54 protein-coding genes, 4 tRNA genes and 1 pseudogene (2 of these 59 cut by a window edge) are annotated in these 56,347 nt (G+C 70.3%); 42 read left to right on the top strand and 17 right to left on the bottom strand.

The features are described 5' to 3' along the window. Positions 1 to 372: the 3' end of an ABC transporter ATP-binding protein gene (locus OG776_RS19040; RefSeq protein ID WP_148009973.1), read on the top strand. It extends 600 nt beyond the left edge of the window; 372 of the gene's 972 nt are visible here — the last part of the coding sequence; its start codon lies beyond the left edge, outside the window; it ends in the stop codon at positions 370 to 372. Further along, entirely contained in the window at positions 359 to 1,372 is a 1,014-nt protein-coding gene (locus tag OG776_RS19035) for an ABC transporter permease (RefSeq protein ID WP_148009974.1), read from the top strand. The genes OG776_RS19040 and OG776_RS19035 overlap by 14 nt, the downstream gene beginning before the upstream one ends. Positions 1,373 to 1,390: 18 nt before the next feature. Here OG776_RS19035 and OG776_RS19030 read toward each other — a convergent pair whose 3' ends face one another. After that, positions 1,391 to 1,915, bottom strand: a complete 525-nt coding sequence (locus tag OG776_RS19030; RefSeq protein WP_329321813.1) for a DUF6668 family protein — start codon at positions 1,913 to 1,915, stop codon at positions 1,391 to 1,393. Between the two features lie 407 nt (positions 1,916 to 2,322). Here OG776_RS19030 and OG776_RS19025 point away from each other — a divergent pair, with 407 nt between their 5' ends. Then, a complete protein-coding gene (locus OG776_RS19025; RefSeq protein ID WP_329321811.1) occupies positions 2,323 to 3,930 on the top strand; it encodes a tetratricopeptide repeat protein in 1,608 nt (535 codons plus the stop codon). On the opposite strand, the gene OG776_RS19020 is transcribed toward OG776_RS19025, so the two are convergent. From OG776_RS19020 to OG776_RS19005, 4 genes are all read right to left on the bottom strand, one after another. After that, a complete protein-coding gene (locus tag OG776_RS19020) occupies positions 3,927 to 4,889 on the bottom strand; it encodes a M28 family metallopeptidase (RefSeq protein WP_329321809.1) in 963 nt (320 codons plus the stop codon). The two genes, OG776_RS19025 and OG776_RS19020, sit on opposite strands and share 4 nt — an antisense overlap. Positions 4,890 to 5,022: 133 nt before the next feature. After that, on the bottom strand, positions 5,023 to 5,484 hold the full coding sequence (locus tag OG776_RS19015) for a VOC family protein (RefSeq protein ID WP_148009977.1): 462 nt from the start codon (positions 5,482 to 5,484) through the stop codon (positions 5,023 to 5,025). Positions 5,485 to 5,745: 261 nt separating this feature from the next. Then, complete coding sequence (gene rarD / locus OG776_RS19010; protein ID WP_443077367.1) at positions 5,746 to 6,720, bottom strand: EamA family transporter RarD; 975 nt, start codon at positions 6,718 to 6,720, stop codon at positions 5,746 to 5,748. Between the two features lie 244 nt (positions 6,721 to 6,964). Continuing rightward, the gene (locus OG776_RS19005) at positions 6,965 to 7,819 is read right to left on the bottom strand and encodes an SDR family oxidoreductase (RefSeq protein ID WP_148009978.1); all 855 of its coding nucleotides are present in this window, start codon (positions 7,817 to 7,819) and stop codon (positions 6,965 to 6,967) included. A gap of 167 nt (positions 7,820 to 7,986) precedes the next feature. On the opposite strand from OG776_RS19005, the gene OG776_RS19000 reads away from it, so the two are divergent. Then, positions 7,987 to 8,340 (top strand): winged helix-turn-helix transcriptional regulator, encoded by a 354-nt coding sequence (locus OG776_RS19000; RefSeq protein WP_148010985.1) that lies wholly within the window; start codon positions 7,987 to 7,989, stop codon positions 8,338 to 8,340. 18 nt (positions 8,341 to 8,358) lie between these two features. On the opposite strand, the gene OG776_RS18995 is transcribed toward OG776_RS19000, so the two are convergent. From OG776_RS18995 to OG776_RS18975, 5 genes are all read right to left on the bottom strand, one after another. Next, complete coding sequence (locus OG776_RS18995; protein ID WP_148009979.1) at positions 8,359 to 9,441, bottom strand: 2-oxoacid:ferredoxin oxidoreductase subunit beta; 1,083 nt, start codon at positions 9,439 to 9,441, stop codon at positions 8,359 to 8,361. Beyond that, positions 9,434 to 11,365, bottom strand: a complete 1,932-nt coding sequence (locus OG776_RS18990; RefSeq protein WP_329321806.1) for a 2-oxoacid:acceptor oxidoreductase subunit alpha — start codon at positions 11,363 to 11,365, stop codon at positions 9,434 to 9,436. The genes OG776_RS18995 and OG776_RS18990 overlap by 8 nt, the downstream gene beginning before the upstream one ends. Before the next feature lie 307 nt (positions 11,366 to 11,672). After that, positions 11,673 to 12,332: a response regulator transcription factor gene (locus OG776_RS18985; RefSeq protein ID WP_329323727.1), complete on the bottom strand. Its 660-nt coding sequence runs from the start codon at positions 12,330 to 12,332 to the stop codon at positions 11,673 to 11,675. Between the two features lie 372 nt (positions 12,333 to 12,704). Continuing rightward, positions 12,705 to 14,060: a sensor histidine kinase gene (locus tag OG776_RS18980; protein WP_148009982.1), complete on the bottom strand. Its 1,356-nt coding sequence runs from the start codon at positions 14,058 to 14,060 to the stop codon at positions 12,705 to 12,707. Between the two features lie 405 nt (positions 14,061 to 14,465). After that, positions 14,466 to 15,815, bottom strand: coding sequence for a sensor histidine kinase (locus OG776_RS18975; RefSeq protein WP_329321804.1), 1,350 nt, complete (start codon positions 15,813 to 15,815; stop codon positions 14,466 to 14,468). 322 nt (positions 15,816 to 16,137) lie between these two features. Between OG776_RS18975 and OG776_RS18970 the strand changes: the two genes are divergently transcribed. The 12 genes and pseudogenes from OG776_RS18970 to OG776_RS18915 form a co-directional block, all read left to right on the top strand. After that, complete coding sequence (locus OG776_RS18970; RefSeq protein ID WP_148009984.1) at positions 16,138 to 16,563, top strand: NADH-quinone oxidoreductase subunit A; 426 nt, start codon at positions 16,138 to 16,140, stop codon at positions 16,561 to 16,563. Between the two features lie 29 nt (positions 16,564 to 16,592). Next, complete coding sequence (locus OG776_RS18965; RefSeq protein WP_410093228.1) at positions 16,593 to 17,264, top strand: NADH-quinone oxidoreductase subunit B; 672 nt, start codon at positions 16,593 to 16,595, stop codon at positions 17,262 to 17,264. Next, positions 17,261 to 18,832, top strand: coding sequence for an NADH-quinone oxidoreductase subunit C (locus tag OG776_RS18960; protein WP_329321801.1), 1,572 nt, complete (start codon positions 17,261 to 17,263; stop codon positions 18,830 to 18,832). Before OG776_RS18965 ends, OG776_RS18960 begins: the two co-directional genes overlap by 4 nt. Further along, a complete protein-coding gene (locus OG776_RS18955; protein ID WP_148009986.1) occupies positions 18,829 to 19,797 on the top strand; it encodes a complex I subunit 1/NuoH family protein in 969 nt (322 codons plus the stop codon). The genes OG776_RS18960 and OG776_RS18955 overlap by 4 nt, the downstream gene beginning before the upstream one ends. Positions 19,798 to 19,799: 2 nt before the next feature. Then, positions 19,800 to 20,543, top strand: coding sequence for a NuoI/complex I 23 kDa subunit family protein (locus OG776_RS18950; protein WP_329321798.1), 744 nt, complete (start codon positions 19,800 to 19,802; stop codon positions 20,541 to 20,543). After that, the gene (locus OG776_RS18945; RefSeq protein WP_148009987.1) at positions 20,540 to 21,139 is read left to right on the top strand and encodes an NADH-quinone oxidoreductase subunit J family protein; all 600 of its coding nucleotides are present in this window, start codon (positions 20,540 to 20,542) and stop codon (positions 21,137 to 21,139) included. The genes OG776_RS18950 and OG776_RS18945 overlap by 4 nt, the downstream gene beginning before the upstream one ends. Further along, on the top strand, positions 21,139 to 21,582 hold the full coding sequence (gene nuoK, locus OG776_RS18940) for an NADH-quinone oxidoreductase subunit NuoK (protein WP_148009988.1): 444 nt from the start codon (positions 21,139 to 21,141) through the stop codon (positions 21,580 to 21,582). Before OG776_RS18945 ends, nuoK begins: the two co-directional genes overlap by 1 nt. Further along, positions 21,579 to 23,570, top strand: a complete 1,992-nt coding sequence (locus OG776_RS18935) for an NADH-quinone oxidoreductase subunit 5 family protein (protein ID WP_329321795.1) — start codon at positions 21,579 to 21,581, stop codon at positions 23,568 to 23,570. The genes nuoK and OG776_RS18935 overlap by 4 nt, the downstream gene beginning before the upstream one ends. Before the next feature lie 6 nt (positions 23,571 to 23,576). Next, positions 23,577 to 25,154, top strand: a complete 1,578-nt coding sequence (locus OG776_RS18930) for an NADH-quinone oxidoreductase subunit M (RefSeq protein WP_329321793.1) — start codon at positions 23,577 to 23,579, stop codon at positions 25,152 to 25,154. Beyond that, positions 25,151 to 26,650 (top strand): NADH-quinone oxidoreductase subunit N, encoded by a 1,500-nt coding sequence (locus tag OG776_RS18925; RefSeq protein ID WP_148009991.1) that lies wholly within the window; start codon positions 25,151 to 25,153, stop codon positions 26,648 to 26,650. Before OG776_RS18930 ends, OG776_RS18925 begins: the two co-directional genes overlap by 4 nt. A gap of 205 nt (positions 26,651 to 26,855) precedes the next feature. Next, positions 26,856 to 27,719: a zinc metalloprotease HtpX gene (gene htpX / locus OG776_RS18920; RefSeq protein ID WP_329321790.1), complete on the top strand. Its 864-nt coding sequence runs from the start codon at positions 26,856 to 26,858 to the stop codon at positions 27,717 to 27,719. After that, positions 27,716 to 27,844 (top strand): annotated as a pseudogene (locus OG776_RS18915) (YccF domain-containing protein); the annotation flags it as partial. The gene htpX and the pseudogene OG776_RS18915, both read left to right, overlap by 4 nt. 481 nt (positions 27,845 to 28,325) lie before the next feature. Here the strand turns inward: OG776_RS18915 and OG776_RS18910 are convergent. Continuing rightward, a complete protein-coding gene (locus tag OG776_RS18910; RefSeq protein WP_148009993.1) occupies positions 28,326 to 28,694 on the bottom strand; it encodes a recombinase family protein in 369 nt (122 codons plus the stop codon). A 210-nt stretch (positions 28,695 to 28,904) separates the two neighbouring features. Beyond that, positions 28,905 to 29,306: a YccF domain-containing protein gene (locus OG776_RS18905; RefSeq protein ID WP_329321788.1), complete on the bottom strand. Its 402-nt coding sequence runs from the start codon at positions 29,304 to 29,306 to the stop codon at positions 28,905 to 28,907. 118 nt (positions 29,307 to 29,424) lie between these two features. Between OG776_RS18905 and OG776_RS18900 the strand changes: the two genes are divergently transcribed. The 3 genes from OG776_RS18900 (at position 29,425) to OG776_RS18890 (ending at position 30,851) form a co-directional block, all read left to right on the top strand. Continuing rightward, positions 29,425 to 29,715, top strand: a complete 291-nt coding sequence (locus OG776_RS18900; RefSeq protein WP_443077365.1) for a YccF domain-containing protein — start codon at positions 29,425 to 29,427, stop codon at positions 29,713 to 29,715. A gap of 73 nt (positions 29,716 to 29,788) precedes the next feature. After that, positions 29,789 to 30,361, top strand: coding sequence for an SMI1/KNR4 family protein (locus OG776_RS18895; protein WP_148009994.1), 573 nt, complete (start codon positions 29,789 to 29,791; stop codon positions 30,359 to 30,361). A gap of 223 nt (positions 30,362 to 30,584) precedes the next feature. Continuing rightward, the gene (locus OG776_RS18890; protein WP_148009995.1) at positions 30,585 to 30,851 is read left to right on the top strand and encodes a GlsB/YeaQ/YmgE family stress response membrane protein; all 267 of its coding nucleotides are present in this window, start codon (positions 30,585 to 30,587) and stop codon (positions 30,849 to 30,851) included. Positions 30,852 to 30,952: 101 nt separating this feature from the next. Here OG776_RS18890 and OG776_RS18885 read toward each other — a convergent pair whose 3' ends face one another. Beyond that, positions 30,953 to 31,441: a YajQ family cyclic di-GMP-binding protein gene (locus OG776_RS18885; protein WP_148009996.1), complete on the bottom strand. Its 489-nt coding sequence runs from the start codon at positions 31,439 to 31,441 to the stop codon at positions 30,953 to 30,955. Between the two features lie 202 nt (positions 31,442 to 31,643). Between OG776_RS18885 and OG776_RS18880 the strand changes: the two genes are divergently transcribed. The 3 genes from OG776_RS18880 to OG776_RS18870 all read left to right on the top strand — a co-directional run bounded on the left by OG776_RS18880 (position 31,644) and on the right by OG776_RS18870 (position 33,012). Next, a tRNA-Tyr gene (locus OG776_RS18880) sits at positions 31,644 to 31,725 on the top strand. Between the two features lie 459 nt (positions 31,726 to 32,184). Further along, positions 32,185 to 32,493 carry a hypothetical protein gene (locus OG776_RS18875; protein WP_329321785.1) on the top strand — a complete coding sequence of 103 codons (309 nt, stop codon included), beginning with the start codon at positions 32,185 to 32,187 and terminating at the stop codon, positions 32,491 to 32,493. A gap of 306 nt (positions 32,494 to 32,799) precedes the next feature. Then, the gene (locus OG776_RS18870) at positions 32,800 to 33,012 is read left to right on the top strand and encodes a hypothetical protein (protein ID WP_148009997.1); all 213 of its coding nucleotides are present in this window, start codon (positions 32,800 to 32,802) and stop codon (positions 33,010 to 33,012) included. 84 nt (positions 33,013 to 33,096) lie between these two features. Here OG776_RS18870 and OG776_RS18865 read toward each other — a convergent pair whose 3' ends face one another. After that, positions 33,097 to 33,753 (bottom strand): NAD(P)H-binding protein, encoded by a 657-nt coding sequence (locus OG776_RS18865; RefSeq protein ID WP_148009998.1) that lies wholly within the window; start codon positions 33,751 to 33,753, stop codon positions 33,097 to 33,099. 372 nt (positions 33,754 to 34,125) lie between these two features. Further along, complete coding sequence (locus OG776_RS18860; RefSeq protein WP_329321781.1) at positions 34,126 to 35,391, bottom strand: amidohydrolase family protein; 1,266 nt, start codon at positions 35,389 to 35,391, stop codon at positions 34,126 to 34,128. 418 nt (positions 35,392 to 35,809) lie between these two features. On the opposite strand from OG776_RS18860, the gene OG776_RS18855 reads away from it, so the two are divergent. The 9 genes from OG776_RS18855 (at position 35,810) to OG776_RS18815 (ending at position 42,138) form a co-directional block, all read left to right on the top strand. Beyond that, positions 35,810 to 35,882: transfer RNA gene (locus tag OG776_RS18855), tRNA-Thr, on the top strand. A 46-nt stretch (positions 35,883 to 35,928) separates the two neighbouring features. Then, positions 35,929 to 36,001, top strand: a tRNA-Met gene (locus tag OG776_RS18850). Between the two features lie 96 nt (positions 36,002 to 36,097). After that, positions 36,098 to 36,262 carry a 50S ribosomal protein L33 gene (gene rpmG / locus OG776_RS18845; protein WP_004571794.1) on the top strand — a complete coding sequence of 55 codons (165 nt, stop codon included), beginning with the start codon at positions 36,098 to 36,100 and terminating at the stop codon, positions 36,260 to 36,262. A 200-nt stretch (positions 36,263 to 36,462) separates the two neighbouring features. Further along, positions 36,463 to 36,909 (top strand): MaoC family dehydratase N-terminal domain-containing protein, encoded by a 447-nt coding sequence (locus OG776_RS18840; protein ID WP_148010000.1) that lies wholly within the window; start codon positions 36,463 to 36,465, stop codon positions 36,907 to 36,909. A gap of 2 nt (positions 36,910 to 36,911) precedes the next feature. Continuing rightward, entirely contained in the window at positions 36,912 to 37,340 is a 429-nt protein-coding gene (locus tag OG776_RS18835) for a MaoC family dehydratase (protein WP_148010001.1), read from the top strand. A gap of 322 nt (positions 37,341 to 37,662) precedes the next feature. Next, the gene (locus OG776_RS18830) at positions 37,663 to 38,241 is read left to right on the top strand and encodes a TetR/AcrR family transcriptional regulator (RefSeq protein WP_187285673.1); all 579 of its coding nucleotides are present in this window, start codon (positions 37,663 to 37,665) and stop codon (positions 38,239 to 38,241) included. Between the two features lie 196 nt (positions 38,242 to 38,437). Next, the gene (locus tag OG776_RS18825) at positions 38,438 to 39,895 is read left to right on the top strand and encodes a DHA2 family efflux MFS transporter permease subunit (protein WP_329321777.1); all 1,458 of its coding nucleotides are present in this window, start codon (positions 38,438 to 38,440) and stop codon (positions 39,893 to 39,895) included. Positions 39,896 to 40,176: 281 nt separating this feature from the next. Continuing rightward, the gene (locus tag OG776_RS18820) at positions 40,177 to 41,232 is read left to right on the top strand and encodes a UDP-N-acetylmuramate dehydrogenase (protein ID WP_329326459.1); all 1,056 of its coding nucleotides are present in this window, start codon (positions 40,177 to 40,179) and stop codon (positions 41,230 to 41,232) included. Positions 41,233 to 41,391: 159 nt separating this feature from the next. Beyond that, on the top strand, positions 41,392 to 42,138 hold the full coding sequence (locus OG776_RS18815) for a hypothetical protein (protein ID WP_329321774.1): 747 nt from the start codon (positions 41,392 to 41,394) through the stop codon (positions 42,136 to 42,138). Here the strand turns inward: OG776_RS18815 and OG776_RS18810 are convergent. Both OG776_RS18810 and OG776_RS18805 read right to left on the bottom strand, forming a co-directional pair. Next, entirely contained in the window at positions 42,083 to 43,123 is a 1,041-nt protein-coding gene (locus OG776_RS18810; protein WP_329321772.1) for an adenosine deaminase, read from the bottom strand. The two genes, OG776_RS18815 and OG776_RS18810, sit on opposite strands and share 56 nt — an antisense overlap. 156 nt (positions 43,124 to 43,279) lie before the next feature. After that, positions 43,280 to 44,506, bottom strand: a complete 1,227-nt coding sequence (locus OG776_RS18805; protein WP_187285674.1) for a pyridoxal phosphate-dependent aminotransferase — start codon at positions 44,504 to 44,506, stop codon at positions 43,280 to 43,282. 248 nt (positions 44,507 to 44,754) lie between these two features. Between OG776_RS18805 and OG776_RS18800 the strand changes: the two genes are divergently transcribed. The 11 genes from OG776_RS18800 to OG776_RS18750 all read left to right on the top strand — a co-directional run. Then, positions 44,755 to 44,827: transfer RNA gene (locus OG776_RS18800), tRNA-Trp, on the top strand. A gap of 109 nt (positions 44,828 to 44,936) precedes the next feature. Further along, on the top strand, positions 44,937 to 45,218 hold the full coding sequence (gene secE, locus OG776_RS18795; protein ID WP_148010007.1) for a preprotein translocase subunit SecE: 282 nt from the start codon (positions 44,937 to 44,939) through the stop codon (positions 45,216 to 45,218). 77 nt (positions 45,219 to 45,295) lie between these two features. After that, the gene (nusG, locus tag OG776_RS18790; protein WP_329321768.1) at positions 45,296 to 46,183 is read left to right on the top strand and encodes a transcription termination/antitermination protein NusG; all 888 of its coding nucleotides are present in this window, start codon (positions 45,296 to 45,298) and stop codon (positions 46,181 to 46,183) included. 168 nt (positions 46,184 to 46,351) lie between these two features. Continuing rightward, positions 46,352 to 46,786 (top strand): 50S ribosomal protein L11, encoded by a 435-nt coding sequence (rplK, locus tag OG776_RS18785; RefSeq protein ID WP_020132675.1) that lies wholly within the window; start codon positions 46,352 to 46,354, stop codon positions 46,784 to 46,786. Positions 46,787 to 46,891: 105 nt separating this feature from the next. Beyond that, the gene (gene rplA, locus OG776_RS18780; RefSeq protein ID WP_060901502.1) at positions 46,892 to 47,617 is read left to right on the top strand and encodes a 50S ribosomal protein L1; all 726 of its coding nucleotides are present in this window, start codon (positions 46,892 to 46,894) and stop codon (positions 47,615 to 47,617) included. A gap of 167 nt (positions 47,618 to 47,784) precedes the next feature. Further along, a complete protein-coding gene (locus tag OG776_RS18775; protein ID WP_148010009.1) occupies positions 47,785 to 48,675 on the top strand; it encodes a hypothetical protein in 891 nt (296 codons plus the stop codon). 121 nt (positions 48,676 to 48,796) lie between these two features. After that, positions 48,797 to 49,636, top strand: coding sequence for a DUF1396 domain-containing protein (locus OG776_RS18770; RefSeq protein ID WP_329323726.1), 840 nt, complete (start codon positions 48,797 to 48,799; stop codon positions 49,634 to 49,636). A 290-nt stretch (positions 49,637 to 49,926) separates the two neighbouring features. Next, positions 49,927 to 50,457 (top strand): 50S ribosomal protein L10, encoded by a 531-nt coding sequence (gene rplJ, locus OG776_RS18765; RefSeq protein WP_148010011.1) that lies wholly within the window; start codon positions 49,927 to 49,929, stop codon positions 50,455 to 50,457. A gap of 109 nt (positions 50,458 to 50,566) precedes the next feature. Further along, positions 50,567 to 50,950, top strand: coding sequence for a 50S ribosomal protein L7/L12 (gene rplL, locus OG776_RS18760; RefSeq protein ID WP_148010012.1), 384 nt, complete (start codon positions 50,567 to 50,569; stop codon positions 50,948 to 50,950). 637 nt (positions 50,951 to 51,587) lie between these two features. After that, complete coding sequence (gene rpoB / locus OG776_RS18755; protein WP_148010013.1) at positions 51,588 to 55,073, top strand: DNA-directed RNA polymerase subunit beta; 3,486 nt, start codon at positions 51,588 to 51,590, stop codon at positions 55,071 to 55,073. Between the two features lie 110 nt (positions 55,074 to 55,183). After that, a protein-coding gene (locus OG776_RS18750; protein WP_148010014.1) for a DNA-directed RNA polymerase subunit beta' crosses the window boundary here: on the top strand, positions 55,184 to 56,347 show its 5' end (the start). It continues 2,736 nt past the right edge of the window; the window shows 1,164 of its 3,900 coding nt (coding positions 1-1,164); it begins with the start codon at positions 55,184 to 55,186; the stop codon falls past the right edge of the window.

The raw sequence follows: 56,347 nt of genomic DNA, 5'->3' as shown, positions 1-56,347 counted from the left end.
GTCTTCCTCTCCTCACATCTGCTCGACGAGATCGAACAGGTGTGTACGCATGCGGCCGTGATGGCCCAGGGGAGACTGATCACGCAGGGCGCGGTGGCCGATCTCGCGGCCGGCGCGCGGGGCCGCCTCGTGGTGACCACGCCCGATCCCGGGGACGCGGCACGTGTCCTGAAGGAACAGGGGGTCGGGGACGTGGTGGTGACCGAGACGGGTGTGACCGCCGAGCCGCCGGACCGGGACCGCGAACTCGCCGAACTGAACGCCGCGCTGGTCACGGCGGGCGTCCGGGTGCGCGGCTTCGGGGTGGAACGGGCCTCGCTGGAGGACGCGTTCCTGGCACTGACGGGGGAGGGCTTCGATGTCGCGGGCTGACGGACCGGCCGAGCCGGACGGCGTCCGGGCCGGACAGGGCCACGGGGCGCCGGCCGGGCGGCGCGGGGCGACGGCGCTCGTACGGAGCGGTGGGGCGCCGCCCGGGCCGACCGGCGGAGCGCAGGTCCCGGGAAGCGGCACGGCGGCCGTGCGGACCCCCCGCGTGCTGTGGACGTTCGGGCTGCTGGGCAGCGAACTCCTCACGACCTTCAGGCGCTGGCGGACTCTCGCGCTGCTGGGCGTCCTCGCGGCCGTACCGGTCCTCATCGGGGTCGCCATCAGGATCGAGACGCGGGACGGCTCGTCGGCCGGCGGCGAGGGCGGCGGGGGACCGGCGTTCATCGCGCAGGTCACCAACAACGGGCTGTTCCTGGTCTTCACGGCGCTCGCCGCGACGCTGCCGTTCTTCCTGCCGATGGCGATCGGTGTCGTCGCGGGCGACGCGCTGGCGGGCGAGGCGAACGCCGGGACCCTGCGCTATCTCCTCGTCGCCCCCGCGGGCCGGACCCGGCTGCTGCTCACCAAGTACGCGACCACGATGGCGTTCTGCGTGGTCGCGACGGTGGTGGTGGCGGTCTCGGCGCTCGCGGTGGGTGCGCTCCTCTTCCCGCTGGGCGAGCTGACGACGATCTCCGGGACCCGGATCAGCCTGGGCGAGGGGCTCGGCCGGGCGTTCCTCATCGCGCTGGTCGTCGCCGCCTCACTGATCGGCGTGGCGGCCCTCGGCCTGTTCGTCTCGACGCTGACGAACAGCGGCATCGCGGCGATGGCGACGACCGTCGGACTCCTCATCACCGTCCAGATCCTCGACCAGATCCCCCAGTTGCACGCCCTCCAGCCGTACTTCTTCTCCCACTACTGGCTGTCCTTCGCCGACCTCATGCGCGACCCGGTCTACTGGGACGACATCGTCCGCAACCTCGGCCTCCAGGGCCTGTACGCCGTGGTGTTCGGCTCGGCCGCCTGGGCGCGGTTCTCGGCGAAGGACATCACCGCGTAGTGGCCGCTGCGGTGGGTTTCAGGCGTGCCGCGCGGACGCGGTCAGCCGGGCCAGCGCGGCGCTCTCGCGCGGCACCCCGGACCCGAGGTCGCCGATCCGCCAGGCCGGTACCCACGGCACCTCGTGGACGTCGACGACCGAGCTCAGCGCCTTGACCCCCTGGGCGAGCGGACGGGGCAGCCGGCCGGGCGCGTCCGCCACCAGGACCACGGCCTCGAGGTCGAGCCCCGGCGGCGCCTCGCCCCGGCGGAAGATGTCCAGGGTGTACGAGACGGCGTCCAGCCCCGCCGCGTGCGTGCGCCCCACGAGGAAGACCGACCACGACGCGCCGGGCTCGGACCGCGGCCAGTCGCGGCCCGCGTCCACGCCGCCGAAGACCGTCGCGAGGGTGGAGGTGCCGGCCCCGCCGTGGGTGGCGACCCAGGCGAACCGCCGCGCTCGCGCGAGGACCGGTCCGTGTCCGGGCCACGGCGGCGACTCCTCGCCCACCGGTCCGCGGATCCAGATCTCGGGCCCCTCCGGCCCTTGCCGCGCGATCCCCATCGCCAGTCTCCTCCGTCATCGGCGCACCGGTCGTGACGCGCCGGAGTTCACGGCGCCCCGACAGGTTAAGCAGCGGGGAACGGGTTCCTGGAACGAGCCTGTGACGCCATGGTGACGCGAGGACCGGACGCGAACCGGGAGACTGGTGGGCAGGCTGAGCCGGTACCACGCCCGACGGGCCCGCGGCACACCGCCGCACGACGGCCTCGGCCGCCGGTACCGGTGCCGGCGGCCGTACCCACCGGGCACGGCCCGCAGGAGGGAGGCGAGGATGCGTACGAGGGCATCGCGGCCTCGGTCGTACGCGGCTGGGGACCGGTCCCGTGGACCGGACGGCCCGTGGCGCCGTTCTCCCGCGTCCGTCCCCGCCCGATCGTCCTCCCCTGAACACCCCGAGTGAGGAACCGATGTCTCGACTCAGCCGCGAACAGAAGCGGGAACTCAAGCGGCAGCGCTCGGCGGCCGTCCCGGGAGGACACACCGGTGAGCCGGCACCGGCCGTCGAGGTCCACGTGCCGACGTCCGCCGCGGGCGCCACGGTGGAAGGCGTGCCTCTGGCCGTCCCGCCCGGCGAGACCGTGCAGCACGCGGTCCTGAACCACCTCCACCGGATCGCCCGCGCCACCGGGCACCCCGTCCTCGCCCGGGTCCACGACGAACGCATCGGCTTCGTCGTGCCGCTCCAGGTGCACGGGGACGGGTCGAGCCGGTACGCGGGCGAGCCGGTACGGCTGGGTACGCCGCCGCCTCCGCCGGCCCCGCTGCCGCCGTCGTCGTCACCGGAACCGGACGTGAGGCCGGTACCGGACCGCGACCGGGAACCGGACGCGGAGGCGGCCCGTGCCCGGGACGGCCGGGGCCGCGGTGGGGTCCCTGACGGGGTACCGGAAGAGGCTCCGGACGATGGGCCCGTCGTCGGTCCCGACGACGGGCCGGGCGGCGCCGTGGACGGTGGTCCCGAGCCGGACCCGGTGCCGGGATCGGACCTGGACCAGGCGTCGGAACCGGCCTCGGAGCCGGCCTCCGGGCCGATCCCGGAACCGGCCCCCGGTCCGGTCGCGGAGCCCGCGGCGGCCCCCGTCGCGAAGGCGGTCGCTCCGGTGTGGCCCGAGCCGGTCTCCGACGACGTGCCCGAGCCGGAACCCGTGCCCGGGACCTTCCCGGCCCCCGCGTCCGAATCCTTCCCGGCCCCCGCGCCCGGGAGCCTCCCGGAGCCTACGGTCTGGCCCGAGGCCCCGTCGACGCACGTCCTGCGGGAGGTCCAGGGGCCGGTGCCGGACGCCCCGCTCGGTGTCGCGGTCGCCCCGACGGGAGAGTTCGGCCCGGCACCGGAGATGCCTCCCGTGCCCGGGCCGCTGCCCCCCGCCCCCGCGCGGACGACCCCGACGACCGGAGTGGTCTTCGCACGGAATCCGTCACTGGCCGCGGAGGCCATGACCGTGATGGAACCCGAGCCGGAGTCCAGGCCCACGCCGCCGCGGGGCTTCGACGCCGTCGCCGAGTCGGTGCTGACGCCGGTGGTGGAGACGGAGGGCGCCGGGTTCCTCGCCGAGCCCGTGACGCGGATCAACGAAGCCGTGAAGGACGGCAGGATCGAAGAGGCCGCGGCGATGGCCGAGCGGACCGTGGCGGAAGCGGCGAGGTCGCTGGGACCCGACCACCCCGAGGTGCTGCGCCTCGGCGAACTCTCCGCGTACATCGCCTATTTGACCGGCGATGTGCTCAAGGCGTTCCACCTCTCGCTCGACCTCGCACGGTCCCACCGTAGGCGACGGGACCCGGAGGCGGCGTACGGAAACGTGCAGAGCGCGGCCACGGCCTGGCGCGCCGTCCGGGACCCCGCGCAGGGAATGAACCTGGGACGCGTCCTCATCGAGGTGTGGACCGGGCTGGTGGCCGACGGCGGCCCCGCCGCCGACGACCTCGACCAGCTCGAGTCGGCCCGTACCCGCATGAGCCGGCTCGCCGGACGTGCCCGGGCCCGCTCCGGTGAGGACGCGGACCGGGTCCGCTAGGAGGACAGTCCCCACACGGCGTACGCCAGCGCGTCCGCGTTCCGGTTCAGCGCCGTGTCGTTGATGTTCGACGAGGTGTCGCAGGAGGCGTGGTAGCAGCGGTCGAAGGCTTGCCCCGACGTGCCGCCCCACTTGGCCGCCTGCGCCGCCGTCTTGATGTAGTCGGCGCCGCTGAAGAGACCGCCCACCGGGATGCCCGCGTTCTTGAAGGGCGAGTGGTCCGAGCGGCCGTCGCCCTCCGTCTCCGGCTCCGTCGCGATGCCGAGTCCGGTGAAGTAGTCCTTGAAGGTCTTCTCGATGGTGGGATCGTCGTCGTAGACGAAGTAGCCGGGGTTGGGCGAGCCGATCATGTCGAAGTTCAGATAGTCGCTGATCTTCGCCCGGTTCGCCGAGGACAGGCTGTTGACGTAGTACTTCGAGCCGACCATGCCCAGCTCCTCCGCGCCCCACCAGGCGAACCGCAGATGCCTGGTGGGCTGGTACCGGGCTCTGGAGACGGCGAGCGCGGTCTCCAGGACCGCGGCGGATCCGGAGCCGTTGTCGTTGATGCCGGGGCCTGCGGTCACGCTGTCGAGATGCGAGCCGGCCATCACGACGTGGCTCGTGTCGCCGCCGGGCCAGTCGGCGACCAGGTTGTAGCCGGTGCGGCCGGAGGACGTGAACTGCTGGAGGACCGTGGTGAATCCGGCCGCGTCCAGCTTCGCCTTCACGTAATCGACGGATGCCTTGTAGCCGGTGCGGCCGTGCGCGCGGTTGCCGCCGTTGGCGGTGGCGATCGACTGGAGCTGGGCGAGGTGGCTCTTGACGTTGGCCACGGGGATGTCGGGAGCGGCGGCCGCGGCGGTGGGGGCCGGGGTGGTGGGGGCGGGTGCCGCTCCGGATATCGCACCGGTCGTGAGGAGCGTGACGGCCGTGACGATCGCGGCCGAGGTGACGCGCCCGGGAACGGAGAGCTTCATGTGGGGGGCTCCGAATTCCATGGGGATTCGAGTGGAATCCCACAGTGAATGGGGTGCCTGATGGTGAAGCTGGGGCTGACGTGGCGTCAAGAGCGCGATTCGGCCGGGCCGACACGGTCGGGTGGTGTCCGCCTCACTGCACGCAGAACTCGTTGCCCTCCGGGTCGGCCATCACCACCCATTCGCCGCCCGGCTCCTTGACGTGCCGCAGGACGCTCGCGCCCAGTTCCTGGAGGCGGGCCACCTCGTGCGCGCGGCGTCCGGGGCCCGCGTGCACGTCGAGGTGCAGCCGGTTCTTCGCGGACTTGAGTTCCGGCACGCGCTGGAAGAGCAGGCGGCGGCCCTGCCCGATTCCGGTCTCCTCCTCGTACGGGTCGTCGGGGTGCCGTACGGCGATCAGGTCCCGCCAGGCGCGGCGGCCGTGGGACTCGACGGTGGCCTCCGGCGGGGCGGCGCCGAGGGCGAGGAGGCGTTCGATGAGGGTGCTGTTGTCCTCGACGTGGTACCCGAGGGCCGCCGCCCAGAAGTCGGCCTGGGTGTGGGGGTCGGTCGCGTCGATGACGAGTTTCCAGTGGAGGGGCGGGGTGTGTGTCATGGAGCCACTCATAGTGGTTGCGCCCACCGCGAGGCAACGAGCCCGCCGCACGCCTCCGCCCTTTTCTTCGCCCCCGCCGCCTCGGACCCTTGCTCCGGCCTCAAGGGCCGTGTCCTCGATCGCCGGACGGGCTGGGCGTTCCAGCCCGTCCGGCGATCGAGGACGAGCCCTTCGGGCGACGGGGGTCCAGGGGGCGGAGCCCCTTGGCCGGAGTCTGGGGGCGACAGCCCCCCAGGCAGGGGCCGAACCCCCGCGGCAGCGTTACGGCTTGGCGTCCGCAGGAGCCACGCCGTCCGCGGCCACCCGAGGCCCGGCGATCCCGCCCGCGCCCGCGACAGCCCCGTCCCCGAGCGCCCCGTCGGCGACACCTCCGTCGGCGACACCCCCGTGCGCCCGGAGGGCGAGCGCCCCCCGGCGGGCCGTCCGCAGCGCGTCGAACGTCAGGAGCGACAACGCGAGCCACACCAGCGCGAACCCGGCCCACCGCTCGGCCGGCATCGCCTCGTGGAAGTACAGGATCCCGAGCAGGAACTGGAAGACGGGCGCGAGGTACTGGAGCAGCCCCAGCGTGGACAGCGGAACCCGGATCGCGGCCGCGCCGAAACAGACCAGCGGCACCGCGGTCACCACCCCCGTGGCGGCGAGCAGCGCCGCATGCCCGGCGCCGTGCGTGGCGAAGGTCGCGTCGCCCCTCGCCCCGAGCCACAGCAGATATCCGAGCGCGGGCACGAACTGCACCGCGGTCTCGGCGGCGAGCGACTCGATGCCGCCGAGGTTGACCTTCTTCTTCACCAGCCCGTACGTGGCGAACGAGAACGCGAGCGTGAGGGAGATCCACGGCGGACGCCCGTACCCGACGGTGAGGACGACCACCGCGCACAGACCGACACCGACGGCCGCCCACTGCGTGGGACGCAGCCGCTCCTTGAGCAGCAGCACACCCATGGCGATGGTGACGAGCGGATTGATGAAGTACCCGAGGGACGCCTCCACCACGTGTCCGCTGTTCACGGACCATATGTAGACGCCCCAGTTGACGGTGATCACGGCCGCCGCGACGGTGACCAGCCCGAGCTTGCGGGGCTGTCGCAGCAGTTCGCCGAGCCAGGCCCAGCGCCGCATCACGAGCAGCGCGACACCGACCACGCCGAGGGACCACACCATCCGGTGGGCGAGGATCTCCAGTGCTCCGGCGGGTTCGAGCAGCGGCCAGAAGAGGGGGACGAGGCCCCACATCCCGTACGCGGCGAAACCGTTCAGCAGCCCGATGCGCTGCTCGCCGCCGGCGGTCCTCGAGCTCGCGGAGCCGGTTGTGCTCCCTGCCTGGTGCTGCACGGCCACCGGCCCTTTCTCCTCGCACAGCTGCTCCCGTGCAGCCTCCAAGAAGGTAGCGCCGCGCACCCCCGGCTGTCATGCCCGTATCGCCATACGGTCATGACAGTCGGGGGTGCGGGGGCGGCGGGCCGGTGTCCGGGCGGGGTCAGCCCTTCAGGGCGAGCGCGATGGACTCGGCGATCGGGGTGGTCGGACGCCCGGTCAGGCGGGAGAGATCGCCGCCGGTCGCGGCGAGTTCGCCCTTCTCTATGGACGCGTCGACGCCCGCGATGACCGCGGCGAGCGGCCCGGGCAGGCCGGCGCCGGTCAGGATGCCGGTGAAGGTCTCGACGGAGACGGGGTGGTAGGCGATCTCCTTGCCGGACTGCTTCGCGATCTCGGCGGCGTACTCGGCGAACCCCCAGGCGGTGTCGCCGTTCAGCTCGTAGGTCTGGTTCTCGTGGCCCTCGCCGGTCAGGACGGCCACGGCGGCGGCCGCGTAGTCGGCGCGGGCGGCGGGCGCGATCCTGCCCTCCCCGGCGGCCTGGGTGACGGCGCCGTGCGCGAGGACCGGGGCGAGGTTCTCGGTGTAGTTCTCGTTGTACCAGCCGTTGCGCAGCAGGGTGTAGGTGATGCCGGAGCCGGTGATGGCCCGCTCGGTGTCGCGGTGGTCGTCGGCGAGGGCGGCCGTCAGGCTGCCCGGGGCGCTGGTGTAGGCGAAGAGCGCGACCCCGGCGGCCCGGGCGGCGTCGAGGACGACCTGGTGCTGGCGCACGCGGCCCTTGTCGAACTCGTTGCCGGAGATCAGCAGCACCTTGTCGCCGGCGGCGAAGACGGTGTCGAAGGTCTCGGGCGCGTTGTAGTCCGCGACCGCGATCCGCACGCCGCGGGCCGCGAGGTCCGCGGCCTTCTGCGGGTCGCGGACGACGGCGGTGATCCGGTCGGCCGGAACCCTCTCCAGCAGTCCTTCGACGACGTGACGGCCGAGGTGTCCGGTGGCTCCGGTGACGACGATGCTCATGGGGTCAGCTCCTTGTGGGGTGATCTGTCGCTAACCCTAAGAGCGACGCTAACCATGGGAAAGTACCCACTTTGAAGTAAGGTACGGGCATGACGGTAAGTACCTCAGCACTCGGCAGGGCCGCCGCCGGTGAGCCGGCGGCCGGCACGTACGGCACCGGCGAGGCGATGTGCCCCCACCGCCTCGTCCTGGAGCACGTCACCAGCCGCTGGGGCGTGCTCGTCCTGATCCAGCTCCTCGACCGCCCCCACCGCTTCAGCGAGCTGCGCCGGGCGATCGGCCGGGTCAGCGAGAAGATGCTCACCCAGACCCTCCAGACGCTGGAGCGCGACGGCCTGGTCCACCGGGACGCGAAGCCCGTGATCCCGCCGCGCGTGGACTACTCGCTCACCGGACTCGGCCGCGAGGCCGCCGAGCAGGTGCGCGCGCTGGCCGCCTGGACCGAGGAGCGGATGGACGACGTCGAGAAGGCCCGCCGGAGGTACGACGAGGCCCGGGCGTCAGCCGCCCGGGCCTCCTGAACCGCCGAGTTCCTCCGGTCAGCCGACGACCGTCCAGGTGTCCCCGCCGGCGAGCAGCGTGGCCAGGTCCCCCTTGCCGTTCTGCTCGATGGCCGCGTCCAGCTGGTCGGCCATCTGGGTGTCGTAGACCGGCCGGTCCACGGAGCGCAGGACGCCGATCGGCGTGTGGTGCAGGGTGTCCGGATCGGCGAGCCGGGAGAGCGCGAAGGCCGTGGTCGGCGACGTGGCGTGGGCGTCGTGGACCAGGATCCGGGACTCGTTCTCCGGAGTGACGGCGACGACCCTGAGGTCACCGGTGAGCGCGTCCCGTACGACACCCTTGGCGCCGTCGGTGCCGAAGCGGATCGGCTGTCCGTGTTCGAGGCGGATGACCGCCTCCTCGGCCTGCTGCTTGTCCTTCAGCACCTCGAAGGCGCCGTCGTTGAAGATGTTGCAGTTCTGGTAGATCTCGACCAGCGCCGTGCCCGGGTGGGCGGCGGCCTGCCGCAGGACGTCGGTGAGGTGCTTGCGGTCGGAGTCCACGGTCCGGGCGACGAAGGAGGCCTCCGCGCCGATGGCCAGCGACACCGGGTTGAAGGGCGCGTCCAGGGAGCCCATCGGCGTCGACTTGGTGATCTTGCCGACCTCGGAGGTGGGCGAGTACTGGCCCTTGGTGAGGCCGTAGATCCGGTTGTTGAAGAGCAGGATCTTCAGGTTCACGTTGCGGCGCAGCGCGTGGATGAGGTGGTTGCCGCCGATCGACAGCGCGTCGCCGTCCCCGGTCACCACCCACACGCTCAGGTCACGGCGCGAGGAGGCGAGTCCCGTGGCGATGGCGGGCGCGCGGCCGTGGATGGAGTGCATGCCGTACGTGTTCATGTAGTACGGGAAGCGGGACGAGCAGCCGATGCCCGAGACGAAGACGATGTTCTCCTTGGCCAGGCCGAGTTCGGGCATGAAGCCCTGGACGGCGGCCAGGATCGCGTAGTCCCCGCAGCCGGGGCACCAGCGCACCTCCTGGTCGGACTTGAAGTCCTTCATGGACTGCGGGGCCCCGGCCTTGGGCACCAGGGAGAGTGCCCCGATCGTGTCGTCCGCGCCTTCCGTGGTCGTCTCAGCCATCGATGGCCTCCTTGAGCGCCTTGGCGAGCTGTTCGGCCTTGAACGGCATGCCGTTGACCTGGTTGTAGGAGCGCGCGTCGACCAGGTATCTCGCCCGGACGAGGGTGGCGAGCTGACCGAGGTTCATCTCGGGGATCACCACCTTGTCGTAACGTCCCAGCACCGCGCCGAGGTTGTGCGGGAAGGGGTTGAGATGGCGCAGGTGGGCCTGCGCGATGGACTCCCCGGCCGTCCGCAGCCGCCGTACCGCCGCGGTGATGGGCCCGTACGTCGAACCCCAGCCCAGCACCAGCGTGTCGGCCTCGCCCGAGGGGTCGTCGACCTCCACGTCCGGCACGTCGATGCCGTCGATCTTGGCCTGCCGGGTGCGCACCATGAACTCGTGGTTGGCGGGATCGTAGGAGATGTTGCCCGTGCCGTCCTGCTTCTCGATGCCGCCGATGCGGTGTTCGAGACCGGGCGTGCCCGGGACCGCCCAGGGCCGGGCCAGGGTCCCGGGGTCACGCTTGTAGGGCCAGAAGACCTCGGTGCCGTCGTCCAGCGTGTGGTTCGGGCCCTGCGCGAACCGCACCCGCAGATCAGGGAGTTCGTCGATGTCCGGGATGCGCCAGGGCTCCGAGCCGTTGGCCAGGTAGCCGTCCGACAGGAGCAGGACGGGGGTGCGGTAGGTGAGGGCGATGCGCGCCGCCTCCAGCGCGGTGTCGAAGCAGTCGGCCGGGGTGCGGGGCGCGACGACCGGGACGGGCGCCTCGCCGTTGCGGCCGTACATCGCCTGCAGCAGGTCGGCCTGCTCGGTCTTGGTCGGCAGCCCGGTGGAGGGGCCGCCGCGCTGGATGTCGACGACCAGCAGCGGCAGTTCGAGGGAGACCGCGAGCCCGATCGTCTCCGACTTCAGCGCCACCCCCGGACCCGAGGTGGTCGTGACCGCCAGCGAGCCGCCGAAGGCGGCGCCCAGCGCGGCGCCGATGCCCGCGATCTCGTCCTCGGCCTGGAAGGTGCGCACGCCGAAGTTCTTGTGCCTGCTGAGCTCGTGCAGGATGTCGGAGGCGGGCGTGATCGGGTACGAGCCGAGGTAGAGCGGCAGGTCCGCCTGCTCGGAGGCGGCGATCAGGCCGTACGACAGGGCCAGGTTCCCGGAGATGTTGCGGTAGGTGCCGGTCGGGAAGGTGCGCTCGGCCGGGGCGACCTCGTACGAGACCGCGAAGTCCTCGGTCGTCTCGCCGAAGTTCCAGCCCGCGCGGAACGCCGCGAGGTTGGCCGCCGCGATGTCGGGCTTCTTCGCGAACTTGGTCCGCAGGAACTTCTCGGTGCCCTCGGTCGGCCGGTGGTACATCCAGGACAGCAGGCCCAGCGCGAACATGTTCTTGCTGCGCTCCGCCTCCTTGCGGGACAGCTCGAACTCCTTGAGCGCCTCGACCGTCATCGTCGTCAGCGGCACCGGGTGGACGCTGTACCCGTCCAGGGAGCCGTCCTCCAGAGGGTTCGTCGCGTAACCGACCTTCGACATCGCCCGTTTGGTGAACTCGTCCGTGTTGACGATGATCTCCGCGCCGCGCGGAACGTCGGCGATGTTCGCCTTCAGCGCGGCCGGGTTCATGGCGACCAGGACGTTCGGCGCGTCGCCCGGGGTGAGGATGTCGTGGTCAGCGAAGTGCAGCTGGAACGAGGAAACGCCCGGCAGGGTGCCTGCGGGCGCTCGGATCTCGGCGGGGAAGTTCGGCAGTGTGGAGAGGTCGTTGCCGAAGGACGCGGTCTCCGAGGTGAAACGGTCGCCGGTGAGCTGCATTCCGTCACCGGAGTCGCCCGCGAACCGGATGATCACCCGATCGAGCCGGCGAACGTCCTTCGCCCCCGCCGGGTTGCGCTGTTCTCCTACGACGGTTTCGTCGGCCTGCTCCGCTGGGCTACTGACCTGGCTGGTCACTGAACTGGACCTCCTTCGAGGCGGCTGTCTGGGAGCGGCCTTCCCGAAGGCCTTCCCAGCACCAACCCTACGTCCGTAAGGGTCGCCTTCCCTCGGCGGTTCGCATGATGGACACCATTTTGAGAGGGTTCGACGCCCTGACTTGTCATGGTTTGCTCGCCCCCCGATCGTTGTCCCGAAGATGCTCCCCGCTCGCCCTCCGGTTCTCACGTCCTGGTTCTCACGCCGTCCTTGCGCCGACCTCGTGCGGACCTCGTCCGGGGCTCCGGGTCACCGCGGTCCCTGCACCTGACACAGTGTCAGCCATTCAGGAGTTGAGGTAGGTCAGAACCGCCAGAACACGCCGGTGATCCCCGTCGCTCGGGGACAGCCCGAGCTTCAGGAAGATGTTGCTGACGTGCTTCTCCACCGCTCCGTCGCTCACCACCAGCTGCCGCGCGATCGCCGAGTTGGTCCGCCCCTCGGCCATCAGCCCCAGCACCTCCCGCTCGCGCGGTGTGAGCCCGGCCAGCACGTCCTGCTTGCGGCTGCGCCCCAGCAGCTGCGCGACCACCTCGGGGTCGAGCGCGGTACCCCCCTGGGCCACCCGCACCACGGCGTCCACGAACTCGCGCACCTCGGCGACCCGGTCCTTGAGCAGATAGCCGACACCTCGGCTGGAACCGGCCAGCAGTTCGGTGGCGTAGCGCTCCTCCACGTACTGCGACAGCACGAGCACACCGAGTCCCGGGTGGTGCTTGCGCAACTGCACGGCCGCCTTGACGCCCTCGTCCGTGTGGGTCGGCGGCATCCGTACGTCGGCCACCACGACGTCCGGCAGCGCGCCTCCGGCCGCCAGGTCGGTGATGGTCTTGATCAGGGCGTCGCCGTCGCCGACACCGGCCACGACGTCGTGCCCCCGGTCGGTCAGCAACCGGGTCAGGCCCTCCCTGAGCAGCACTGAATCCTCGGCGATGACCACCCGCACCCTGTCCTCCACGATGTTCGGCCCCCCACAGCCCGTACCCGGCCGGCGCCGGCTGCGCCCCGGTCGTACGACAGCCCTCAGCATTCCAGCATCGGGACCGGCCGGCGCCCGGGGCGACGAGAATCGCCGGGGCGGATCGGCGGCGTACGCGGAGCGGTCGGTCGGGGGAGCGGCCGCGTGCGGGTACCAGCTGTTACGAAAGGCCGGCCACGTGCCGGTGCCGGCCGTTCGGGGGGACGGCACCGTTCGGACGGTGGCGGTGGCGGTGGCGGTGGCGGTGCGGGGGGAGGGGGGCCACGCGCCGGAACCGGCCGGTACGGGCGGGGCGGCCCCGCGCTCGCACCGACCGGTACCGGTCCGGTACCGGTCCGGTCAGCCCCGCCAGGGCAGCTCGGCCGTGATCCGGGTGGGACCGCCCGCGGGGGAGTCCACCACCAGGATCCCGTCCACCGCGTCCAGCCGTTCCGCGAGTCCCGCGAGGCCCGAGCCCGCGGAGACGTCGGCTCCGCCCACACCGTTGTCGACGACCTGCAGCATCAGCCGGTTCTCGATGCGCCAGACGTCGACCGTGGCCCGGGTCGCCCGCGCGTGCTTGCTGATGTTCTGCAGCAGCTCGGAGACGGTGAAGTAGGCGATGCCCTCGATCGCGGCGGCGGGCCGCGCGGCGAGGTCCACGTCCACCGACACCGGCACCGTGCAGCGCGTGGCGACCGAGGACAGCGCCGCGTCCAGGCCACGGTCGGTGAGGACCGCCGGGTGGATGCCGCGGGCCAGGTCCCGCAGCTCCTGCAACGCCGTCTTCACCTCGCCGTGCGCCTCGTCCACCATCCGCGCCGCGGCCCGCGGGTCCTCGGTGAGCTTCTCCTTGGCCAGGCCGAGTCCCATCGCGAGGTTGACCAGCCGGGCCTGGGCCCCGTCGTGCAGGTCCCGCTCGATGCGCCGCAGGTCCGCCGCGGCCGTGTCGACCACGACCCCGCGGTCCGACTCCAGCTCGACCACCCGGGTCGCCAGCCGCGACGGCCCGAGCAGCCCCAGCACCATCAGCCGGTCCACCGTCGTGAGCGCCCGCACGATCCACGGCGTCGCCATGGTGATCAGCAGCCCGAGCAGGGCGGTCACGGTGATCTCGAAAGGGTTGTCCAGGTAGATGCTGTGGGTGCCGTCGCCGTAGAGCTGCAGACCGCCCTGGCCGCCGTAGACCGGGAAGAGCCAGAACCACAGCGGGTACGTCAGCATCGCCCAGCCGTACGTCCAGAAGGTCAGCGCCACCACGAACGAGAACACCGACCACGGGAACTGCAGCACCGAGTAGAGCAGGTGCCGCCACGACGAACCGTTCTTGAGGATGGCCCCCATCCACGCCATCGCCCCCTGCCTGCGCACGACCACGGGCTCCGGCGAGGCGATCTCGACCCCGAGCAGTCCGCGTGCCCGGGCCCGCTCCAGCGCGCCGAACCCGCGGCAGCCCGCCAGCGCTCCGGCGAGCACCGGGACGCCCAGGAAGGTGATCAGCAGGCCGGCGCCCAGCGAGAACATCGTGACGGCGAACGTGAACATGGCGATGCCGAGCGGCAGGCTCAGCATCACGTAGCCGAACTCACGCCAGCTGCGGGCCTCGAACGGCGTCCGCAGCGCCGCCGGGAGGCGGTGGCGCCGGTCCCCGGCAGCCGCCCCGTGGAACCCGGCTCCGCTCCCGTCCCCGTACCCCTGTCCGTACTCCGTGGCCATCGGCTCGTCCGTTCTACTCGTCCCGCTCGTCAGCTCGTACCTCAACCCTGCTGGCTGCGGGGCCCGGGGGACATGGAGCGGGTAGGCCTCTTGGGACGGGGGTTTTCCCTACCCCGGGCCCGGCGACGGGTGCCGGGTGCCGGGCGTTCGCCCGGGACCGGGGCAGGGCGGTCGCCTCCGTGCGGGCCCGGGAACGGCGGTGCGCCCGGACCCGATCCAGGCGCACCTGGCCGGGTCCGGGCGCGCCGGCGCGGGCGGGTTCCGGCGCGCCGGGTCCGCCCGGGGCGGGTCGGGTCCGGGTCGGGTCCGGTCGGGTCCGCCCGGGGCAGGCGGCTCCGGTGGGTCCGCTCGGGGCAGGCGGCTCCGATGGGTCCGCTCGGGGTCCGGCGGCTCCCGTGCGGAGCACTACCGTGCTGCCGGATCGTCCTGCCGGTCCCGCCAGGGCAGTTCCGCCGTGATGGTGGTCGGGCCGCCGGGCGGGGAGTCGATCACGAACAGCCCGTCCACCGCGCCGAGCCGGTCCGCGAGCCCCGCCATCCCCGTACCGCGGTCCAGCCGGGCGCCGCCCCGCCCGTCGTCCTGGACCTGTATGAGCAGCCGCTGGTCCGTCCGCCACACGTCGACGGACGCCGACCTCGCCCCGCTGTGCTTGCTGATGTTCTGCAGCAGCTCGGAGACGGTGAAGTAGGCGATGCCCTCGATCGCCGCGGCCGGCCTCGACGGCAGGTCGGCGGTCACCTTCACCGGCACCGTGCAGCGCGTGGCGACCGAGGACAGCGCCGCGTCCAGGCCGCGGTCGGTGAGGACCGCGGGGTGGATGCCGCGGGCCAGGTCGCGCAGCTCCTGGAGGGCCAGTTTCACCTCGCCGTGCGCCTCGTCGACCATCGCCGCGACGGTCTCGTCGGCCTGGCCCTCCAGGAGCTTCTCCTTGGCCAGGCCGAGTCCCATCGCGAGGTTGACCAGCCGGGCCTGGGCCCCGTCGTGCAGGTCCCGCTCGATGCGCCGCAGGTCCGCCGCGGCCGTGTCGACCACGACCCCGCGGTCCGACTCCAGCTCCGCGATGCGCCGCTCCAGCTCGTCGGAGGGCGACAGCAGCCCCCGCACCATCGCCCGGTCCACGTTGGTCAGCCCGCGCGCGATGAACGGCAGCACCGGCCACAGCACGAAGAGCGACGTCAGGGTGACGGTGAAGGTCAGCACGCCCCACGGCAGTCTGATCAGGTCGTACAGCACCGTCCGCCAGCCCACCGGGTCCTTCAGGCTCGACCACAGCCAGCCGAAGAAGCCCGTGCGACGCACCGGAAGCGGGCTCGGCTCGTCGATCCGCACGCCGAGCAGCGCCCGCGCCCGGGCCCTCTCCAGCTTGCCCAGCTGCCGTGCGCCCAGCAGGCCGCCCGCGAGCAGGGGCAGTCCCACCACGGTCACCGCGAGCGCCGAGCCCGTGGACACCATCGTCACGACGTAGACGAAGCCGAAGATCGAGACCGGCAGGTTGGCGAGCAGATGCGCGATCTCCTGCCAGGTGCGGCGGCCGAAGGCGAAGCGCGGGGACGGCAGCCGGTCACCGTGGGACGCTTCACCGGCCGTGTCGCCGGGCACGCCGGAGAGCGCGTCGGGCGTGCCGCCGGTCGCGGCGTCGGACCTCCCGGCAGCCGGGCCGCCCGTGGATCCGTCCGTGGATCCGTCCGTGGTTCTGCCTGCTGTCCCGGCGGGGGTCCCGTCCGGCGGGACGATCGCGGTGATGCGTTCGGTCATATTCGCTAGCCTGCCCGGCGGCGAGCCGCCGCGCCATGAGGTGACCCGCCCGGATCCACTGGGGAAAGCCCTACCTTCGCGACCTCCCGTGCTGTGCCGGGCGTGGGCCTGCGGTCCAATGGGAAGCGATCGCGGGAGACGGACGGGAGACGGATGGGAATCCCGTGGCGCACGAGCAGGACGAGTCCAGCACTCGACCATGACGTGTCCACGATAATCAGGGTGTGACGGCCTGCTTACCGTTTCTTTAGCAGGCCCTAGACTCCCGTCCGTACAGATCGTCGAACAGGGCGTATCGCAGCGTGCGCGACGTGCGTACGGCGTGCGCCACGAGGTCAGGGAGCGAGGGGCTGACGTGCCGGAACCGACCGTCCTCGCGGCGGGCTACTTCCAGTCCTACTCGGTCGTCGGACTGCTCGCCGTCGTGGGCGTGCTCTTCGTCGCCGTCGCCTTCGGGGCGGGCCGGCTGCTGCGGCCGGTGGTCCCCACACCCGAGAAACTCCTGACGTACGAGTGCGGTGTCGACCCCGTCGGCGAGGGCTGGGCCCACACCCAGGTCCGCTACTACGTCTACGCGTTCCTCTACGTGATCTTCGCCGTCGACTCGATCTTCCTCTTCCCCTGGGCGACGGTCTTCGCCGCCCCCGGCTACGGCGCCGCGACGCTCGTGGAGATGTTCATCTTCCTCGGCTTCCTCGCCGTGGGCCTGCTGTACGCATACAAGAAGGGCGTCCTCACATGGACGTGACCCCCATGACCTCGGACGCGACCTCGGGCATGAGCCCGGGCATGACCTCGGGCAGGAACAGCCACGGCGGCACGGGCGGCGACGCGGGCGACCGTGCGGCCGGGGCCTCCGGGCAGCCGGTCCTGCTGCCCGAGCCGAAACGGCTGGGCGTGCTCTCCCGGCTCGCCCCCGAGCCCATGAAGGTCGTCCTGAACTGGGGCCGGCGCTACTCGCTCTGGGTCTTCAACTTCGGCCTGGCCTGCTGCGCGATCGAGTTCATCGCCGCGTCGATGGCCCGGCACGACTTCATCCGGCTCGGTGTGATCCCGTTCGCGCCGGGCCCGCGCCAGGCCGACCTGATGGTGGTCTCCGGCACCGTCACCGACAAGATGGCCCCGGCCGTCAAGCGTCTGTACGAGCAGATGCCCGAGCCGAAGTACGTCATCTCCTTCGGCGCGTGCTCGAACTGCGGCGGCCCCTACTGGGACTCGTACTCCGTCACCAAGGGCGTCGACCAGATCATCCCCGTCGACGTCTACGTGCCCGGTTGCCCGCCCCGGCCCGAGGCGCTGCTCCAGGGCATCCTCAAGCTCCAGGAGAAGATCGCCCGGGAGTCGCTCGGGGAGCGCTACGGCTCCTCGCGACGGCCGTCCGCGGCCGCGCTCCAGAGCGGGCTGGTGGCCCCGCCGGCCCCGACGATTCCCGGGGAGGGCGACAAGTGACCGGCTGGCTCCCCGCCCCCGTCGAGGAACTCTTCGGCCCGGAGGCCACCGCCGAGGAGTCGTACGAGGTCCTGACGGTCGACGTACCGCCCGCCTCCTGGACCGCGGCCCTCGAAACGGCCCGGACCACCCTCGGCTGCAGCTATTTCGACTGGCTGAGCGCCGTCGACGAACCCGGTACGGGCTTCCGGGTCGCGGCCCACGTGGTGGCCCTGTCCCCGGTGCGCCGCCTCCTCGTCCGCACCACCGTCCCGCACTCCGCACCCGTCCTGGCGTCGGCGGTCTCCGTCTACGCGGGCGCCGGCTGGCACGAGCGCGAGACCCACGAGATGTTCGGCGTGACCTTCGAGGGCCACCCCGGCCTCGACCCGCTGCTTCTCCCCGAGGGCTTCGAGGGCCACCCCCTCCGCAAGGACTTCGTCCTCGCCGCCCGGGTCGCCAAGGCCTGGCCCGGCGCCAAGGAGCCGGGGGAGTCCGACCACGGTGGTCCGAAGCGCCGGCAGATGCTCCCGCCCGGAGTTCCCGATCCCAACGACTGGGGTCCGCTGAAGGGCCAGCTCCCGCCCGCCCCCGCCCGTCCGGCGCGGGGCGGTGCCCGCGCCGCCGCGGGCGACCGCCCGGTACGCCGGGCACGCACGGCGGCGGACGGCACCGTGGGCCAGACGGCCGCCACGGACCAGACGGCAGCTGCGGGTGCCGGTTCCGGTGTGGGCGCGGGGGCCGCGGCACCTTCCCGTCGTACGCGCAGTGCCAGTCAGGGTTCCGCGAGCCAGAGTTCCGTGAGTGGTCAGGAGCCCGCGGGCAAGGAGCCTGTGGGCAAGGACCCCGAGGGCCAGGAGTCCGCGGGCCGGAGTGCCACGGGCGAGGCCCCCGCGGGCCGAGGCTCCGCGGGCGAGCCGACAGCGGTACCGGGCGCCGGTCGGCCGACGGCCCCGACGCCGTCGGGCGGACCCCGCCGCGCGCGCAGCGCCGGCCAGGGATCGGCATCCCAGCGCGCGGAGCGAACGGCGGAGACCCCGGAGGCGACGCCCCCGAGTGCCGCTCAGGGTGCTCGAGAAGCCGAGGGCGCCGCATCGGCCGGACCCGCCGAACCGGCCGGACCGGATTCCGCAGGCGCGCAACAGAGCGCCGCGGGTGCGGAGCCGGGGGCCGCGGGTGCCGAGCGCGACGCCGCGGGCGCCGAGCCGGGTACGGATGGTGCTGACGGCGCGACGCCCCCCGCGACACCGGCGCGGTCCGCCGGACCACGCGGCTCGGACGCCCCCTGGCATCACGCCCGCCCCGCATTCGACGAGCCGAAGCCCGAAGCCCGGCCGAAGCCGGGTCCGGAACCACAGCCGCAGCCTCGGACGAACCCGACCGAGCCGGCTGAGCCCGATGAGTCGACCGAGCCGACTGGACCGACCGAGACGACGGGACCGACCGAGACGACGGGACAGACCGGGTCGGCCGAGCGCACGCCCGAGCAGGCACCGGAGTCCGAGCCAAAGTCCGGGCCGGAGTCCGAGCCGGAACCCACCGCCGGACGTCAGCCCGACCCCGACGACCCCACTGGAGGCACGCAGTGAACGACGCCCTCGACGTCGCCCTGCGACTCGTCGTCGTCTTCGTCGTCTTCCTGACGTTCCCCCTGATCGTCGGTCAGACCGAGCACAAGGTGATGGCCCACATGCAGGGCCGCGTCGGTCCTATGTACGCCGGCGGCTTCCACGGCTGGGCCCAGCTCGTCGCCGACGGCGTGAAGTTCGCGCAGAAGGAGGACATCGTCCCCGCGGGCGCGGACCGCCGTATCTTCCAGCTCGCCCCGGCCGTGGCCCTCCTCCCGTACCTCCTCGTCCTGCTCGCCATTCCGATCGGTCCCGGCGAGGGGGCCGTCGGCGAGGTCGTCGACGCGGGCATCTTCTTCGTCCTCGCCGTGATGGGCGTGGGCGTCCTCGGCTCGCTCATGGCGGGCTGGGCCTCGGCCAACAAGTTCTCCCTCCTCGGCGGTCTGCGCACCGCCGCCCAGCTGCTCGCCTACGAACTCCCGATGCTGCTGACCGCCGCCTCCGTCGCGATGGCGGCCGGCACGGTCTCGCTGCCCGGCATCGTCGACGCGTTCCAGTGGTGGTGGCTGCCCTGGCAGATCGTCGGCGCGATCGTCTTCTTCGTGGCGGGCCTCGCCGAACTCCAGCGCCCCCCCTTCGACATGCCCGTCGCCGACTCGGAGATCATCTTCGGCGCGTACACCGAGTACACGGGCCTGCGCTTCGCGCTCTTCCTCCTCGCCGAGTACGCCGGGATCGTCGTCCTGTGCGGTCTGACCACCGTCCTGTTCCTGGGCGGCTGGCACGGCCCCTGGGGCGCGGACGGCCTCGGCTGGGTCTGGACCCTGCTGAAGACCGCGATCCTCGCCTTCGTCGTGATCTGGCTCCGCGTCACCTACCCCCGCCTGCGCGAGGACCAGCTCCAGAAGCTCTCCTGGACCCTCCTCGTCCCCCTCTCCCTCGCCCAGATCGCCCTCACCGGCATCGTCAAGGTGGTGATCTCGTAACCATGGCCCCCGTACCCGGCTCAGGCCTGGCCAAGGGCCTGGCCGTCACCCTCCGCACGATGACGAAGAAGACCGTCACCGCGCAGTACCCGGACGTCCAGCCCGAACTGCCGCCCCGCTCGCGCGGTGTGATCGGACTCTTCGAGGAGAACTGCACGGTCTGCATGCTGTGCGCCCGCGAGTGCCCGGACTGGTGCATCTACATCGACTCCCACAAGGAGACGGTCCCGGCCGCCGCACCCGGTGGCCGCGAGCGCAGCCGCAACGTCCTCGACCGCTTCGCGATCGACTTCTCCCTGTGCATGTACTGCGGTATCTGCATCGAGGTCTGTCCTTTCGACGCGCTGTTCTGGTCACCGGAGTTCGAGTACGCGGAGACCGACATCCACGAACTCACCCACGAGCGCGACAAACTGCGCGAGTGGATGTGGACGGTCCCCGCCCCGCCCGCCCTCGACGCCGGCGCCGAGGAACCGAAGGAACTGGCCGCCGCCCGCAAGACCGCCGACAAGCTCACGGCCGAGGCCGAGAAACTCGCCGCCCAGGCCGCGGAGGCCGCCCAGGCCGAGAAGCTCGCGACCGAAGCGACCGAAGCGACCGAAGCGACCGAAGCGACCGAAGCGACCGAAGCGACCGGGACGACCGAGGCGACCGGGACGACCGAGGCGACCGGGACGACCGGGACGACCGGGACGACGGCACCCGACCCCACCGAGCCCACCGGACCACAGGACGGTGACGCGTGAGCCTCGCAGCAGCCACGGCCCTCGCGGCACCCGCCACGACCACCGCCGCCGGGAACCACGGCTTCCTCTCCCCGACCGGCGTCGAGATCACCTTCCTCCTCGTCGGCCTGGTCACCTTCGGCGCCGCGATCGTCACCGTCACCACCAGGCAGCTGGTGCACGCCGCCCTCTGGCTGGTGGTGGCGCTCGGCGGTCTCGCCGTCGAATACCTCCTGCTCACCGCCGAGTTCATCGCCTGGGTCCAGGTCCTCATCTACGTCGGATCCGTCGTCGTCCTCCTCCTGTTCGGCCTGATGCTCACCAGGGCCCCCATCGGCCGCTCCCCGGACGCCGACTCCGGCAACCGCTGGGCCGCCCTGACCGTGGCCCTCGCCGCGGCCGCCGCCCTGGTCTGGGTCGTCGTCGACGCCTTCCGCACCACCTGGGTCGACCTGGCGGGCCCCGCCTCCGGCTCCACCGAGGTGACCGGGGCGAGCCTCTTCCAGAACTGGGTGCTCCCCTTCGAAGCGCTGTCCGTCCTCCTCCTCGCCGCCCTGGTGGGGGCGATCGTCCTCTCCCGCAAGGCGAAGTCCGCGGAGAAGGAAGAGGCCCGCTGATGCACCTCGCCTATCCCGCCGTGCTCGCCGCCCTCCTCTTCTGCACGGGCCTCTACGGAGTCCTCGCACGCCGCAACGCGATCCTGGTCCTGATGTCCGTCGAGCTGATGCTCAACGCCGTCAACCTCAACCTCGTCGCCTTCGACGTCTGGCTCTCCAGGGCCGCCCGCGACACGCTCCACTCCGGACAGGCCCTGACCCTGTTCACCATCGCCATCGCCGCCGCCGAGATCGGCATCGGCCTGGCGATCGTCCTCGCCGTCCACCGCAACCGCGGCACCGCGGACATCGACCGACTGCGCGACACCGCCGAGGGACCCGAGACCGGCGGCCCCGACGGAGACGGCCAGGACGACGACGGACCGGACGGTGACCGCCCCGACGACGACGGCCCCCAGGGAGCCCCCGTCCCGGCAGACGAGAAGGCTGAGGCCACCGCGTGACCACGACCACCCTCGCCGTCCTCGTCCCCCTCCTGCCGTTCCTCGGCGCCGTGACCGGACTCCTCCTCGGCCGCACGGCCCCCGGGTTCGTCCACCCCCTCGCCGTACTCCCGCCCCTCGCCTCCCTCGTCGTCGCCGTGCTCGTCGCGGTGCGCCAGGGCGGCGACCAGGCCGTCAGCGCCGCCACCGAACTCACGCCCACCGGCTCGGTCCCGATCGAACTGGCCCTGTACATCGACGGCTTCGCCGCTCTCGTCGCCGTCCTGGTCGGCGTCGTCGCCACCTGCGTGCAGATCTACTCGACCGGCTACCTGCGCGACGACCCCCGCTACCCCTCCTACGCCGCTCTCGTCTCCCTGTTCACCTCCGCGATGCTCCTCGTCGTGTACTCGGGCGACCTGATCGTGCTGCTCGTCGGCTGGGAGGTCATGGGCATCTGCTCCTACTTCCTGGTCGGCCACTACTGGGAGACCCCCGAAGCCCGCGCCGCCTCCCTCAAGGCCTTCCTGGTCACCAAACTCGGCGACGTCCCCTTCCTCATCGGCCTGTTCGCCCTCGCCACCGACGCCGGGTCCTTCCGCATCACCACGGTCCTCGGCACCGTCGCGAGCGGCGGACTCCACCACCCGACGCTGATCGCCCTGCTGCTCCTCGCCGGAGTCGCGGGCAAGTCCGCGCAGTTCCCGCTGCACACCTGGCTGCCCGACGCCATGGCGGGCCCGACCCCCGTCTCCGCGCTGATCCACGCCGCGACGATGGTCGCCGCCGGTGTCTACTTCATCGCCCGGCTCCTCCCCGTCTTCCAGGCCTCGTCGGCCGCGATGACCGTCCTCGCCGTCATGGCAGCCGTCACCATGGCCGGCTCCGCACTCGCCGCACTCGCCCAGGACGACATCAAACGCGTCCTCGCCTACTCCACGATCGGCCAGCTCGGCTACATGACCGGCGCCCTCGCCGTCGGCGACCGCGGCGCCGCCGTCTTCCACCTCCTCGCACACGGCGCCTTCAAGGCGCTGCTGTTCCTCGCCGCCGGCGTGATCATCCACGCCTCCGGCACCAACTCACTGGCCGTCATGTCCCGGATGAAGGACCTGCGCGCCCGCGTCCCCGACGCCTACTGGACGATGACCGTGGCGCTGCTCGCCCTCGCCGCGATCCCGCCGTTCAGCGGCTTCTTCTCCAAGGAAGCCGTCCTCGGCGCCGCCGAACACGTCGCCACCGGCCACACCGAACACGCCCCCGGCGCCGCGGGCTGGATCGTCCTCGTCGCCGGTCTGATCACGGCCGTGCTCACCGCGGCGTACGCCACCCGACTGTGGCTGCTGGCCTTCCGCGGCCGTGGCACCGAAGCCCCCGACCACGGCAGGCAGCCCATCACCATGACCGCCGTGCTGTGGGTGCTCGCCGTCCCCTCGCTCGCCTTCGGCCTGCTGTACGGCACGCTGCCCGACTGGTTCGACGGCCGCGACCTGACACCCGTACTCACCACCTCCGTCCTCGGCACCGGGCTCGCCCTGGTCGGCGGACTGGTCACCTACGGAGCCTGGCGGCAGACCACCGTGCTCGCCGCCCGCGTCCCGCTCGGCTCCGTCGCGGCCCACCCCGAGGGCGACGCCGGCCAGGTCGAGGCGGAGGCGATCGCGAGTCACGAACCCACCTTCGGCGACGTGGCCTACGCACCCGACCCCGCGGACCCGGGCCGACTGCTGCTCGGCCCGCTGCACCGCCACGCGGCCGTCGGCTTCCACCTCGACGCCGTGTACACCGTGCTGTTCGTCCGCCCGGTCCAGGCCGGGGCCTCGCTCGTCCGGTTCCTCGACCGCGAGGTCGTCGACACCTACGTACGCGCCGCGGGCGCCCTGCCCCGCTGGCTCGGCGCCGCCGTGAGGCGCGCGCAGACCGGCAATGTGCAGACCTATGTGAGCGCGCTGCTCGCCGGCACCGTCGTCCTGGTGGTCGCCGCCCTCCTCGTCGCCACGGGAGCGTGAGCCGGCATGATCGATACCAGTGAATCCGTGATGCAGATCCTTCTGGCGTTCATCGTCGTCGGCCCGCTCATCGGCGCCGCCGCCGCCCTGCTCCCGGCCCCGCCCGGACTGAAGGGGAAGTCGCCCGGACAGGCCGTGCTGCGGCACGGCGTGACCGTCACCGGCGCGGTGCTCATCGCGGCGATCGTCCTCGCGCTCGGCTTCGACCACGACCACCCGTCGAAGATGCAGGCCACGACGGACATCAGCTGGATCCCCGCACTCGACGTGCGCATCCATCTCGGCATCGACGGCATCTCCCTCCCCCTCCTGGTCCTGACCGCGCTGCTGACCTTCCTCTGCGCGCTCTACAGCTACTTCAAGATGCCCGCGGGCCCGACCCCGAAGGCCTTCGTCGCACTCGTCCTCGTCCTCGAGTCCGGCACCCTCGCCACCTTCGCCGTCCTCGACCTGCTGCTGTTCTTCCTCGCGTTCGAGATGGTGCTCATCCCGATGTACTTCCTCATCGCCCGCTGGGGCGGTGCGCAGCGGCAGGCCGCCGCGTGGAAGTTCATCCTCTTCACCCTGCTCGGTTCGGTCGTCATGCTGCTCGGCCTGCTCCTGATCGGAATCAAGGCGGGCACGTTCGACATGGTGGCACTCGCCACTGACAACGGCCGGTCGCTGAGCACATCCGTGCAGGTCATCGCCGTTTTGGCGATCGGGATCGGGCTCGCGGTCAAGACGCCGATGTGGCCGCTGCACAGCTGGCTGCCGGACGCCCACACCGCCGCGCCCACCGTCGGCTCGGTGCTGCTGGCCGGGGTACTGCTGAAGATGGGAACGTACGGTTTCGTCCGGATCCTGCTGCCGGTCACACCGGACGGGCTGCACACCTTCGCCCCGTACCTCGCCGCCTTCGCCGTGGTCGGGATCATCTACGGATCTCTGGCCTGCCTCGCCCTCGTCAGACAGGGCGCGAAGGGCGATCTCAAGCGGCTCATCGCCTACTCGTCCGTCGGTCACATGGGCTTCGTCCTGCTCGGCATCGCCACGATGACCCCCACCGGTGTGAACGGCGCGCTGTTCGCCAACATCGCCCACGGCCTCATCACCGGCCTGCTCTTCTTCCTCGTAGGGGCGCTGAAGGACCGTACGGGCACGACCGACCTCGACACCCTCGCCGAGGAGACCGGGGCCACGCTGTACGGCAAGGCCCCACGCCTCGGCGGCCTGCTCGCCTTCGGCGCCGTCGCCTCGCTCGGGCTGCCCGGCCTCGCCGGGTTCTGGGGCGAGATGCTGGCCCTGTTCGGCGCCTTCGAGCCCGCCGCCGGTCTCAGCCGCCCCGCGTTCCTGACCTTCATGGCCGTCGCCGCCTTCGGCACCCTCCTCACCGCCGCGTACATGCTCCTCGTCGTACGCCGGGTGTGCATGGGCGCCACCCCGAAGCCGCAGACCCCGAAACTCGCCGACGTCCGCGGCTACGAGTTCGCGGCCTGGACCCCGCTGGTCGTCCTCACCGTCGTCGCCGGCCTGTGGCCGAAGGCCCTCCTCGGCCTGACCGACCCGGCGGTACAGCAGCTCCTCGCAGGAGGCACCCGATGAGCTCCATGGTCCAGTCCGTCGACTGGCTCGCGATCGCGCCGCCCACCGTCACGGCGGTCGCCGGACTCGTCGTGCTCGTCGCCGACCTCTTCCTGGGAGACGGCAGGAAAGCGCTCCTCGGCTGGGTCTCGGTCGCCGGACTCGCCGCGTCCGCGCTCCTGCTGCTGCCCCTCCTGGACGGCGACCACGCCACCTTCTGCCTCTCGGGCGACACCGGCCTCTGCAGCTACACCGCCGACCGCTTCACGCTCGTCATCCAGCTCCTCGTCCTCGGCGGGGCGCTCCTGGCCGCCCTGCTGTCGGTCACCGCCCTCAAGGACGCCGACAAGGGACTGCCCGAGGGGGAGTACTGGTTCCTGCTGCTCTCCTCGGCCGCCGGTGCCGCCCTGCTGCCCGCCTCACGCGACCTCGCGACCCTCGTCGTCGCCCTGGAAGTGGCCTCCCTGCCCGCCTTCGCCCTCGTCGGCATCAAGCACGGCGACAGGAAATCCTCCGAAGCGGCCCTGAAGTTCTTCCTGTCCTCGGTCACCGCCACCGCCGTGAGTCTCATGGGCGTCAGCTTCGTCTACGCCACGACCGGCACCCTCTACCTCACCCGGATCGCGGACAGGATCCAGCACGTCGACGGACAGTTCCACACGCTCGCCCAGACCGGAGTCGTCCTCACCCTCGTCGGCTTCGCCTTCAAGACGGCCGCCGTGCCCTTCCACTTCTGGGTCCCCGACACCTACGTGGGAGCACCCCTGCCGATCGCCGCCTACCTGTCGGTCGTCGGCAAGGCGGTCGGCTTCTCCGGACTGATCCTCGTCACCGTCGTCGCCTTCCCGTCCTACGCGGACGTCTGGGGCCCCGCGCTCGCCGCGCTGGCCGCCCTCACCATGACCGTCGGCAACGTCGGCGCCCTGCGACAGCGGGCCACGCGCGCGTACAGCGCGGTACGGCTGCTCGCCTGGTCCTCCGTCGGCCAGGCCGGCTACCTCCTGGTGCCGATCGCGTCCGCCGCCTACTCCAAGGACGCCGAGAAGGCCATCGGCTCCACCGTCGCGTACGCCCTGATGTACGCGGCCGTGAACCTCGGAGCCTTCGCGGTGGCCGCCCTCGTCGCCCGTACGAGCCCCCGCAACCGCATCAGCGACTACCGCGGCCTGTACGCCAGGAGCCCGCTCTCCGCACTCCTCCTCGGCTTCTTCCTGCTCTGCCTGGCGGGCCTGCCGCCGGGCATCATCGGACTCTTCGCGAAGGTCACCGTGTTCTCCGCGGCCGTCGACGCCGGACTCGGCTGGCTCGCCGTGATCATGGCCGTCAACGTCGTCATCGCCCTCTTCTACTACCTCCAGTGGACGACCCTGCTCTTCCGCTCCCCGGAGGGCGAGACCGAACGGCACCGGGTGCCGGCCCCCCTGACCGCCGCGCTGGCCCTGACCGCGGTCCTGGCCATCGCCCTCTCCGGCGCGCCCCAGCTGATCCTCCGCTTCTCGGCGACCACCCTGTTCTGACGCCCCGCGACACACCCGTACGACGTCCGGGACATCTCCGCACGACACCCGCGCTCACCCGGACGGCCGACACCCACCCTCGTGCGCACAAGGGAACTAGTGCTCCCCGCCTGGCGTTGACCAGTACGGGAGGGTCCACTGAAGAGTGGAAGCACCGCATCAGCAAGCAAAGGGTTCCCCTGCCGCACCACTTGGAGGGCGTACCGTGCACCGCCGGCACAACGGGCTCAGGACAGCCGTACTCCTCGGGGGACTGTCCGCACTCATCATCGTCATCGGCAGCTTCTTCGGGCGTACCGGCCTCGTCGTCGCACTGCTCATCGCGATCGGGACGAACGCGTACGCGTACTGGAACAGCGACAAACTGGCTCTACGCGCGATGCGCGCACGCCCGGTGAGCGAGTTCGAGGCCCCGGCGCTGTACCGCATGGTCCGCGAGCTCTCCACGCAGGCCCGCCAGCCCATGCCGCGCCTGTACATCTCACCGACGGAGGCACCGAACGCCTTCGCGACGGGCCGCAACCCGCGCAACGCGGCGGTGTGCTGCACCGAAGGCATCCTGCGCCTCCTGGACGAGCGCGAGCTGCGCGGTGTCATCGGCCACGAACTCAGCCATGTCTACAACCGCGACATCCTGATCTCGTCGGTCGCGGGCGCCCTCGCCTCCGTGATCATGTTCCTGGTCAATTTCGCCTGGCTGATCCCGATCGGACGCTCCAACGACGACGAGGGCCCCGGCATCCTCGGCATGCTCCTGATCATGATCCTGGGCCCGCTCGCGGCGACCCTCATCCAGCTCGCCATCAGCCGCTCCAGGGAGTACGAGGCGGACGCCTCCGGCGCCCAGCTCACCGGCGACCCCCTCGCCCTGGCGAGCGCCCTGCGCAAGCTCGACGTGGGCACCAAGCAACTGCCCCTGCCGCCGGAACCGCGCATCGAGACCGCGAGCCACATGATGATCGCAAACCCCTTCCGTCCGGGGCAGGGAATGTCGAAGATGTTCTCCACCCACCCGCCCATGGCAGAGCGCATCTCCCGACTCGAGCAGATGGCAGGTCGCCAGCGATGAAGACAATCCTGAACGTCATCTGGCTCGTCCTGAGCGGCTTCTGGCTGTTCCTCGCCCATCTCGTCGCGGGCGCGCTCCTCTGCGTCACGATCATCGGCATCCCGTTCGGCATCGTTTTCCTGCGTTCGGCATCGCGCTCGGGTCGACCCGTCCTTCGATGACCATCGGGGGCAGTAGCTGAACTTCCCGGAGACCGACCTGTTCCACGTCCGCCAGGGCGGCGCACACACGGCTCCAGATGTCATCGGACGTCCAGGCGTTGAAGTGCTTCGACGCCTGGATGGTGGCGCCGGTTTCCTTGATCACAACAGGCAAGGAATTGCCGGTGCGCGCCTCATAGAAGATGGCGTCCACGGATCGGCGAACGGTGCCCCGGCGCCCCTTGGGGAGTAAGGGGAGCGACCTTTGCCCACTCCTCTTCGGAGAGCGCCGCAGCAGGGATGCCGAGGCCGGCAGTAGCAAACCAGGCGCGAACAGTGCAGGGGATGCCGCCGCGCCGATCGTCGGGCACCGGGCCTGTGATCGTGACCTTTGATTCCAGCATGGACAAGATGGCCGCTTGCTGCTCGGGAACGATGTCCGGGAACGACCTCTCAGCCATGCTAGTCAGCGCGAGGAGATCCCGGGTGCGCCGGTCGGACTCCTCCCTCTCCGCAAGCCATTCGGTCGCCTCGGCACGAAGATTTCGAAGGGGCGTGGAGTCTGCTGCGCGCTCTCCACCAGACGTTTCAGGTCACCGCGGTCCCCCGCATCCAGGAAGCCAGAGACGCCCTCGTCCTTGTAGGTCGCAATGTGCGTCCACTGCCTGAGTGCGATGTGTTGGAAGGTCTTCCGGCTCTGCCTGGCAACGCCGTAGCCCCTTTTCTGTTCCTCGGTGGAGACCCGCAGGTAGTCGACGGCGTGCAGTGCGACTGTGCCGGCTGCCCGGACACCGGTCTCGAAAGCAGAGGTCAGGGGTGTGCTTACATTGGACATGTCGACTTCTAATCAGTCGGCCAGCCCCGGGGCGGTGCCAGCCGCTGCGGGGGCGTCTCTGTCAACTCCGATGTTGTCGACCAGATATGGCACATTGTCGGAGTTCTTGACATTCCTGCGTTGTGCTCGCGGTCCGAGCAGAATCCGCAGGAGCCGCACCGTTCGGCCGGGGAGAGCGTCTTGTCCTGACCGTGGTGAACCCAGGGGTGGTCAGCGCCCGCCGAACCCCTCGTCAGTGGCTACCACCTCGCGCCCCAAAGGCATGAGCGAGATGGGGATGAGCTTCAAGTTGGCCCACCCGAACGGGATCCCGATGATCGACAGGAACAGCGGGATGCTTGTGACGAGGTGAGCCAGAGCCAGCCACCAGCCGGCGAAGATCACCCAGATCACGTTTCCGATGAATGAACCCGCCCCAGCGTCCGGCCGATCCACCGTGGTGCGGCCAAACGGCCATAGGACGAAGCCGGCGATGCGCAGCGAAGCGATGCCGAACGGGATGGTGATGATCAAAATAAAGCAGATCAGCGCGGCGATCACGTAGCCGATCGCCATCCAGATGCCGCAGAAGACGAGCCAGATGACGTTCAGCAGCAGGTTGAACAGTTTCATGATCGACACCTCTCCAGGTGGCCCGTCGGTACGGTCCTGCTGCTACCAGTATCAGCAGGTCACGCATTGAGGCGGAATCGGAGAGCCCTTGTAGCCTGATCGGGAACGTCCCGAGACGATCCCGTTCGGCATCGCCGCTTTCCGTATCGGCGTCTACGCCCTGTGGCCCTTCGGCCATACGACGGTCGAGCGCCGGGACGCGGGCGCGCCCTCCTGTATCGGCAACGTCCTGTGGCTGGTCCTCGCCGGCTGGTGGCTCGCCCTCTCCCACATCGTCACCGGCATCCTGCTGTGCGTCACGATCATCGGCATCCCGTTCGGCATCGCCAACTTCAAGCTCATCCTGGTCTCACCGCTGCCGCTGGGACGCGAAATCGTGCGCACGGACCAGCCGTTCGCGGCGCGTTAGCCGCCTCCCCGCGCCTGTCCGAGGGTTGTCCACAGGCTGCCCGAATGTCGGTGGTGCGCTGCATCATGAACCCATGACCGAAATCGAGCAGTTGCTGGCAAGGGTCGGCACGGAGGCCCGCAACACCCGCCCGTGGGGCTGGCCTTCGCTGCCCGAGCCCGTGGACGCCGCATCGGTCCTCCGCGCCGAGGCCGCCCTCGGCTTCGTGCTGCCGCCCCTGCTCGCCGCGCTCTACCTGCGGATAGGGGACGGCGGGTTCGGCCCGGAGTACGGCCTGCTGCCGCTGCTCGACGGTTCCCCCTCCGGCGAGCCGGCCGCCGTCCCGCAATATCTCGCGCACCGCGAGAGCGGACGCAAGGACCCGGACTGGCCCTGGCCGGAGGGCGTCCTGCCGATATCCCACTGGGGCTGCGGGATGTACGCGTGCGTGGACTGCCGCAGCCCCGAAGCCGCGGTGCTGCTCTTCGAGCCGAACGCCGACGAGGCCGACCACGCCTGGTACGTGGACGCGCCCGGCCTGGAGGCCTGGCTGCGCGTCTGGCTGGAGGGCACCGGCTGGTACGAGGAGTCCAACGACGACACGGACCTGCCCCCCTGGCCCGACTTCCGCGTCCGCACCCGCACGACGGCGACACCGGCCTCCTGAGGACCGTCCCGCCACGAGCGGGGCCGTCCGGCGCTCCGACCTGCCCCTTCACCCGGGCCGCCCCGCGGTCCCTGCAACCGCCCGGTGCCGGCCAGGCGTCCTTCCTGGCGACGCGCCACGAACAACCGGTACCCACCACCGACTGCTCGAAGACAGGCATGGAGACAGCCAGGCCGGAGCAGGAGGACAGCACAGGCACAGCGCGGAGAGGCAGGTTCAGGGCATGGGCATCATCAGCTGGATCATTCTGGGACTGTTGGCCGGAGCGATCGCCAAATTCCTGCTGCCGGGCAAGGACCCGGGCGGTTTCATCGGCACGACCCTCATCGGCGTCGCGGGGGCCTTCCTGGGGGGCTGGATATCCGCGCGCTGGCTGGACCACCCGATCAGCAAGCACTTCTACGACGGTGCCACCTGGGCGGCGGCGATCGGCGGCTCGCTCGTCCTGCTGATCCTCTACCGCATCCTGTTCGGCGACTCGCGCCGCTGACCGGGCATCCCTGAGGCCTCGGCCGTCGGACGAGGAAGGGTGGGTACTCCGTGCACCAACCCTTCCTCGTCCCCGCGGTCGCACACGCAACGGGCGGACGACTACCGGTAGTTCACGAACTGCAGCGCGAAGTCGAAGTCCTTGCCCTTGAGCAGGGCCTGCACGGCCTGCAGGTCGTCCCGGCTCTTCGAGCTGACGCGCAACTCGTCGCCCTGCACCTGAGCCTTCACGCCCTTCGGGCCCTCATCGCGAATGATCTTCGCCACCTTCTTCGCGTTCTCCTGGGAGATGCCCTCCTCGATGGACGCGAAGATCTTGTACTCCTTGCCGGAGAGCTGCGGCTCACCGGCGTCCAGCGACTTCAGCGAGATGCCGCGCTTGATCAGCTTGGTCTCGAACACGTCGAGGATGGCCTTCACGCGCTCCTCGGAGTTCGCCTCCATGAGGATCTTCTCCCCGGACCAGGAGATGGCGGCACCGACGTTCTTGAAGTCGTAGCGCTGGGAGATCTCCTTGGCGGCCTGGTTGAGGGCGTTGTCGACCTCCTGCCGCTCGACCTTCGAGACGATGTCGAAACTGGAGTCGGCCATGTCCTGTGGCTCCTTGTATCGGGGTGCGTAGGGGCGGCCGTCGAGCCCGGCGTAGGCCCCCGGCCGCATCCGCATAAGCCTAGTCACCCGCCCCCCCTCCGAGCGCAGATCAATCGGGTGGCGGAGCACCCCTGGGCATCGGGTATCGTTTACGTCGTTGCCAGAGAGCACCGCCGAAAAGCGGTCTCGGGGCAGCAAACCCGGCGGTGTGCCCGAGCGGCCAAAGGGAGCAGACTGTAAATCTGCCGGCTTCGCCTTCCCAGGTTCGAATCCTGGCGCCGCCACATGAAGGCAGACCCCCTCTGATCAGGTGTTACACCTGCTCGGAGGGGTTCTTTCGTTTGTGCTCCGTGTTCGAGCCGGTGTGGACGGGCGTGGACGCGTCTCACCCCATCCGGCCCGTGTCCCGCGGTCGATCACGTCGAGCAGTGCCCGTCCCCCAAGCGTCCCCCACCCCCGGGAGCTGGTCCGACCCGGCTGCCCTCGGGGACGCGGACCTGACCGTCGGCCCGTTCTGGCTGGATGGGCCCCACCGCGGGGTTTTCGTCCGTACCCTGAACGGCTTCTCCGTGGTCAGCGGCCTTCCCCGGGCCTTGAATCCGTTGGTTGCGTGATCTTCCTGGACGAGATCCCCGAACGGCAGACTTCGCTTCGGTGGAGCACGTCTCGACCGCGCGGCGCGCACCGTCCCGGTGCGGTGCCCGACGGCTGTGGGAGCGGGGAATTCAATGGGGCAGGGAACGATGACGGCACGGCGCTCCGCGGGGACGGAGACGGGGCTGGACGTCCTGTTGCGCTGGACGTGGATCCGGCGGCGTACGCCCGCGCAGGACATCGAGGACTTCAAGAAGGGGCAGCCGCTCCAGGTGGTCGGTTTCACGAAGACCATCGGTGGCGCGGCGATGGGTGTCGGTCGGTCGTGGCAAGTCGATCGCACGGCTCAGGTCGGGATACGTGCGCCTGGCCGTGGGGGAGGAGCCGGTCTGGAGCGACCGGCGGGGAAGCAGGAGCGCGACCTCGAAGCGGCCCATCGGCATCAGGCACACCGGTGAGAAGGTGCCCATGGCGAGGAAGTTCGAGAAGTGCGAAGTGGTCACGGCCGAGGGGACGTACGACCTGGCGATTCTGAAAAGGGATGCGGAGCTCGTGCAGTACGCCTTCGATCTGTCGTAGCTCCGAGCCCTCCGAGTTCGCACTCGGCCGGCACGCTCTGGTGCCGGTAGGGGGGTCGGGTCGGCAGGGGACTGTCCCCCATCGCCGAGTACGTCCGTCCGGCCCTCTCTCCCGTCTTCCCGGAGCCGGTCTCCCAGTGGCAAGCCGGTCTTCGTGGTGCGGGCCGGTGCGGGCACACTGATCTCATGTCGTCGCGTCGCAGGAGCTGCCCCGAATGCCGCCGGGAGATCGCCGTCGTCGCGGGGCGGTTCGCCCGGCACGACCCGCCGGGTGCGCGCGGCAGCGGAGAGATGGTCTCCTGTCCCGGGTCCCGCAGGCAGGCCGACCTGGGGGCCGCGCAGCCCGCGCTGGACGGGTACGCCCTGCCGGAGTTTCCCGGTCAGCTCCCGCTGTTCTGAACGGCTCCGGCCCGCTCGGTCGGCACCTGAACGGTCGCGGCCCGCTCGGCCGCTCCTGGACGGCGCCGTCCGGCGGGCCTCCGGTCAATTCCCCGCGACCGACTTGACCGCCACCGAGACCGGCGTCGAGCCGCCGATCAGTTCCAGGGTCAGCCCAGCCGTCGCCGACGTGTCCACCAGTTCCGCGAGGACGGCCGCGACGTCGTCCCGCGCGATCGTGCCGCGGCCGGTCGAGGCCTCCAGGCGCACGAGGCCGGTTCCGGCGTCGTTGATCAGGCCGCCGGGGCGCAGGATCGTCCAGTCCAGGGCCGTACGCCCCCGCACGTACGCGTCAGCCTCGCCCTTGGCGCGCAGATACACGTCGAACACGTCGTCGCCCTGATGGGACGGGTCCGCGCCCATGGAGGACACGACCACGTAGCGCCGTACCCCCGCCTGCTCCGCCGCGTCCGCGAACAGGACCGCGGCGGCCCGGTCCACGGTGTCCTTCCGGGCCGTGCCGCTGCCGGGGCCCGCGCCCGCCGCGAAGACGGCCGCGTCCGCGCCCCGCAGATGGGCGGCGACCTCTTCCACCGAGGCCGACTCCAGATCGCACACCACCGGTTCGGCGCCGGCCGCCCGCAGATCGTCGCCCTGCTCGGCGCGGCGGATGATCCCCGCGACCTCGTCACCGCGTGCGGCGAGCAGGCGCTCCAGCCGCAGCGCGATCTGACCATGACCTCCAGCGATGACAATGCGCATGTTTCCGACCGTACGCCCGGACGCACGCGTTCGCCGCACGACCTGTGGACAACTCGCGGATCACGAGAGTGATCTCGCGAACGAGTGATCGGACATGGGAGAGGAGAGGCGGAAGAGAGGAGGTTACGGGGCGAGGAGGACACGGGACGTGAGGTTGGCGGGACGGGAGGGGACGGAGGGGGCGCTGGGTGTCCCGGTCGCCGCCGTCCGCCGCATCTCCCGAGCCCCAACGCACGCCGGACGGAACGTTTCTGAGGGGCTGCCAGGCCCAGTGAGTTCGGCAGAACCGGCGAGTTCGCTAGGACCGGCGCGTTCGGCAGGTCCGGAGAGGCCTACAGGTGCCGTGGGCCGGAGCCGGAGCCGGGGACGGACTCAAGGCGGATCGCCGCCGCTCTGCCGCGGCAGGTCCAGCGCGGCCGCGGAGTCGCAGTACTCACGCACGGCGCTCGTGCGTGCCACCACGCGCCCCCGGTGCACCACGATCCGGCTGTACGCGAGCGACAGCACCCCCGCGAGCCCCTCCCCGCGCACCGCGAGCAACTCGGCCGGGAATCCCGCCTCCACACGCACCTCGGGCAGTCCGAGCGCACACCGCGCCCCGGAACTCACGGCGTCGTAGGCGTCCTCGGGGCTCAGCCCGTACCGCGAGGCGAGCAGGTAGGCCGCGTCCAGCGGGTCCCCGCGGCCCACCGGGTTCGCCACGTCCCGCAGGGCGCCGCCGCCCGCCACGACCCGTACCCCGGCGGCTCGTAACAGCCGTACGGGGGCCGTCCCGCGACGCTCCGACGCTCCGCAGCCGCCCTGCGGCAGACACACCACGGTGACGCCCGCGGCGGCGAGTTGGTCGGCCGCCAGGGCGGCCGCCTCGGCGTGCAGCCGGCCGAGGCCGGCGCAGGGGCTCAGCGTCACCCCGGACCGCAGCCCGCCCGCCATCGCCGCGAGCCGCCCGAGCCGCGCGGGGTCGGTGGCGTCCGTGTGCAGGTCCACCGGGCAGCCGTACTCGGAGGCGAGTTCCAGGACCGCCTCCACGTACCCCGTCGGGTCGGGGTCGGTGTCCGGGCAGCCGCCCACCACCGAGGCGCCCATCTTCACGGCGTCCCGCAGCATCGCCAGGCCGTCGGCCCCGGCGACCCCGCTGAGCACCCGCGGCATCGCCACCACCGACAGTTCCGCGAGCCCCCGCAGCGCCCGTCGCGCCTGGAGCACGGCGTCCAGTGCGCCGAGCCCCTGGACGTCGCCGACGCGCACGTGCGAGCGCAGTGCCGTCGCCCCGTGTGCGAGCTGCAGCAACGCCGCCTCGGTGGCCCGGCGCTGGACCTCGTGCGGTTCGTACGAGACGGGGCCGTCGCCCTCGGCCGTCAGCGCCGTGTCGCCGTGCGCGTGGGGCTCGGCGGGGGCCGGAAGGAGCAGGTGGCCGCCGAGGTCGACCCTCGGGGTCCGCGCTCCGGAGGAGTCGGTCGCCAGGCTGCCCGCGGTACCGACCGCCTCGATGCGCCCGCCGCCGAGCCGTACGTCCACGGTCCGGCCGTCGGTGAGCCGGGCTCCGCACAGCAGCAGGTCGGCGGTGTCGCCCCGTCCGGACGGGGCGGACGAGGAGGACGGAGAGGAGTGGGGCGGCTGCGACTGGCTGTCGGGCATCGCGCTCCTGGGGCTCGGGGGCGACTGGGAGAGTCGGTTGCGGAGAGTGCCGCTGCGGGCAGGCGTGGTGACAGAGAGGGGGCGGTCAAGATCACGCAGCGTGAGTCGAGCCTAGGGCGGTGAGTCGTCCGCGTCGGGGAGGAGCGCAATAGTCGTACCGGTGTGGTCCGCCACCCGGGGGAGGCCCCGGACCTGGGGATGCGTCCCTGACCGGTCCGGTACGCATGCGTGGTCCATGGGGCGCGGGTGTCGCGTGTCGCGGCCGTGGCGCGCCTGCCGCGAGAGGCGTGAGAGGCACGAGCAACGGGTGGGAGGCGGGCCGGTGAGCGGTCGGGAAGCGCCCGGGAACGGGCCGGGGCGGGTGCCGCGAAACGGATTTGGGCGATCGGCGGGCGACCGTGTAATGTCTTCATCGCTCGCCCCAATAGCTCAGTCGGCAGAGCGTCTCCATGGTAAGGAGAAGGTCTACGGTTCGATTCCGTATTGGGGCTCTGGTGTGTGACGTACCCGTCGCAAGGCGGGTTCTGATCGCATCACAGCGGTGTAGCTCAGTCGGTAGAGCAAGCGGCTCATAATCGCTGTGTCACCGGTTCAAGTCCGGTCACCGCTACAGACAGTAGCCGATTGTGGGGTCGGTCCTTCGATCGGCTACTCTTCTATGCGTTAAACGTCTTAATGTCCCATCCGTTCGTCAAGGAGCACTCCTGTGGCTGCCACCGACGTCCGCCCGAAGATCACGCTGGCCTGCGTGGAGTGCAAGGAGCGGAACTACATCACCAAGAAGAACCGGCGTAACGACCCGGACCGACTGGAGATGAAGAAGCACTGCCCGCGTTGCAACGCGCACACCGCGCACCGCGAAACGCGATAATTTCAGGCTCGTACGCGAGGCCGTCCCCAGTAACGGGGGCGGCCTCGCGTCGTTCATCGGTCGGACGCCCGGCGTGTCGAACGCCCGGCGCCGGCCACCGGCCGGGACCGGGTGCCGCAGCGACGGCGCCGGGCACCGGCGGGGTTCCGCTGCACCGCGGCGCATGCCGCACCGGCTGAAGACCAGGAGGTTCCGGGCCCATGGCGCTCGACCAGTCCTTCGTGGGGCGGTCCTACCCGCCCACCGAGCCCTATGAGGTGGGCCGCGAGAAGATCCGCGAATTCGCGGAGGCCGTGGGGGACGCCAACCCGGCGTACACGGACCCGGAGGCCGCCAAGGCGCTCGGGCACGCCGATGTGATCGCCCCGCCGACCTTCGTGTTCGCCATCACTTTCAAGGCCGCCGGGCAGGTCATCGAGGACCCCCAACTGGGTCTCGACTACAGCCGCGTGGTGCACGGCGACCAAAAGTTCGCCTACACCCGCCCGGTGCGCGCGGGCGACCGGCTCACGGTCACCTCGACCATCGAGGCCATCAAGTCCATGGCCGGCAACGACATCCTGGACATCCGCGGTGAGGTCCACGACGAGACGGGCGAGCACGTGGTGACGGCCGTCACCAAACTCGTGGCGCGGGCGGAGGGCTGATCATGGCGGCGAAGATTACCTACGGTGAGGTCGAGGTCGGTACGGAGCTGCCGCCCGGGAGTTTCCCCGTGACACGCGCCACACTCGTGCAGTACGCGGGCGCCTCCGGAGACTTCAACCCGATCCACTGGAACGAGAAGTTCGCGGTCGAGGTCGGTCTTCCCGACGTCATCGCGCACGGCATGTTCACCATGGCCGAAGCGATCCGCGTCGTCACCGACTGGGTCGGCGACCCGGGCGCGGTGGTCGAGTACGGCGTGCGGTTCACCAAGCCGGTCGTCGTGCCGAACGACGACAAGGGGGCGACCGTCGAGGTCAGCGCGAAGGTCGCGGCCAAGCTGGACGACAACACCGTCCGCGTCGACCTCACCGCCATGAGCGCCGGCCAGAAGGTCCTGGGCATGTCACGAGCGGTCGTACGGCTGGCCTGACGGCGGGCGCCGCCGCCGGACCCGCGGCGGGCACACGGCTGCGCCGACGACGGTCGTCCGGCGGGCGGCACGGCCGGACGGCCGTCGGAGGTGAGGGGCGTCCGCCCATTGCGGACGCCCCTCACCCGTTCCGCGCGACGCGCCCTCACCGGGGCGCTCATCGGCCTCCCTCATGCATCCCACGCACCCCACGCGCTTCACGAGCCTCAGGCACCTCGCGGGACACTCACGCCTCAAGGGGCATCCGCACCTCACGGGACACCGACGCCCCGTTTTCCCGAGCCCCTTGACTTGGTTAGTGATTGAGTACTAACTTTCTCGCATGGTCAGGATGAGCGCAGAGGACAGGCGCGAGAGCGTCATCCGCGCGGCGATCAGCGAGTTCGCCCGCGGCGGCTACCACGGCACCTCCACCGAGGCGATCGCCAAGCGTGTGGGCGTCTCCCAGCCGTATCTCTTCCGGCTCTTCCCGGGCAAGAGGGCGATCTTCCTCGCGGCGGCCGAACGCTGCCTGGAGGACGTCCGCCGGACCTTCGGGGAGGCGTCCGAGGGGCTGGAGGGCGAGGAGGCCCTGTACGCCATGGCGACCGCGTACACCCGGGTGATCGCCGAGCACCCGGAGCGGCTGCTCATGCAGATGCAGACCTACACCGCGGTGGCGGCCGCCGAGGAGGCCGGCGACCACGAGTTCGGCGAGGCGGTCCGGAGCGGCTGGACGCGACTGTGGGACACGGTCCATCTGCCGCTCGGGGCCGACGTGGGCGAGACCACGACCTTCCTGGCGTACGGGATGCTCATCAACTGCTTCGTGGCCATGGGGTTTCCGGCCGGACACCGGGTCTGGGAGGGGATCTACCCGGAGGTGCGGGTGCCTGGGCGCTCCGAGGTCCCGGCCGGATAGGCGGCCGGCGGTCCAGCGGCTTCGGTGATCCGTCCGGTTCATCGAGTTTCACCGGATTCACCGGATTCAGCGAGTTCATCGGGTTCCTTGATCCACCGGCTCATCGGGAAGGCGTGCGGAAAGCCGTCTTTTCATGGCCGTAAAAGTTAGTCATCAATAACTAATCAGCATGGGTGAATCACTCTTAGGGGGAGCGATGTCACAGCAGACAGCACGGCGCGGGGGAGCCACCTGGGCCCTCGTCATCACCAGTGTCGCCGGGTTCATGGCGGCCCTCGACAATCTCGTCGTCACGACCGCCCTGCCCTCCATCCGCGAGGACCTCGGGGGAGCGCTGGACGACCTTGAATGGACCGTGAGCGCGTACACGCTCACCTTCGCCGTCCTGCTGATGTTCGGCGCGGCCTTGGGTGACCGCTTCGGCCGCCGCCGGCTCTTCCTCGTCGGCCTCTCCGTCTTCACCGGCGCCTCCGCGGCCGCGGCCATGGCGCCCGGCATCGACTCCCTGATCGCCGCCCGCGCCGTCCAGGGCGTCGGAGCCGCCATCATGATGCCGCTGACCCTGACCCTGCTGACGGCCGCCGTGCCGGCCGCCAGGCGCGGGATGGCGTACGGGATCTGGGGCGCCGTGAACGGACTCGCGGTCGCCTCGGGACCGCTCATCGGCGGCAGCCTCACCGAACACGTGTCCTGGCACTGGATCTTCTGGCTGAACGTCCCGCTCGGTCTCGCCCTGCTCCCGCTCGCCCGGCTGCGGCTGGCCGAGTCCCACGGCGCCGGTGCCCGGCTCGACATCCCCGGCACCCTGCTCGCCAGCGGCGGCCTCTTCGGCATCGTGTACGGCCTGGTGCGCGGGCCCGCCGACGGCTGGACCAGCCCCGTCGTGCTGACCGGCCTGCTCGCCGGTGCCGCCCTGCTCACCGCCTTCGTCCTGCACGGCAGCCGCGCGAAGAACCCGATGCTGCCGATGCGCCTCTTCCGCTCCCGTGCCTTCGCCGGGATCAACGCCGCGAGCCTGCTGATGTTCCTCGGGATGTTCGGCTCGATCTTCCTGCTCAGCCAGTACATGCAGGGCGTCCTCGGTTACTCGCCCACCGAGGCGGGCCTCAGGATGCTGCCCTGGACCGGCATGCCGATGCTCGTCGCGCCGATCGCCGGCTACCTCTCCGACCGCGTCGGAGGCCGGCCGGTGGTGGCCACCGGGCTCTTCCTGCAGGCCCTCGGGCTCGCCTACTACGCCGTGGTGGTCGCCGCCGACGTCTCGTACGCCGAGCAACTGCCCGCCCTGATCATCAGCGGTATCGGGATGTCCCTGTACTTCGCCCCCGCCTCCAACCTGGTCATGTCCAGCGTCCGGCCGCAGGAGCAGGGCATCGCCTCCGGCGCCAACAACGCGCTCCGCGAGGTGGGCGGCGCGCTCGGCATCGCGGTGATGTCGTCGATCTTCTCCGCTCAGGGCGGCTACGAGACCGCGACGAGCTTCGTGGACGGCCTGCGGCCCGCGCTCGTGGTGGGCGCGGCGACGGTCGCCCTCGCGGGAGTCGCGGTGCTGCTCATCCCGTCGGCGCGGCGCGCGGCGCGGTCGGCCGCCGTCGCCGGGGGACCGGCCACCACCCCGGCGCCCGTCCCGGCCCTGGAGACGGCCTCCCGCTGACGGCGGGCCCGTCCACATCCCGCACGGTAAGAAACGGCCCCGCCTTCACGGCGGGGCCGTTCGCACGCCATCAGCCATCAGCCGTCAGCCGTCAGCCGTCAGCCGTCAGCCGTCAGCCGTCAGCCGTCAGCCATCAGCCGTACGCGTCGGTCGTCCGCCGTACGTGTCGGGTCGTCCGCCGTATGCCGTCGCCCGTATCTCGTAGCCCGTAGCCCGTAGCCCGTAGCCCGTCGTGCGTACCGCGGGCAGGGCGCTCCGGGCCTTCTCGTAGTCTTGGGCCCGTGCAGGAACTCCACGACGCCCCGCTCGCCCCGTTGACCACCTTCCGGCTCGGGGGGCCCGCGACCAGGCTGATCACCGCGACCACCGACGCCGAGGTGATCGCCGCCGTCCGCGACGCCGACGACACCGGTACCCCGCTGCTGCTGATCGGCGGTGGATCGAACCTGGTCATCGGCGACAAGGGCTTCGACGGAACCGCCCTGCGCATCGCGACGAGCGGGTTCACGCTCGACGGGACGACGCTGGAACTGGCCGCGGGCGAGGTCTGGAGCGACGCCGTCGCCCGCACCGTGGCGGCCGGACTCGCGGGGATCGAGTGCCTCGCCGGCATCCCCGGCTCCGCCGGCGCGACCCCGATCCAGAACGTGGGCGCGTACGGCCAGGAAGTGTCGTCGACCATCACCGAGGTGATCGCGTACGACCGGGAGGCGCGCGAGACGGTCACGCTCACGAACGCCGACTGCGCCTTCTCCTACCGCCACAGCCGCTTCAAGGCCGACCCCGAGCGTCATGTCGTGCTGCGCGTCCGTTTCGGTCTGGAGGACGCGGAGGGACTGTCGGCACCGGTCAGGTACGCAGAGACGGCCCGCGCCCTGGGCGTGGAGGCCGGTGACCGCGTCCCCCTCGACGCCGCCCGCGAGACCGTCCTGAAGCTGCGCTCCGGCAAGGGCATGGTGCTCGACCCCGAGGACCACGACACCTGGTCCGCCGGGTCGTTCTTCACCAACCCGATCCTCACCGACGAGGAGTTCGCCGCGTTCCACGCGCGCGTGGCCGAGCGGCTCGGCTCCGACGTCGTACCGCCCGCCTACCCGGCGGGTGAGGGACACACCAAGACGTCCGCCGCCTGGCTGATCGACAAGTCCGGATTCGGCAAGGGGTACGGCTCCGGGCCCGCGCGGATCTCCACCAAGCACACGCTGGCCCTCACCAACCGGGGCCGGGCCACCACCGAGGACCTGCTCGCGCTGGCGCGGGAGGTCGTCGCCGGGGTGCGTGACGCCTTCGGGATCACTCTGGTCAACGAACCGGTGACGGTCGGCGTGCGCCTTTAGCGCCTCCAGAGGCCCTCCCGCGTCCCGCCGGGGCGGAATCTCCGTTGCGGACGGGCCCGCGCGGCGGTCACGCTGGGGCCATGAGGCCTCCCGTACGACGCGTACGACGGTGACCGCTACGGTTCGTCAGGCACCTCCGGCACCCCAGGCACGTATGTCGTGCCCCGACGTCCCCGAGCGGTGTCCGTGCGGCTCCGGCTGACCGAGTACACGCCGCGCGTCGGCCCGCGCGCCCACCGGATCGTCCAGCCGCGGCAACCCCTGCGGCACACCACGCTCAGCGACCCCTTCGCCGGCTGGGGCTACCTGGTGGGGGACCACGACGGGCTCGCCCGGCTCGCCGCGCTGTTCTCGTTCGCCGCGTTCTCCCCGCACACGATCGTGTACGTCCCGCTGCGGCGGAGCGTCCCCCGGCAGTACGCGCCCGAAGTGCCCGTCGACCTCGTCCTCGCCCACCGGTCACCGGGTCTGCGGGCCTCCGCCTGGCCCGGACTGCGGCGCCGCCTGCGGGCGGGCACCCCGCTCACCGTCCGGACGGACGAGCGGCGCGTCGCGGCCCGCGCGGCGGCCTGGGAGGCCCGCTGGGAGCAGCGGTGGGACCGTCCGGAGGCATGGGACCGGATCGGTCCGGCCGTCCACGCGGGGACGCTCCTCCTGCTCGGCGCGCGCGACAGTTTCGCCTCGGCCGCCACCCGGCTGGAGGCCGCCGCCGGTCACGGTCCGCTCGGGAAGCGGGCCGCCGAGGGCCGGGACGTCCTGGTCGCGTCCCTCACCCCGCACCTGTCGCTGCGCGAGGGCGACCGGATGGAGCTGGACATCGGCTTCCAGGCGTATCCGCCCTACGGCCACTTCAGACGCCCGGGCCGGCCAGCCAGTCGTCGACGCCCGCCAGCAGCTTCTGCCTGACGTCCTGGGGCGCCGCCGATCCCCGTACGGACTGGCGGGCCAGCTCGGCCAGTTCGGCGTCCGTGAAGCCCTGGTGGTGGCGTGCCAGCTCGTACTGGGCGGCGAGCCGCGAGCCGAACAGGAGAGGGTCGTCGGCGCCGAGGGCCATCGGGACCCCGGCCTCGAAGAGCGTGCGCAGGGGGACGTCCTCCGCCTTCTCGTACACGCCCAGGGCGACGTTCGACGCGGGGCAGACCTCGCAGGTGACGCCACGGTCCGCGAGCCGCTTGAGCAGCCGGGGATCCTCGGCGGCGCGCACCCCGTGCCCGATCCGGGTGGCGTGCAGGTCGTCGAGGCAGTCGCGGACCGACGTGGGGCCGGTCAGCTCGCCGCCGTGCGGCGCGGAGAGCAGGCCGCCCTCGTGGGCGATCGCGAAGGCCCGGTCGAAGTCGCGTGCCATGCCCCGGCGCTCGTCGTTCGACAGGCCGAAGCCGACCACGCCCCGGTCCGCGTAGCGCACCGCGAGCCGGGCCAGCGTGCGGGCGTCGAGCGGGTGTTTCATACGGTTCGCGGCCACCAGGACCCGCATCCCGATGCCGGTCTCGCGCACGGCCGAGTCGACCGCGTCCAGGATGATCTCCAGTGCCGGGATGAGCCCGCCCAGGCGGGGCGCGTACGAGGTGGGGTCGACCTGGATCTCCAGCCACCCGGAGCCGTCCCTGATGTCCTCCTCGGCGGCCTCGCGGACCAGCCGCCGGATGTCGTCGGGCTCTCTGAGGCAGGATCGCGCCGCGTCGTACAGCCGCTGGAAGCGGAACCAGCCGCGCTCGTCGGTCGCCCGCAGCTTCGGCGGTTCCCCGCTGGTCAGTGCCTCGGTCAGGGCATCCGGCAGCCGGACGCCGTACTTGTCGGCCAGTTCCAGCAGGGTGGCCGGCCGCATCGAACCGGTGAAGTGCAGGTGCAGATGGGCTTTCGGCAGTTCAGAGAGATCACGTACGCGCTCCATTCCAGGATCCTGCCGCACGTCCGGGCCGTCCCGGTAGCGCTTTCCCCTTTAGTGGTCTTGCTCGCACGAAGAAGCGGGCCGTCCTCCCGGGGGAGAACGGCCCGCACACGCGCGTGGAGCGCATGATCCGTGGACTCCGTGACAGGGGCCGGGACGTCAGTCCTGCGCCTCGGCCAGCAGCTTCTGGATCCGGCTGACACCCTCGACGAGGTCCTCGTCACCGAGGGCGTACGACAGACGCAGGTACCCCGGCGTGCCGAAGGCCTCGCCCGGGACGACCGCGACCTCGGCCTCCTCCAGGATGAGCGCGGCCAGCTCCACCGTGTCCCGGGGGCGCCTGCCGCGGATCTCCTTGCCGAGCAGCGCCTTGACCGAGGGGTACGCGTAGAAGGCGCCCTCGGGCTCGGGGCACAGGACGCCCTCGATCTCGTTGAGCATCCGCACGATGGTCTTGCGGCGGCGGTCGAAGGCCTCGCGCATCTCGGCCACCGCCGTCAGGTCGCCGGAGACGGCGGCGAGAGCGGCGACCTGCGCCACGTTGGACACGTTCGAGGTGGCGTGCGACTGGAGGTTGGTCGCGGCCTTGACGACGTCCTTGGGGCCGATGACCCAGCCCACCCGCCAGCCGGTCATGGCGTACGTCTTCGCCACGCCGTTCACGACGATGCACTTGTCGGCGAGCTCGGGCACCACCACGGGGAGGGAGTGGAACTCGGCGTCGCCGTAGACCAGGTGCTCGTAGATCTCGTCGGTCAGGACCCACAGGCCCTTGTCGGCGGCCCAGCGGCCGATCTCCTCGATCTGCTCACGGGTGTAGACCGCGCCGGTCGGGTTGGACGGGGAGACGAAGAGCAGCACCTTGGTGTGCTCGGTGCGGGCGGCCTCCAGCTGCTCGACCGACACGCGGTAGCCGGTGGTCTCGTCGGCGACGACCTCGACCGGGACACCGCCGGCGAGACGGATGGACTCCGGGTAGGTCGTCCAGTAGGGAGCCGGGACGATGACCTCGTCGCCCGGGTCGAGGACGGCCGCGAAGGCCTCGTAGATGGCCTGCTTGCCGCCGTTGGTCACCAGGACCTGGGCGGCCTCCACCTCGTATCCGGAGTCGCGCAGGGTCTTGGCGGCGATGGCGGCCTTCAGCTCGGGCAGGCCGCCGGCCGGCGTGTAGCGGTGGTACTTCGGGTTGGAGCAGGCCTCGATGGCGGCCTGGACGATGTAGTCCGGGGTCGGGAAGTCGGGCTCACCGGCGCCGAAGCCGATCACCGGCCGCCCGGCGGCCTTGAGGGCCTTGGCCTTGGCGTCCACGGCGAGAGTGGCGGACTCGGAGATCGCGCCGACTCGGGCGGAGACCCGGCGCTCGGTGGGAGGGGTTGCAGCGCTCATGGGGCCCATCGTTTCAGACCGGAAACGCCCCCGGCACGCGGGTTTCACAGACTGAACAACGGGAGAACACCAGTCCGGGCGCGGACCGTCCACCGGTCGATCTCCGATCCGCAAAGCCCTTACGGACGCTTTCTGTTCGACGCCCGGCCCCGGACCACGTACACTCTCACCTCGTTGGCCTTCACCGGCCGCACCCACCGTGCGCACAGCGAGCACTCGGTCGGATGCGGTACGTTGGGGGAAACCAAAGGGTCGTAGCTCAATTGGTAGAGCACTGGTCTCCAAAACCAGCGGTTGGGGGTTCAAGTCCCTCCGGCCCTGCTACACACTCCTTCGCCAGGATGTGTGCACGCAAGTACGTACTGCAATGCACCGCCGTGCGGCTCAACCGGGCGCGGCACGGCCACGACCCGGAATCAGGTGAGGACGAGTGACGGACGCCGTGGGCTCCATCGACATGCCTGATGCCGAGGCAGTCGAGTCCAAGAAGAAGGCTCGTAAGGGTGGCAAGCGCGCCAAGAAGGGCCCGCTGAAGCGCCTGGCGACCTTCTACCGCCAGATCGTCGCGGAGCTCCGCAAGGTCGTCTGGCCGACTCGCAATCAGCTGACGACGTACACCACCGTGGTGATCGTCTTCGTCGTCATCATGATCGGCCTGGTGACCGTGATTGACTATGGGCTCAATCACGCGGCCAAGTACGTCTTCGGCTGAGCCGACCGCGAAGGGCGCCGTCACCGGCGCCCCTTTCGCGTGTTCCACCCCCATGTATCCAGGAAGAAGCAGCCACCGTGTCTGACCCGAACCTGAACGAAGCCAGCGAGTCGGTCGAGTCCGTTGACGACGAGCTGGACATCGTCGAGGGAGCGGACGTCGTGGACGAGTTCGAGGCTGCCGATGCCGCCGCCGGCGAGCCCGCCGAGGAAACGGCCCTGCACGTCGAGGACGAGTCCGGTGAGGACGTCGAGGACGAGGACGTCCCCGCGGACGCCCTCGCCGAGAGCACCGAGACCGCCGAGGACGAGGACGCCGACGAGGCGGAGGCCGAGCCGGCCGAGCCCGTCGACCCCGTGCAGGCCCTCCGTGAGGAGCTCCGCACCCTCCCCGGCGAGTGGTACGTCATCCACACCTACGCCGGTTACGAGAACCGCGTGAAGACCAACCTCGAACAGCGTGCCGTCTCGCTGAACGTCGAGGACTTCATCTTCCAGGCCGAGGTGCCGCAGGAAGAGGTCGCGCAGATCAAGAACGGCGAGCGCAAGACCATCCGCCAGAACAAGCTCCCCGGCTACGTGCTGGTGCGCATGGACCTGACGAACGAGTCCTGGGGCGTCGTCCGCAACACTCCCGGCGTCACCGGCTTCGTGGGCAACGCCTACGACCCGTACCCGCTGACCCTGGACGAGATCGTCAAGATGCTCGCCCCGGAGGCCGAGGAGAAGGCCGCGCGCGAGGCCGCCGAGGCCGAGGGCAAGCCCGCTCCGCAGCGCAAGGTCGAGGTCCAGGTGCTGGACTTCGAGGTCGGCGACTCGGTCACCGTCACGGACGGTCCGTTCGCCACGCTGCAGGCGACCATCAACGAGATCAATGCCGACTCGAAGAAGGTCAAGGGTCTCGTCGAGATCTTCGGCCGCGAGACCCCGGTCGAGCTCTCCTTCGACCAGATCCAGAAGAACTAGCGGCTTCTGGACGTACGTCTTCCGAACAGGTCAGACGGGCTCACGCGGCCCGTCTGACCTGCTCGGTTTTTGGCCCCGCATGGATACCCGTTATCGTTGTGCGGTATGCCTCCATCCGGATGAACCGGACGAAGGCTGAAAACTCTCACTAGGACCCGGAGAGAGCACATGCCTCCCAAGAAGAAGAAGGTCACGGGGCTCATCAAGCTCCAGATCAACGCCGGTGCGGCGAACCCGGCCCCGCCGGTCGGCCCCGCGCTCGGTCAGCACGGCGTCAACATCATGGAGTTCTGCAAGGCCTACAACGCGGCGACCGAGTCGCAGCGTGGCTGGGTGATCCCGGTGGAGATCACGGTCTACGAGGACCGTTCCTTCACCTTCATCACCAAGACTCCGCCGGCCGCCAAGATGATCCTCAAGGCCGCCGGTGTCGAGAAGGGCTCGGGCGAGCCGCACAAGACCAAGGTCGCCAAGATCACCGAGGCGCAGGTCCGTGAGATCGCCACGACCAAGCTTCCCGACCTGAACGCCAACGACCTGGACGCCGCGTCGAAGATCATCGCCGGCACCGCCCGTTCCATGGGCATCACGGTCGAGGGCTGACGCCCACCTTCGTAAGGCCACGCGGCGCGAGCCGCACATCGAGAACGACGTGGCAGGGCCTGCTCGGCCCGCACCACGACTCCTCAGAACACATCAGGAGCAGTAGTGAGCAAGCGCAGCAAGTCTCTCCGCGCTGCGGACGCCAAGATCGACCGGGAGAAGCTCTACGCCCCGCTCGAGGCCGTCCGTCTCGCCAAGGAGACCTCCACGAGCAAGTTCGACGGCACCGTCGAGGTCGCCTTCCGCCTGGGTGTCGACCCGCGCAAGGCCGACCAGATGGTCCGTGGCACCGTGAACCTCCCGCACGGCACCGGCAAGACCGCCCGGGTCCTGGTCTTCGCGACCGGTGACCGTGCCGAGGCCGCACTCGCCGCGGGCGCCGACATCGTCGGCTCCGACGAGCTCATCGACGAGGTGTCGAAGGGCCGTCTGGACTTCGACGCCGTCGTCGCCACCCCGGACCTCATGGGCAAGGTCGGCCGCCTCGGCCGCGTCCTCGGCCCGCGTGGTCTGATGCCGAACCCGAAGACCGGCACCGTGACCCCGGACGTGGCCAAGGCCGTGACCGAGATCAAGGGCGGCAAGATCGAGTTCCGCGTCGACAAGCACTCGAACCTCCACTTCATCATCGGCAAGACCTCCTTCGACGAGGCCAAGCTGGTGGAGAACTACGGCGCCGCGCTCGACGAGATCCTTCGTCTGAAGCCGTCGGCCGCCAAGGGTCGCTACATCAAGAAGGCCGCGATCAGCACCACGATCGGCCCCGGCGTTCCCGTCGACCCGAACCGCACCCGCAACCTCCTCGTCGAGGAGGACCCGGCCGCCGTCTGAGCCCTCCGCTCACCCCGGTGACCGCGTCGCATACGCGTTCTTGGCACGGGCCCCGCAACCTTTCGAGGTGCGGGGCCCGTCCCCATTCCCGGACAGATATTCCGATACGGGTGTCAGTGGGCTGCGCTACCGTGCGGCTCTCAGGATCTGCATAGGGGTGGGGACAGATGAAGAGCACGACCGCGCGCCGCGTGACCCTCGCGATCGCTCTGGTGAGCGCGCTGACGACGGTGGCCGCCTGCTCGTCGGGCGGGTCCGGGACGGACGACAAGGCGGCCCACAAGGGCGTGACCCGGGTCAGCCCCCTGGCGGCGCTGCAGTCCGCCGAGAAGTCCACCGACGGCGCGGACTCGGCCAGGATCGAGTCGACGGCGACCATGGGCACCCTGATGTCCATGAAGTCGGACGGCGTCATGGGCTGGCGCGACGGCCTCGTCGGCGACGTGACCATCACCTACACCGGCGGCACCATGGCCGACACGATGCGCAAGGCGGGCACGACGTCCATGGAGGCCCGCTATCTGTCCGACGCCTACTACGCGAAGATGGGCGAGGCCTTCGCCCGGCAGGCCGGCGGCAAGCACTGGATCAGGTACGCGTACGACGACCTGTCGATGCTCGGAGGCGGCTCCGGAGCGTTCCTCAAGGACCAGATGCAGAACAACTCGCCGAACCAGTCGGTGAAGCTCCTGCTGGCCTCCGGGGACGTGAAGAAGGTCGGTGAGGAGAAGGTCCGCGGCAAGCAGACCACGCACTACGCGGGCACCCTGGACGTCTCGGACTTCGCCGCCCGCAGCTCCCACCTCTCCGCGGGTCAACTCGCCGACATGAAGAAGCAGTTCACCGCGGCCGGGCTCACCACGGAGGACGTCGACATCTGGATCGACAGCGACGACCTGCTGGTCAAGGCCGTCTCCAAGGGCGACCTCTCCACCGGCACGATGTCCTCCACCTCGTACTACAGCGACTACGGGGTGAAGGTCTCCGCCCAGGCGCCCCCGGCGGGCGACACGGCCGACTTCAAAGACCTGCTGAAGACACAGGGCGCCGCGGGCTGAGCCCACCCGAGGTTCAAGAAAGCCAAAAGAATTGGCAAGACCACACCCGCCTCCCTGGGTTACGCTCACCCCGAATCTGTGAGTCGTTCATGTGTTCCCTGGGGGGATCCTGATGTTTTCTGTGCGTGGTTCCGTGCGTCGTGGAGCGACGGGGGCGGCGCTCGCCGCCCTGGTCCTCGGAGGCGGAGCCGTCTCCTGCGGGAAGAGCGACGAGTCGCCGAAGATGACGCCGGCCGCGGCCGTGGCGAAGGCGGCGAAGAACGCGGAGGCCATCACGTCGCTGACGTACCGGATGACCGGCAAGGTCCCGGAGACCGGCCGGGTCGAGGCCGAGGCGACGATGAGCATGAAGCCGCCGGCCATGAGCATGAAGATGAACGCTCTCGACCAGGGTGCCGACGGCAAGATGGAGATCCGGCTCGTCGACCAGGCGATGTACCTGGGCGGGGGAGAGGCGACGGCCAAGGAGCTGGACGGCAAGAGCTGGATGAAGTTCGACCTCTCCGGAGCGGACAAGGGCGCCGGCGCCGGCGCCGGCAAGGTGCCGAGCCAGGCCGGCCAGGACCCGTCCCAGGAGTCCACGTTCCTGACCGGCTCCAAGGACGTGAAGAAGGTCGGTACCGAGAAGGTCGACGGCGTCGACACCACGCACTACAAGGGCACGGTCACCCTCGACGAACTCCGCGCCGGTCTCAAGGACCAGGACAAGGAGACGCGGGAGAAGCGTGAGAAGAGCCTGAAGCAGTACGAGGACCTGGGCGCCGACAAGCTCACGATGGACATGTGGGTCGGGCCGGACGACCGCACCAAGCAGGTCCGGGTGCGTGCCGCCGCCGACAAGGGCCCCTTCGACGTCACCCTGACCTTCCTGGACTACAACAAGCCGGTGACCGTGAAGGCCCCGCCGGCCAAGGACACCGTCGACCTGGCGGAGATGATGAAGCAGGCCCAGCAGGGCTGACCCCGGGCGCTGTCGAGCGGATTTGCTTGACAGCGCGCCCTTCACGTACTGTTCCCGAGAAGCCAAAGACCGCTGGTCGTTGCTTCGCGCTCGCAAGAGGGTGAAGTGGCCGAAGGATCCGCTGAAACTGCGGACGACCCGCGTAGGTGACCGTGGATGTACTCCCGGAGTTCGCTCGCCCAGCGTGCGGACCTGCCGGTCGAGTCACGCCCCGTGCGCCTGCGCCGGGGCGTTTCGTTTTGTCGGCCCCTTCTGAGCGGTCCTCATCACCCGGAAGGAGGCCACGCTCTATGGCAAGGCCCGACAAGGCTGCCGCGGTAGCCGAGCTCGCGGACCAGTTCCGCAGCTCGAACGCCGCCGTGCTGACCGAGTACCGGGGTCTCACCGTGGCGCAGCTCAAGACGCTGCGCCGTTCGCTCGGTGAAGACGCCCAGTACGCCGTGGTGAAGAACACGCTGACCAAGATTGCGGCCAACGAGGCCGGGATCTCCACGCTCGACGACCTGTTCAACGGTCCGACGGCGGTCGCCTTCATCACCGGTGACCCGGTGGTGTCGGCGAAGGGTCTTCGTGACTTCGCCAAGGACAACCCCAACCTCGTCATCAAGGGCGGTGTCCTTGACGGCAAGGCGCTGTCCGCCGACGAGATCAAGAAGCTTGCGGACCTCGAGTCCCGCGAGGTTCTGCTCGCCAAGCTGGCGGGTGCCTTCAAGGGCAAGCAGTCCCAGACTGCCTCGCTCTTCCAGGCGCTTCCCTCGAAGTTCGTCCGCACCGCGGAGGCGCTTCGTGCCAAGCAGGCCGAGCAGGGCGGTGCCGAGTAATTCGGCTCGCGCATTGACCGCCGCCTGAGGTGACGGTCGCAGCGGGCCGAACGTACGCCCGCCTCACCAGTACATCCGGCACCTGCCGAATTAGTGGAAGGACGCCATCATGGCGAAGCTGTCCCAGGAAGAGCTGCTCGAGCAGTTCGAGAACCTGACCCTCATCGAGCTGGCCGAGTTCGTCAAGGCCTTCGAGGAGAAGTTCGACGTCACCGCCGCCGCCGCGGTCGCCGTGGCCGGCCCCGCCGCCGCCGGCGCGCCCGCCGAGGCCGCTGAGGAGCAGGACGAGTTCGACGTCATCCTCACGGGTGCCGGCGAGAAGAAGATCCAGGTCATCAAGGTCGTGCGTGAGCTGACCTCCCTGGGCCTGAAGGAGGCCAAGGACCTCGTCGACGGCGCTCCGAAGCCCGTCCTCGAGAAGGTCGCCAAGGAGGCCGCCGAGAAGGCCGCCGAGTCCCTCAAGGGCGCCGGCGCCTCCGTCGAGGTCAAGTAAGTCCCAGGAGCCCGCTGAGGGCTCCGCGCGAGCTGTCGCAGTCGCCCGCGTGGCGCTGTAACGCTGACGCACCGCAGAGCGATCACCCAACTGGGTGGTCGCTCTTCGGCGTTCCGAGGGCCCGGCGGCGACTGCCTTGCACTGTGGTTTCCGGCGAGTATGGTGATCTTCGTTGTGCCTCCGGCCGAGCCCGTGACGGGCTGCTAGACGGGCTGCAAGACAGGTTGCACGTGACGATCGCGGCACTTGCTCTGGGCATGAGGGGCCTTGACGAACCGCACGCAGCGCGCAATTCTCAGGACGCGTCGTCACAACGATCCGGATCCGAGGCATGGATCGGTGACGAAGAGGGCAGTATCGATGTGCATTGAGGGCGTGGCTTGCCGCAGGTGTTGACGACAACGAGGGTCTCAGAAATCGAGACTGGACATCAGTGGGCCTAGTGGCTACACTGACCCTTTGCGCTGCCTGTTAGCTGCCTCCTGCCCGTCACCAGGGGCATGCCCTCGCTTGAGCACCGACGATCGGACCATCTCTGACCTGGCCTTTCAGGCCGAGTCGGAAACAGTCTGTCTCTGTGCCCCGGTGGGGGGCCGGTACGCGCGTAGTGAGTCCGAGCCCTCGGAAGGACCCCCTCTTGGCCGCCTCGCGCACTGCCTCGACCGCGAATACGAACAACGGCGCCAGCACCGCCCCGCTGCGCATCTCCTTTGCAAAGATCAAGGAGCCCCTCGAGGTTCCGAACCTTCTTGCGCTGCAAACCGAGAGCTTCGACTGGCTGCTCGGAAACGAAGCGTGGAAGGCTCGTGTCGAGGCGGCTCTGGACAGCGGACAGGACGTCCCCACGAAGTCCGGTCTGGAGGAGATCTTCGAGGAGATCTCCCCGATCGAGGACTTCTCCGGGTCGATGTCCCTGACGTTCCGCGACCACCGCTTCGAGCCCCCGAAGAACTCCATCGACGAGTGCAAGGAGCGCGACTTCACGTACGCGGCCCCGCTCTTCGTCACCGCCGAGTTCACCAACAACGAGACCGGCGAGATCAAGTCCCAGACGGTCTTCATGGGCGACTTCCCGCTCATGACCAACAAGGGCACCTTCGTCATCAACGGCACCGAGCGTGTCGTGGTGTCCCAGCTGGTCCGCTCGCCGGGCGTCTACTTCGACTCCTCCATCGACAAGACGTCCGACAAGGACATCTTCTCGGCCAAGGTCATCCCCTCCCGGGGTGCCTGGCTGGAGATGGAGATCGACAAGCGCGACATGGTCGGTGTCCGCATCGACCGCAAGCGCAAGCAGTCCGTCACCGTCCTCCTGAAGGCTCTCGGCTGGACCACCGAGCAGATCCTCGAGGAGTTCGGCGAGTACGAGTCCATGCGCGCCACCCTGGAGAAGGACCACACCCAGGGCCAGGACGACGCGCTGCTCGACATCTACCGCAAGCTGCGTCCGGGCGAGCCCCCGACCCGTGAGGCCGCGCAGACGCTGCTCGAGAACCTCTACTTCAACCCGAAGCGCTACGACCTGGCCAAGGTCGGCCGCTACAAGGTCAACAAGAAGCTGGGCGGTGAAGCCCCGCTGGACGCCGGCATCCTGACCGTCGAGGACATCATCTCGACGATCAAGTACCTGGTGAAGCTGCACGCGGGCGAGACCGAGACCGTCGGCGACAACGGCACCTCGATCGTCGTCGAGACCGACGACATCGACCACTTCGGCAACCGTCGTCTGCGCAACGTCGGCGAGCTCATCCAGAACCAGGTCCGCACGGGTCTGGCTCGTATGGAGCGCGTCGTGCGCGAGCGCATGACCACCCAGGACGTCGAGGCGATCACGCCGCAGACCCTGATCAACATCCGGCCGGTCGTCGCCTCCATCAAGGAGTTCTTCGGCACCAGCCAGCTGTCGCAGTTCATGGACCAGAACAACCCGCTGTCGGGTCTCACCCACAAGCGCCGTCTGTCGGCGCTCGGCCCGGGTGGTCTCTCCCGTGAGCGGGCCGGCTTCGAGGTCCGTGACGTGCACCCCTCGCACTACGGCCGCATGTGCCCGATCGAGACGCCTGAAGGCCCGAACATCGGTCTGATCGGCTCGCTCGCCTCCTACGGCCGGGTCAACGCGTTCGGTTTCGTCGAGACGCCGTACCGCAAGGTCACCGGCGGTGTCGTCACCGACGACGTCGACTACCTGACGGCCGACGAGGAGGACCGCTTCGTCATCGCGCAGGCCAACGCCCCGCTGACCGACGAGCTCCGCTTCGAGGAGTCCCGCGTCCTGGTCCGCCGTCGTGGCGGAGAGGTCGACTACGTCCCCGGTGAGGACGTCGACTACATGGACGTCTCGCCGCGCCAGATGGTGTCCGTCGCGACCGCGATGATCCCGTTCCTGGAGCACGACGACGCCAACCGTGCCCTGATGGGCGCGAACATGATGCGCCAGGCCGTTCCGCTGATCAAGTCCGAGGCGCCGCTCGTCGGCACCGGCATGGAGTACCGCTGCGCCGTCGACGCCGGCGACGTGCTCAAGTCGGAGAAGGACGGTGTGGTCCAGGAGGTCTCCGCGGACTACGTCACCACCGCCAACGACGACGGCACGTACACCACGTACCGCCTGCACAAGTTCTCCCGCTCCAACCAGGGCACGTCCGTCAACCAGAAGGTTGTCGTGGACGAGGGCGCCCGGGTCATCGCCGGCCAGGTCCTGGCCGACGGCCCGGCGACCGAGAACGGCGAGATGGCGCTCGGCAAGAACCTGCTCGTGGCGTTCATGCCGTGGGAGGGTCACAACTACGAGGACGCGATCATCCTGTCGCAGCGCCTCGTGCAGGACGACGTCCTCTCCTCGATCCACATCGAGGAGCACGAGGTCGACGCCCGTGACACCAAGCTCGGCCCCGAGGAGATCACCCGGGACATCCCGAACGTCTCCGAGGAGGTCCTCGCCGACCTCGACGAGCGCGGCATCATCCGTATCGGTGCCGAGGTCGTCGCCGGTGACATCCTCGTCGGCAAGGTCACGCCCAAGGGCGAGACCGAGCTGACCCCCGAGGAGCGCCTGCTCCGCGCGATCTTCGGTGAGAAGGCGCGCGAGGTCCGTGACACCTCGCTGAAGGTGCCGCACGGCGAGATCGGCAAGGTCATCGGCGTCCGCGTCTTCGACCGTGAAGAGGGCGACGAGCTGCCGCCGGGCGTGAACCAGCTGGTTCGTGTCTACGTGGCGCAGAAGCGCAAGATCACGGACGGTGACAAGCTCGCCGGCCGCCACGGCAACAAGGGCGTCATCTCGAAGATCCTGCCGATCGAGGACATGCCGTTCCTGGAGGACGGCACCCCGGTCGACATCATCCTCAACCCGCTCGGTGTCCCGTCCCGAATGAACCCGGGACAGGTCCTGGAGATCCACCTCGGCTGGCTGGCCAGCCGCGGCTGGGACGTCTCCGGCCTCGGGGAGGACTGGGCGCAGCGCCTGCAGGCCATCGAGGCCGACCAGGTCGCCCCGGGCACCAACGTCGCCACCCCCGTCTTCGACGGTGCGCGTGAGGACGAGCTCGCGGGTCTGCTGCAGCACACGATCCCGAACCGTGACGGCGAGCGCATGGTGCTCCCGACCGGCAAGGCGCCGCTGTTCGACGGCCGCTCCGGCGAGCCGTTCCCGGAGCCGATCTCGGTCGGCTACATGTACATCCTCAAGCTCCACCACCTGGTCGACGACAAGCTGCACGCCCGCTCGACCGGTCCGTACTCGATGATCACCCAGCAGCCGCTGGGTGGTAAGGCCCAGTTCGGTGGCCAGCGCTTCGGTGAGATGGAGGTGTGGGCACTGGAGGCGTACGGCGCCGCCTACGCCCTCCAGGAGCTGCTGACCATCAAGTCCGACGACGTGACCGGTCGCGTGAAGGTCTACGAGGCCATCGTCAAGGGCGAGAACATTCCCGAGCCCGGCATCCCCGAGTCCTTCAAGGTGCTCATCAAGGAGATGCAGTCTCTCTGCCTCAACGTGGAGGTGCTGTCCAGCGACGGTATGTCCATCGAAATGCGTGACACCGACGAGGACGTCTTCCGCGCGGCGGAGGAGCTCGGCATCGACCTGTCGCGGCGCGAGCCGAGCAGCGTCGAAGAGGTCTGACGGGAGTCCGGACAGGGGGCTCGACGATGAACATCGATGAGCCCCCGGCCGGCCCCAGGACCCCCGTATCAGACCCCATGACTTACAACCCTGAGAGGGATTGACGCATAGTGCTCGACGTCAACTTCTTCGATGAGCTCCGGATCGGTCTGGCCACCGCTGACGACATCCGTCAGTGGAGCCACGGCGAGGTCAAGAAGCCCGAGACCATCAACTACCGCACCCTGAAGCCCGAAAAGGACGGACTCTTCTGCGAGAAGATCTTCGGTCCGACCCGGGACTGGGAGTGCTACTGCGGCAAGTACAAGCGCGTCCGCTTCAAGGGCATCATCTGTGAGCGCTGTGGCGTCGAGGTCACTCGCGCCAAGGTGCGCCGTGAGCGGATGGGCCACATCGAGCTGGCCGCTCCCGTCACCCACATCTGGTACTTCAAGGGCGTTCCGTCGCGTCTGGGCTACCTGCTCGACCTCGCCCCCAAGGACCTCGAGAAGGTCATCTACTTCGCCGCGTACATGATCACGTACGTCGACGAGGAGCGCCGCACCCGCGACCTGCCCTCGCTGGAGGCGCACGTCTCCGTCGAGCGCCAGCAGATCGAGAACCGCCGCGACGCCGACCTCGAGGCCCGCGCCAAGAAGCTCGAGACCGACCTGGCCGAGCTGGAGGCCGAGGGCGCCAAGGCCGACGTGCGCCGCAAGGTGCGCGAGGGTGCCGAGCGCGAGATGAAGCAGCTGCGCGACCGCGCGCAGCGCGAGATCGACCGTCTCGACGAGGTCTGGACCCGCTTCAAGAACCTGAAGGTCCAGGACCTGGAGGGCGACGAGCTCCTCTACCGCGAGCTGCGTGACCGCTTCGGCACGTACTTCGACGGTTCGATGGGTGCCGCGGCGCTGCAGAAGCGCCTGGAGTCCTTCGACCTCGACGAGGAGGCCGAGCGCCTCCGCGAGATCATCCGCACCGGCAAGGGCCAGAAGAAGACCCGTGCGCTCAAGCGCCTCAAGGTCGTCTCCGCGTTCCTGCAGACCAGCAACAGCCCCAAGGGCATGGTGCTCGACTGCGTGCCGGTCATCCCGCCGGACCTGCGTCCGATGGTGCAGCTGGACGGTGGCCGCTTCGCGACCTCCGACCTGAACGACCTGTACCGCCGCGTGATCAACCGCAACAACCGCCTGAAGCGCCTTCTCGACCTCGGTGCCCCCGAGATCATCGTGAACAACGAGAAGCGCATGCTCCAGGAGGCCGTCGACGCGCTCTTCGACAACGGCCGTCGTGGT

It is taken from the genome of Streptomyces sp. NBC_01689 (assembly GCF_036250675.1).
GTDB lineage: Bacteria > Actinomycetota > Actinomycetes > Streptomycetales > Streptomycetaceae > Streptomyces.
This window is presented reverse-complemented; position numbering and strand designations above follow the sequence as displayed.

Coding starts and splice junctions, on each gene's coding strand:
- OG776_RS19035 (WP_148009974.1), top strand. CDS start 359: ATGTCGCGGGCTGACGGACCGGCCGAGCCGGACGGCGTCCGGGCCGGA.
- OG776_RS19030 (WP_329321813.1), bottom strand. CDS start 1,915: ATGGGGATCGCGCGGCAAGGGCCGGAGGGGCCCGAGATCTGGATCCGC.
- OG776_RS19025 (WP_329321811.1), top strand. CDS start 2,323: ATGTCTCGACTCAGCCGCGAACAGAAGCGGGAACTCAAGCGGCAGCGC.
- OG776_RS19020 (WP_329321809.1), bottom strand. CDS start 4,889: ATGAAGCTCTCCGTTCCCGGGCGCGTCACCTCGGCCGCGATCGTCACG.
- OG776_RS19015 (WP_148009977.1), bottom strand. CDS start 5,484: ATGACACACACCCCGCCCCTCCACTGGAAACTCGTCATCGACGCGACC.
- rarD (WP_443077367.1), bottom strand. CDS start 6,720: ATGTGGGGCCTCGTCCCCCTCTTCTGGCCGCTGCTCGAACCCGCCGGA.
- OG776_RS19005 (WP_148009978.1), bottom strand. CDS start 7,819: ATGAGCATCGTCGTCACCGGAGCCACCGGACACCTCGGCCGTCACGTC.
- OG776_RS19000 (WP_148010985.1), top strand. CDS start 7,987: ATGTGCCCCCACCGCCTCGTCCTGGAGCACGTCACCAGCCGCTGGGGC.
- OG776_RS18995 (WP_148009979.1), bottom strand. CDS start 9,441: ATGGCTGAGACGACCACGGAAGGCGCGGACGACACGATCGGGGCACTC.
- OG776_RS18980 (WP_148009982.1), bottom strand. CDS start 14,060: ATGGCCACGGAGTACGGACAGGGGTACGGGGACGGGAGCGGAGCCGGG.
- OG776_RS18975 (WP_329321804.1), bottom strand. CDS start 15,815: ATGACCGAACGCATCACCGCGATCGTCCCGCCGGACGGGACCCCCGCC.
- OG776_RS18965 (WP_410093228.1), top strand. CDS start 16,593: ATGAGCCCGGGCATGACCTCGGGCAGGAACAGCCACGGCGGCACGGGC.
- OG776_RS18950 (WP_329321798.1), top strand. CDS start 19,800: ATGGCCCCCGTACCCGGCTCAGGCCTGGCCAAGGGCCTGGCCGTCACC.
- nuoK (WP_148009988.1), top strand. CDS start 21,139: ATGCACCTCGCCTATCCCGCCGTGCTCGCCGCCCTCCTCTTCTGCACG.
- OG776_RS18930 (WP_329321793.1), top strand. CDS start 23,577: ATGATCGATACCAGTGAATCCGTGATGCAGATCCTTCTGGCGTTCATC.
- OG776_RS18925 (WP_148009991.1), top strand. CDS start 25,151: ATGAGCTCCATGGTCCAGTCCGTCGACTGGCTCGCGATCGCGCCGCCC.
- OG776_RS18910 (WP_148009993.1), bottom strand. CDS start 28,694: ATGTCCAATGTAAGCACACCCCTGACCTCTGCTTTCGAGACCGGTGTC.
- OG776_RS18905 (WP_329321788.1), bottom strand. CDS start 29,306: ATGAAACTGTTCAACCTGCTGCTGAACGTCATCTGGCTCGTCTTCTGC.
- OG776_RS18895 (WP_148009994.1), top strand. CDS start 29,789: ATGACCGAAATCGAGCAGTTGCTGGCAAGGGTCGGCACGGAGGCCCGC.
- OG776_RS18890 (WP_148009995.1), top strand. CDS start 30,585: ATGGGCATCATCAGCTGGATCATTCTGGGACTGTTGGCCGGAGCGATC.
- OG776_RS18885 (WP_148009996.1), bottom strand. CDS start 31,441: ATGGCCGACTCCAGTTTCGACATCGTCTCGAAGGTCGAGCGGCAGGAG.
- OG776_RS18875 (WP_329321785.1), top strand. CDS start 32,185: ATGACGGCACGGCGCTCCGCGGGGACGGAGACGGGGCTGGACGTCCTG.
- OG776_RS18870 (WP_148009997.1), top strand. CDS start 32,800: ATGTCGTCGCGTCGCAGGAGCTGCCCCGAATGCCGCCGGGAGATCGCC.
- OG776_RS18865 (WP_148009998.1), bottom strand. CDS start 33,753: ATGCGCATTGTCATCGCTGGAGGTCATGGTCAGATCGCGCTGCGGCTG.
- OG776_RS18860 (WP_329321781.1), bottom strand. CDS start 35,391: ATGCCCGACAGCCAGTCGCAGCCGCCCCACTCCTCTCCGTCCTCCTCG.
- OG776_RS18840 (WP_148010000.1), top strand. CDS start 36,463: ATGGCGCTCGACCAGTCCTTCGTGGGGCGGTCCTACCCGCCCACCGAG.
- OG776_RS18835 (WP_148010001.1), top strand. CDS start 36,912: ATGGCGGCGAAGATTACCTACGGTGAGGTCGAGGTCGGTACGGAGCTG.
- OG776_RS18830 (WP_187285673.1), top strand. CDS start 37,663: ATGGTCAGGATGAGCGCAGAGGACAGGCGCGAGAGCGTCATCCGCGCG.
- OG776_RS18825 (WP_329321777.1), top strand. CDS start 38,438: ATGTCACAGCAGACAGCACGGCGCGGGGGAGCCACCTGGGCCCTCGTC.
- OG776_RS18810 (WP_329321772.1), bottom strand. CDS start 43,123: ATGGAGCGCGTACGTGATCTCTCTGAACTGCCGAAAGCCCATCTGCAC.
- OG776_RS18805 (WP_187285674.1), bottom strand. CDS start 44,506: ATGAGCGCTGCAACCCCTCCCACCGAGCGCCGGGTCTCCGCCCGAGTC.
- rplK (WP_020132675.1), top strand. CDS start 46,352: ATGCCTCCCAAGAAGAAGAAGGTCACGGGGCTCATCAAGCTCCAGATC.
- OG776_RS18775 (WP_148010009.1), top strand. CDS start 47,785: ATGAAGAGCACGACCGCGCGCCGCGTGACCCTCGCGATCGCTCTGGTG.
- rplJ (WP_148010011.1), top strand. CDS start 49,927: ATGGCAAGGCCCGACAAGGCTGCCGCGGTAGCCGAGCTCGCGGACCAG.
- rplL (WP_148010012.1), top strand. CDS start 50,567: ATGGCGAAGCTGTCCCAGGAAGAGCTGCTCGAGCAGTTCGAGAACCTG.